The organism is Panacagrimonas perspica (assembly GCF_004364935.1).
Classification (GTDB): Bacteria; Pseudomonadota; Gammaproteobacteria; order Nevskiales; family Nevskiaceae; genus Panacagrimonas; species Panacagrimonas perspica.
Genome location: NZ_SOBT01000008.1, coordinates 1,770,508 through 1,826,479 on the forward strand (window position 1 = coordinate 1,770,508; position 55,972 = coordinate 1,826,479).

Genomic DNA, 55,972 nt, shown 5'->3' on the forward strand with positions numbered 1-55,972 from the left:
AGTTCTGCCTGGTCGGCCGTCACGACGGCAAGCCGTACGCGCCGACGATCGACTTCGAGCGCCTGTTCGATCACCCGCTGGTCATGCCCTGCCGGTCGTCGACGTGGCGCAAGATCCTGGACGACGTCGCCGAGCGCTTCGGCCGGCGCCTCGAATCGCCGATGGAGACCGAGTCCGCCAGCGTGATGAAGGCCGTCGCGATGTCCGGGCAGGCGTTCTGCCTGCTGCCGGCTTCTTGCGTAGAAGAGGAGAAAGCGCAGGGCATCTTCAGGGTCCAGCGCGTCGTCAACCCGGAGTTTCGCGGCGTGTTGTCGCTGGCCGGCATGACCACGGCCGTGGCCCATCCGGCGCGACGCGCCGTACGGGATCTCGTCGTCGACGTCGTGAAGAAACAGGGCGCGTCGATGAGCGGCGTGGACGCGGGCGATCTGAGCAGTGCGACACCGGTCCTTCGGGCCGTGCCCGGCCGTGTGCCGCCCGCATCGAACTGAGGTCGCAGAGCCCTTTTCGCCCCCGTAGCCCGGGTGCAACCCGGGATCACCGCTCGCATTGCGAGGAAAACCCCGGGTTGCACCCGGGCTACGCAGGCTGCTGCTACTGACCTTCGAGCGCCTGCTTGCCCGCGAGCATCCCGCCGTCGAGCAGGTACGTGCCGCCCGTCGAATAGCTCGCCTGATCGCTGGCAAGAAACCCGATGAAGTTCGCGACCTCCTCGGTGCGCGCCAGCCGCTTCATCGGAATGATCGCGACGCTCTTCTCGCGCACGTTGGCCACGCCCTTCTTCGTCATGATCTCTTCGACGGAGCGCAGCAGCGGCGTGTCGCAGGGACCGGGGTTCACGCAGTTCACGCGGATGTTGTGGCGCGCCCATTCGAGCGCCGCGGTCTTGCACAGGCCGACGACGGCGTGCTTGCTCGCGGTGTAGCCGACGATGCCCTCGTTGCCGCGCAGGCTTTCGGTGGACGCCGTGATGACGATCGAGCCGCCGCCGACCTTCTTCAAGTGCGGGAACAGGTACTTCAGGCCCAGCATCACGCCGCGCACGTTGACCGCCATGACCTTGTCGAACACCGCCATGTCCAGGTCCTGGATCGGCTTGCGCTCGTGCGGGATGCCGGCGTTGAGCACGCCGATGTCGAGCCGCCCGTGGTGCGCGGCGGCCGCATCGATGGCCGACTTCATGCCCGCTTCGTCGGTGACGTCGCAGGTGTGCGTGCTGACCTTGTCGCCGAGTTCGGCGGCCATCGTCTTCAGCGCGTCCGGATCGCGGTCGAAGATCGCGACCCTGGCGCCCATCGCGACGAGACGTCGCACGGCAGCGGCGCCGATCTCGCCTGCGCCACCCGTGACGATGGCGACCTTGCCTTCGAGGCTCATGCGGATTCCCGGTGCAGATGCGTGAAGAACATCAGCCGACCTTGAGCTGGCGTCGCAGCCATTTGCCGGCGTTCGCGAGCGTCGTATCCGCCGCGCGCGAGCGTCCCGCCATGAACGGGTAGACATGCTGCTGCCCGGGACCGAATTCGAGCGTCGCGTCGACACCGGCCGCGCGCGCCTTCTCGACGATCTGGCGGGCGTCGTCCTCGAGCACTTCCGCATCGCCCACGGCGACGAACAGCGGCGGCAGGCCCTTGAGGTCCGCGTGCAGCGGATTGGCCAGCGGGTTGGTGCGCGAGGCGCTGCCTACGTAGAGGCCGGCCATCATCACGCTGGTCTCGCGCCTGATGAAGACGTCGCTCTCGGCGTTGGTCTGGAAGCTCTTGCCGTTGCTCTCCATGTCGAGCCAGGGCGAGAACGTGACGATCGCGGCGGGCAGCGGCATCTTGAGTTCGCGCATCTTCAGCGCGCTGGAGAGCGCGAGATTGCCGCCGGCCGAGTCACCTGCGTGCGCGGTCGCCTCGGGCTTGAAGCCCTGCTTGCGCAACCATTCGTGCACCTTGATCGCGTCCTCGATCTGCGCCGGGAACGGATTCTCCGGCGCAAGCCGGTAGTCGATGACCAGCGCCAGCACGCCGGCCTGCTTGGCCAGGTGCGCAGCGACCTTGCGATGGCTGGCCGCCGAGTTGGTGACGAAGCCGCCGCCGTGCGTGTAGACGATCACGCGGTCCTTCGCGGCGCCCGTAGGGCGTGCCCAGATCGCGTGGATGCCGCCCGCATCGACCTCTTCGTAGGTGACGTCGGTCGGCTCGGCCGACAGGCTCTGCAGGTCCTCGAGCAGCAGTCGCAGGCTGTCCAGTCCCATGTTCGGGTTCGACGCGAGTGATGCGGCGATCTTGCCGCCCATGTCGTACAGCGCGTTCTTCTCGGCCTTGGCCATTTTCTCTCTCCTTAGCAGTTTCGTTCTGACAAGACTTTCACCGCAAAGGCGCAAAGGGAAAAGAAAGGTCGCAAAGGCATTTATGAGTGCGATCCTGGACGGGCGAGCATCACCGATGAGGTCTCATCTTTAAATGCAGTTTTTCGCGTTTCTTTGCGTCCTTTCTTTTCCCTTTGCGCCTTTGCGGTTAATCGGCCCGGAATCGGTGTTCACTCCCCCGGCAGAATCATCCGGTGGATATCTCAGCTCGCAGCGGCACGCGCGCTGGCCTTCTCCGGCGCCGAGAACGTAAATCCCGGGAAGCCCATGTCGACGCTCTCGTCGAGCTCCTGGAAGTACATCGGCGCGCCGCCGAAATAGAACAGCACGCTGCGCGTCTTGCCCGGGATGTTGTTGCCCATCATCCAGCTGTGCACCGCGTGGTCACCCTTGTCCATGACCGTCATCGAGAACAGCTTCTGCACGTGCTGCACCCAGCCCTCGACGCCCTCGGGCGTGGCCTCGATCACGATCTCGCCGTCGCGGCGCGCCTTCTGGATGATCTTGCCGATCCACTCCACGCCCGAGTTGATGATGATCGGGATGTTGGCGAACGGGGTCTGCGGGCCGGAGATCATGAACAGGTTCGGGAACCCGTCCACCGTCGTGCCCATGTGCGTGCGCGGTCCGTTGGCCCAGGTCTCCTTCATCGTGCGCCCGTTGCGGCCGCGCACGTCGATCGAGGTCAGCGCACCGGTGCCGCCGTCGAAGCCGGTGGCGAAGATGATGATGTCGGCTTCGTACTCCTGGCCATCGACCACCAGGCCCTTGGGCGTGATGCGTTCGATCGGCGTGTCCTTGACGTCCACCAGGCTCACGTTGGGACGGTTGAAGGTCTCGTAGTAGAAATGGCCGAGCGGCGGCCGCTTGAGTCCGAACTGGTAGTGCGGGCTCAGGATCGCGGCGGTCTTCGGATCCTTGACGACCGTGTGGATCTTGTTGCGGATGTACGCCGCCGCCGCCTCGTTGCACTTCGGATTGACCAGCATGTCGGCGAAGGTCTCGAAGATGAAGCGGAAGCCCCCCACCTCCCAGCCGCCGTCGAAGATGCGCTGCTGCTGCTCGGGCGTGTAGTCGTCGAACATCTGGTTGCACGGCGCCATCGGGAACGCGAACGGATTGGTGCGCGTCCAGTTCCACATCTGGTCGTAGTTGGCGCGGATGCCTTCGCGCTGCTCCTCGTCGATGTAGTGGTTGCGGCCCGGCATCACGTAGTTCGGCGTGCGCTGGAACACCGTCAGGTGCCCGGCCACCTGCGCCACCACCGGAATGATCTGCACGCCGGTGGCGCCGGTGCCGACCAGCGCCACGCGCTTGCCGGCGAAGTCCACCTTGTGCCGCGGCCAGCTCGACGAGCGAAGCACTTCGCCCTTGAACGTTTCGAGGCCCGGGAACGGCGGCATGTACGGCACCGTCAACACGCCGGAGGCCGAGATCAGGTACTGGCAGGTGGCCGTCTCGCCCTTGTCGGTCGTCACCTTCCACTGGTTCGCCGCCGCGTCGAAGTGCGCGCTCTGGATGCGCGTGCTGAACTGCATGTCGCGACGCATGTCGTGCTTGTCGACCACCTTGCGCAGGTAGGCGAACACTTCGGTCCACGACGGCATGCGCTCCTTCCAGTCCCAGGTCTGCAGTATCTCGTCGTCGAACTGGTAGCAGTAGCACCAGGCCTCGGAGTCGGTACGGGCGCCCGGGTAGCGGTTCCAGTACCAGGTGCCGCCGACATCGGTGCCGGCCTCGAAGACCTTGGTCTTCAGGCCGATCTTGCGGAACTCGTGGAGCGCGCGGATTCCGCCGAATCCGGCGCCGATGATGATGGCGTCGTAGTGCTGCGGGGTGTTCGACATGACGGACTCCTGAAACCGAAGGGCAATGACGCAGACGTTAATGAACGAAGAGGCGCGGCGCTTGTATGGACCGGCTCATCGATGAGGATGCGGGTGTTGGCTCAGGCTTTCGACGCGAGCCGGCCGATCGTCTCCGCCGGCAGATCGGTGAAGGTCTCGAGCACGCGCCGCGTATCGACGCCGAGCCGATGGCTGGGCTCCAGCGGACGCTGCTCGACGCCGTCGTACTGCATCGGCGAACGCTGGACCACGATGGAGCCGTAGTCCGGATGTTCGATCCGCGCCAGCGCGCCGCGGGCGTGCATGTTGCGATCGTTCATGACTTCTTCGAGGTTGCGCACCGGCGCCGCCGGCACCGCTGCGGCGATCAGTTTCTCGAACAGCGCCTGCGTCTCCATCGTCACGGTCCAGGCGCCGATGACCTCATCGACCAGATCCATGTGCTCGACGCGCAGCTTGAGCGTCTGCAGGCGCGCATCGGCCGAAAGATCGGGCCGTTCCATGACCTGCGTCAGCCGCTGCCAGTGGGCGTCGCCGACGCAGATCAGCGCGATCCAGCCGTCCGCCGTCGGATAGACGTTGTAGGGGCTTTCGGCCAGCCCGCCATGCCGGTTGCCGGTGCGCGCGAGCGTCGACTCGCCCTTGGTGAACCAGTGCATGCCCAGGTTCGACGACAGCGACGCGTAGATCGCGTCCTGCATCGACACCTCGAGGCGGCGCGCGATGCCAGTGCGCTCGCGTTCGTACAGGGCCGTGGCGATGGCGCCGTACAGATGGATGCCCGCGAAGAAATCCGCGATCGCCGGACCGCATTTGACCGGCGGACGATCCGGGAACCCGGTGACGTGCATCGCCCCCGACATCGCCTGCACCGTGAGATCCATCGCCGGGTACTGCGAATAGGGACCGTTGCGCCCGAAGCCGGAACTGGAGGCGTAGATCAGCCGCGGATTGGCTTCACGCAGCGAGGCGTCGCCGAGTCCGAGCTTGTCCATGACACCCGGCGCGAAGTTCTCGACCAGCACGTCGGCTTTTTTCGCGAGCGCACGCAGCGCCTGCTTGCCGTCCTCGCTCTTGAGGTCGATCTGCAGCGACTCCTTGCAGCCGTTGAGCATCGCGAACGGCAGCCCCGCTCCGCCGACGACACCGCGGCGTCTCAGCGGTTCGCCACCCGGAGGCTCGACCTTGAGGACCGTGGCGCCGGCCAGCGCGATCAGGTACGTCGCATAGGGTCCGTTGTAGATCTGCGTCAGGTCGAGGACGAGCAGACCCTGCATCGGCAACGCGGAAACGTCGGGAAGATTCATGAAGGGATCGATCAGCAACGAACGAGCACGGAGCGGCCCGTCACGCGTCCGGCCTTGAGGTCCAGCAGCGCCTGGTTCACGTCGTCCACCGGGCAGCACTGCACCGGCGTCGGCTTGAGCTTGCCGCTGTTGGCCAGCGCCAGCACCTCGCGAAGATCGGCCGGCGTGCCGGTGTTGCTGCCGCGGATCGTCAGTGCACGGAAGATCATGCCGGCCAGCGACAGCGGCAACTCTCCACCGGCGACGCCGACCATCACGAGCGTGCCGCCCTTGGCCAGGATCTCGAACGACACGCGCGCGGTGTCGTCGTTGTTGACGAAATCGAGCACGGCCGACGCCGGACCGCCGCAGGCCGCGGTGATGCGTCCGGCAAGACCCTCGGGCGAGCCGTCGACGGCTTGTCGCGCGCCGGCTTCGAGCGCGGCGGCGCGCTTGGCAGGATCGAGATCGATCGAGACGATGTTGCGATGGCCGAAGGACTGCAGCATCGCGATGCCGAGCAGCCCGAGTCCGCCGGCGCCGATCAGCACGACGGGCTTTTCCGGCGCCAGCTTCGGCAGCTTCTTGACCGCCGACAGCACGCTCAGGCCCGAGCACGCGTATGTGGCGGCCAGCGCCGGATCCACGTTGCCGGGGTCGGCGAGATAGCGCGAGTGCGGCACGACCACGTGCGAGCCGAAGCCACCGTTGCGGACCACGCCGATCGAGCGCTGCGCGGTGCACAGGTTGTCGTCACCGGTGGCGCAGGCTTCGCAATTGCCGCAGCCCAGCCAGGGATAGACCACGCGCACGTCACCGACCTTCACGCCGGTGGCATCGGGCCCGAGCTTGGCGACGCGGCCCGCGATCTCGTGCCCGGGTGCGCGCGGCAGTTCCACGCCGCGATCCGCGAGCTTCATGATCTTGCCGCCGCCCATGTTGTATTCGCCCTTCCAGAAGTGCAGATCGGAATGGCAGATGCCGCAATGCGTGACTTCGACGAGCACCTCGGAGCCCTGCGGCTCGGGCGTCGGCAGTTCGAAGGATTCCAGCGGCGCGCTTGGCTTGACGACCATCCAGGCTTTCATGATTTCTTCTTCTCCAGTCCGTCGTTCGTTCTATTGGGACTTTCTAAAAATGGCTTACCTCTCCCCCCGGGAGAGGTCGCGCGCAGCGCGGGTGAGGGCGCGAGGCGAAGCCGAGCGTCGGCGGCGCTCCAGGGGGCCGCGGTCCTACTCGCACAGCGCCCGTCGCAGCGCCTCGACCTCGTCGCGCGCCAGCGCCTTCGCACAGCGCGCATCGGCGACGAGATTGAAGGCGTGGAACGCACCGGCATACACGTGCAGTTCGAGCGCGACACCGGCATCCACGAGCCGTGTCGAGAACACCAGATCCTCGCTCGCGAACAGATCGATCGAGCCGAGCGCCATGAACGTCGGCGGCAGCCCGGAGACGTCGGCCGCACGCGCCGGCACGGCGAACGCCGGTGGCGCCTTGCGATCGTGCCCGCTCAGCAACGACGACCAGCCGTAGCGATTGGCGCCCGCGGTCCACACGAACCGTCCATTGAACGCGTGATCGCCGGTGCGGTCGTCCAGCATCGGGAACAGCAGGTGCAGATGCGCGATGCGCTCACGACGCTCGGCGTGCTCGCGCAGCGCGAGCGAGACCGCGAGGCCGCCGCCGGCGCTGACACCGCGCACGGCGAGCCTGGTCATGTCGAGGCGCCGTTCGCCGGCCTTGGCGTGCAGCCATCGCAGCGACGCCGCGGCATCATCGAGTGCCGCCGGATGCGGATGCTCGGGCGCCAGGCGGTAATCCGGCGCCAGGCCCACCACACCGAGCGTGGCGGCGAACGTACGCAGCGCGCGGTCATCGCGCTGCGCGGTGCCGGCGACGTAGCCGCCACCGTGAAGATCCAGCACGACGGGCCGCAGCGAAGCGCCATTTCCCGCAGGCGGTTCGTACAGCAGCGCCGACACGGCCGGAGCGCCGTTCAGCCCCGGCAACTCGATGCGCGTCACCTTCACGCCGGCATCGTCGGTGCCCAGTGCGGCCGGCACGCCGGACACGGCGGTGCGCACCGCCGGCAACGTCGTGTCGGAAAGATTCGACAGGTCCGGCAGCAGGCCGATGACGGCCCGCAGATCCGGATCGACGAGCGACAGGTCGGGCCCGATCGTCATGCGGCTGCCCTCGCCTGCGCCGGCTTCAGCACGAAGCCCTTGTACCCGGCCGCGACCACTTCCTCGCACTTGCCGCGGTACGCGCCGACGCCGCCGATGTACGGCAGGAACATGCGTGGCTTGCCCGGGATGTTGGCGCCCATGTACCACGAGGCCGCCTGCGGATAGAGCGTGGTGTTGGCCACCTCGCGCACGTGATCGACCCACGCGTCCTGCGCATCCTGCGAGGCCTCGATCGTGGCCAGGCCCTTGCTGCGCAGGTGGTCGACGCAGTCGACAATCCAGTCGACGTGCTGCTCGATCGACGTGACCATGTTGCTGAGCACCGACGGACTTCCCGGCCCGGTGACGGTGAACAGGTTCGGAAAGCCCGCGACCATCAAGCCGAGATAATTGCGCGGACCTTCCGCCCACACCTTGCGCAGCGACTGGCCGTCCGTCGTGCCGATGTCCATCGCCAGCAGCGAGCCAGTCATCGCGTCGAAGCCGGTCGCGCAGATCAGCACGTCGGCCGGATATTCCTGGCGCGACGTTCGCACGCCGTTGGCCGTGATCGTCTGCAAGGGTTCTTCGAGCAGGTCGATCAGCGAGACGTTGTCGCGGTTGTAGGTCGGGTAGTAATCCGTATCCAGGCAGATGCGCTTGGTTCCGATCGGATAGCTCGTCGGCATCAGCTTTCGCGCCGTCTCCGGGTCACGGATCGTGGCCGCGATCTTGTCGCGCACGAACTGCGCAGCGAGTTCGTTGGCTTCGCGGACCTTCACCAGGTCGGTGTAGGCGTGCATGAAATTCGCGCCGCCGATCTTCCAGCGCCGCTCGAACTCCGCCCGGCGGACTTCCTCCGGTGTCGCCAGCGCGGGCACGGTGGCGTATTCGTAGGTGGCGCCACTGCGCGAGCGACGCAGGTATTCGCGCCGTTCGGGATAGGTCGCCTTGACCTGCTCGACCTCTTCCGGCTTCAGCGGATGGTTGCCCGCCGGAAGGCTGAAGTTGGGCGTGCGCTGGAACACCGTCAGGTGCGCTGCCTGCTGCGCGATCACCGGAATCGCCTGGATGGCGGACGAACCGGTGCCGATGACGGCGACGCGCTTGCCGGTGAAATCCTGCGGCTCGTGCGGCCAGCGGCCGGTGTGCAGCACCGGACCCGCGAAATCGGACAGGCCCGGCAGGTTCGGAATGCTCGACGTCGACAGGCAGCCCGTCGCCATCGCGACGAATCGCGCCTGCAACGTCGAGCCGTTCTCGGCCTGCACCGTCCAGCGTTCGGCGTCGACGTCGTACGTGGCGGCTTCGACCCGCGTGTTGAAACGGATGTCGCGCTTCAGATCGAAGCGCTCGGCGACGTGTTCGAGATATTTCAGGATCTCGGGCTGCGCGGCGTAGCGCTCGGTCCAGTTCCACTCCTGCTCGAGCGAATCGTCGAACGAGAACGAGTACTCGACGCTGGGCACGTCGCATCGCGCACCGGGATAACGGTTCCAGTACCAGGTGCCGCCGACATCGTCGGCGGCTTCCAGCACCACGGCCGAGAAGCCGGCGCGCCGCAGGCGATGCAGCAGGTACAGGCCGGAGAAACCGGCGCCGACGACGACGACGTCGAACGTGCCGGAGGCAGATGCGGAGGGCTGGGAGATCGTCATGACACTCACTGCGTGTTGAGCCAGACCGTCTTGGCGGTCAGGTATTCGTCGATGTGGAACGGTCCGCCCTTGACGCCGTATCCACTCGATCGCGTGCCGGCCATCGGCACGCTCGGATCGGTGACGCCGTAGCAGTTGGCCCAGGCCATGCCGACCCTGAGCTCGGACGTGACGCGATGAACGCGACCGACATCACGGCTCCACAGCGCACCGGCGAGTCCGTAGCTGGTGTCGTTGGCGAGGCGGATCGCCTCCTCCTCGGTGTCGAACGGAATCGCGGCGAGTACGGGGCCGAAGACTTCCTCGCGCGCGATGCGCATGTCGTTGTGCACGTCGGCGAGCACCGTGGGCGTGACGAAGTAGCCGTTCGCCAGCGGTCCGCCGACGCGATCGCCGCCGGAGACGAAGCGCGCGCCCTCCGCACGTGCGACGTCGAAATAATTCGCCACGCGATCGAGCTGCGCGCGCGATGCCAGCGGGCCGAGCTGCGTCGAAGGATCCAGGCTGTCGCCGACGCGCAATGCGCGCCCTGCTGCCGCGACCTTCTCGATGAACGTGCCGTAGATCGAGCGCTCCACCAGCAGTCGCGTGCCGGCGTAGCAGACCTGCCCGGTGTTGTTGAAGCAGCCCATCGCGGCGCCCACGGCCGCCGCATCGAGGTTGGCATCGGCGAAGACGATGTCCGGCGACTTGCCGCCCAGTTCCACCGACACGCGCTTGAGATTGCTCGCGGAGGCCTCGACGATCCTGCGACCGGTCGCGGTGGATCCCGTGAACGTCACGCGATCCACGTCCATGTGCGCGGCCAGCGCCGAGCCGGCGGTCGGGCCCGGGCCCGGCACCACGTTGATGACGCCGGGCGGCACGCCGGCCTGCGTCAGGATCTCGGCCATCATCAGCGCCGACAGCGGCGCTTCCTCGGCCGGCTTGAGCACGAGCGTGCAGCCGGTGGCCAGCGACGGGCAGATGCTCCAGAGCTGCGTGATCAGCGGCCCGTTCCACGGAATGATGGCGCCGACGACGCCCAGCGGCTGCTTCAGCGAATAGCTCATGAACTCGCCGGGCACGGAGTTGGCGAACACCGTGCCGCGCGGCTGCACCGCCTGCGACGCGTAGAAGCGGAACGCGAGCTGGATCCAGCGGCGGAACGTCGAGGTGCGCGCGATCGGCGCGCCCATGTCGAGCGTCTCGAGCAGCGCGAGCTCTTCGAAGCGCTCCTCGATCGCCGCGAGAACCTTGTGCATCAGGTTCTGGCGATCGAGCGGCTTGAGCTTGCGCCAGTCGCCGTTGAAGGCCTTGCGCGCGGCGGTGACCGCGGCATCGATGTCCTCGGCGCCGCCTCGCGCCACCTTCGTCAGCAGCGCGCCGGTGGAAGGGTTGACGCAGTCGAAGGTCTCGCCGGAGCGGGCCTGGACCCATTTGCCGTCGATGAACAGCGGAAGAACGGGGCGGCTCAGGAACGGATGCGATGTCGACATGCGGCGTCTCCTTCTCTTTGTTTCGCGTCTGATGCGCGTTGATCGATGATCCCGTAAGCATCGCGGCGCGACCAATACGGATCCGTTCTGGCTGGGATACCGGTTTCGTATCCCGATGTCGTTCATGCCTGCACGTTGCACGTTGTGCAGTGCAGCGAAGCAGGTTCATCGATGGTTGCAGCGCGCGCATTCCACGACTACTTCCGATTTGCTCTGCCTCCGATACGGATTTCGTATGGCACGCGCCCCGGGACACGTGCTCTTATCCAGCCTTCCCGACGCGCCGCCACGGCGGCGTGACAACGACCGAAAACAAATCGAGGTGACGTGCATGGACCCGAAGTCAAACGATCCTTACCGAGTCGACGGCAAGGTGGCGCTCGTCACCGGCGCAGGCCGCGCGGACGGACTCGGCGCCGCGATTGCCGCCGCTCTGGTGGCCGGCGGTGCGCGCGTGCTGATCTCCGACATCAATCCCGGCGGCGAAGACGTCGCCGCATCGCTGGGCAGCACGTCGACATTCGTCCGGCAGGACGTCACGAGCGAAGCCGACTGGGAGCGCACCGTCGCCGTAGCGGTGGATCGCTTCGGCGGTCTCGACATCGTCGTCAACAACGCCGGAATCGAACTCGCAGGATTCTTCGCCGACATGGACGTCGACGATTTTCGCAAGCAGATGGAGGTCAACACGACCAGCGTCTTCCTCGGCATCAAGCACGCGATCCGCACGATGCGGCCGGGTGGCGCGGCCGGACGCGGCGGCGCGATCGTCAATCTCTCGTCGATCGGCGGCATCAAGGGCGCCGCGGGCCTGGGCGCCTATTGCGGCAGCAAGGGCGCCGTGAGGCTGATGACCAAGGCCGCCGCGGTCGAGTGTGCGCGCCTGAAATACGGCATCCGCGTGAACTCGGTCCACCCCGGCCTGATCAAGACCGACATGGGCATCCAGACGCTCAAGGCCTACGTGAAGATGGGCCTGCTGCCGAACGAAGAAATCGCGGAAAAAGCCGTCGCGTCCCGTTATCCGCTGGGCCTGGGCAGTGTCGCGGACGTGGCGAACGCGGTGCGATACCTGGCTTCGGAAGCCGGACAGTGGCAGACCGGCGCCGAGCTGGTCGTCGATGGGGGGGTGAACGCTTAGCGGAGCTGCGCCGTCGGCAGCTGATCCGGCGGTCGGACCTTCAAAGCTCACCGCAAAGGCGCAAAGGGAAAAGAAAGGACGCAGAGAAAGATAAAAAGGAAAACCTCGTAAACGGGGCAAACAGCGGAGCTTTCGGGACGCGCAATGCCGGCGTTACCGATGCTCTTTGCGCCCTTTCTTTTCCCTTTGCGCCTTTGCGGTGAATTCGTGCAGTCGACGAACGAAAGCCCGCCGAGCATCCCGTCAGGCGTTCGCCGCACCGAACCGCTTCGGCAACAGGCCGCGCAACTCTGCGTCCGTGAGATCGCGCCACTTGCCGACCTTCAACCCGCCAAGATCGATGTTGACGACGCGCAGTCGCTGCAGGCGCCGCACGTCGTAGCCGAACACCGCGCACATGCGGCGGATCTGGCGGTTCAGGCCCTGGGTCAGCGTGATGCGGAACACGCGCGGCGCGACGACCTTCATCGTGCAGGGTTTGGTGATGACGTCGAGCTCGGGCAGCTTCACGCCCGCAGCCATGCCCTGCAGGAAGGCCTCGTCGACCGGCTTGTCGACCGTCACGACGTACTCCTTCTCGTGATGGTTCTCGACGCGCAGGATCTCGTTGACGATGTCGCCCTGGTTGGTCAGCAGGATCAGGCCTTCGGACTCCTTGTCCAGACGACCGATCGGGAAGATGCGCTCGCGGTGACCAATGAAGTCGATGATGTTGCCGGCGATGTGCCGCTCGGTCGTGCACGTGATGCCGACCGGCTTGTTCAGCGCGATGTAAACCGGCTTGCGCTTGGCGCCGATGGTCTTGCCGTCGACGGCGACGATATCGCCCTCGCCGACGCGCGTCCCCAGTTCGGCCTTCGCGCCGTTGACGCTGACGCGACCGGCCTCGATCCACGCGTCGGCCGCGCGACGCGAGCAGACGCCCGTCTCGCTGATGTACTTGTTGAGCCGCATGCCGTCCGGCATCAGCGTGCGAAGAACTGGTTTTCCGGACGCGGCAGGCCCAGGTGCTCGCGCAGCGTCTTGCCGGTGTACTGCTTGCGGAAGATGCCGCGGCGCTGGAGCTCGGGCACGACGAGATTCACGAAGTCGTCGAGACCGGCCGGCAGGTACGGGAACATCACGTTGAAACCGTCCGAGGCTTTCGTGACCAGCCACTCCTCCATCTGGTCGGCGATCGTGCGCGGCGTGCCGACCATCGAAAGGCCGGGATAGCCGCCGACGCGCTGCGCGAGCTGGCGCACCGTCAGGTTCTCTTCTTTGGCCGCCGCGATGACCAGGGCGCGCTGCGTCTTGCTCTGGTTGCTCTCCGGAATCTCCGGTAGCGGCGCGTCCGGATCGAATTTCGACGCGTCGGTGCCGATCATGATCGACAGCGAAGCCAGGCCCGAGTCGTAGTGCACGAGACTGTCGAGATGCAGGCGCCGGCGGCGTGCCTCTTCCACGCTGTCGCCGACGACGACGAAGCAGGCCGGCAGGATCTTCAACCGGTCCGGCGGCCGCCCGACGGCGGCCATTCGCGCCTTGATGTCCGCGTAGAACGAGCGAGCGTCCTCGATCGTGCCGGCAGCGCCGAAGATCACTTCGGCCGTCTCGGCCGCGAGCTGGCGGCCAGGTTCCGAAGCACCGGCCTGCACGATCACCGGCCAGCCCTGCACCGGCCGCGCGATGTTCAGCGGACCACGCACGGACAGGTACTGGCCCTTGTGATTGAGCGTGTGCAACCTGGCCGGATCGAAGTACAGGCCGCTGTCGACATCGCGCACGAACGCGTCGTCCGCCCAGGAGTCCCACAGGCCGGTGACCACGTCGAAGAATTCGCGGGCGCGCTTGTAGCGCTCCCCGTGCTCCATGTGGTCGTCCATGCCGAAGTTCAGCGCGGCATCCGGGTTGGACGTCGTGACGATGTTCCATCCGGCGCGCCCTTCGCTGATCCAGTCCAGCGACGCGAACTTGCGTGCCACGTGATACGGCTGTTCGAACGTCGTCGAGGCCGTGGCGATCAGCCCGATGCGCTCGGTGGCCGTGGCCAGCGCCGGCAGCAAGGTCAGCGGATCGAACGACGTCACCGTGTGGCTGCGCTTGAGCGCTTCGGTGGGCATGTTCAACACGGCCAGGTGATCGGCCATGAAGAACGCGTCGAAGCAGCCGCGTTCGAGCGTGCGCGTGAAATCGCGCAGATGTCCGAAATTGAAGTTGGCATCCGCGAACGCGCCGGGGTAGCGCCATGCGCCGGTGTGGATGCTGACGGGGCGCATGAAGGCGCCGAGGTGAAGCTGCGGTTTGTCCTGGCTCATCGCGTGAATTTACCGCGAAGGCCGCGCCCACCCGTAGCCCGGACGAAGTCCGGGGCCCGTTCGATCTATTTACAGACGATCCCGGACTTCGTCCGGGCTACGGCGGCGCCATATTTTTCGGCGCGCCCGGGACCAGCCGCCCTTACAATGCCGCCCGATGCGCCCTTAGCTCAGCTGGATAGAGCATTAGGCTTCGAACCTAAGGGTCGGGAGTTGCTCGCTACGCTCACGCCAACGCGCTTTCGCGCTTTTGGTCGAATCTCTCAGGGCGCTGGCGAAGTGTTACGCATCGGTGAGACGGTCACCTTTACAATGCAGGTCATGCGCCCTTAGCTCAGCTGGATAGAGCATTAGGCTTCGAACCTAAGGGTCGGGAGTTCGAATCTCTCAGGGCGCACCAATTTTTCCATGCCGTACGCCGGAGATTCTCACTCCCGGGGAGTTGTTCGCTTCGCTCACGCCAACGCGCGCGTTGCGCGCTTTTGGTCGAATCTCTCAGGGCGCACCACTTTTTTTGTAGTACATCAACGCGCTTGGGTCGAACCTCGCGGGGCTCACCATCTTCAGGCCGGGCCGAACGGGGGATTCCCGCCCCTCGCCTATCAGGACCTTGCCCATGCCTTCCTTGCACCACGAGAACCATCGGGCCAGCAGCGTGGGCTGGTTGCGAGCCGCGGTGCTGGGTGCGAACGACGGGATCATTTCGGTGGCCAGCCTCGTCATCGGCGTCGCTGCGGCGGAAACCGCGAGCCAGGGCGTTCTGGTGACGAGCGTGGCCGGGTTGGTGGCCGGCGCAATGTCGATGGCCGCGGGCGAATACGTGTCCGTCCGCACGCAGGCGGATGCCGAGACCGCCGACCTGAACCGCGAGACGCGCGAGCTGGCGGACGAGCCGGAGCGCGAGCTGGCCGAACTGGAGACGATCTACCGCAGCCGTGGACTGGATCCGGATCTGGCGCGCCGCGTCGCCGAGCAGCTGACCGCGAAGGACCCGCTCGGAACGCACGCCCGCGACGAACTGGGAATCACCGAAGCGCTGCGCGCGCGACCCCTCCAGGCTGCGCTGGCGTCGGCCGCCGCGTTCTCCACCGGTGCGCTGGTCCCTTTGGCCACGGCCTGCATCGCGCCGTTCGAACATGTCGCCACGCTGTGCGCCGGCGCCGCCCTGCTCGCGCTGGTGACGCTGGGCGCCATCGCGGCGCGCGCCGGTGGAGCGCCAGTGCTTCGCGGCGCGCTCCGCGTCGGATTCTGGGGCGCGCTCGCGATGGGATTCACGGCCCTGATCGGAGACGCCGTCGGCGCGCTGCTCTAGGAGCCTGGGCGGTAGGAACCGTGCGCGTTCCTACCGCCCGGGCTCCTAGCAGCAGGCGACAAGTCGTCGAACCGCCACGCGGTTACCCTTGCGGTTCCGATCCTTCCGCCGGATCGCCACACATATCCGGCCTCAGACTTCGATTCTCGACATGTCCTCTGTTTCTGCCAGCGCCCCACCCGCCGCCCGTCTCGCCGCCACCATCCTGCTGCTGCGCGACGGCGAACAGGGCATGGAAGTGTTCATGGTCGTGCGCCATCAGCAGATCGACTTCGCGTCGGGTGCGCTGGTGTTCCCGGGCGGCAAGCTGGCGCCCGGCGATTCCGAGGCTCGCACGCACGCGCGCTGCACCGGCGTCGAGGGCCTGAACAAGGACGAGATCGCGCCGCGCGTCGGCGCGATCCGCGAAGCCTTCGAGGAATCCGGGATCCTGCTCGCCAGGCCGGCCAAGGGCGGGGCTATCGGCGCCGAGCGGCTCGCGGCACTCGGGACGCGCTACCGGCGCGGACTGGATCGTGGCGAGATCGCCATCGCCGACATGCTGGAGACCGAGGACCTGGTGCTGGATTGCGGCGGGCTCGTGCCGTTCGCGCACTGGGTGACGCCGACGTTCATGCCCAAGCGCTTCGACACCTACTTCTTTCTCGCCGTCGCGCCCCCCGACCAGGTCGGCGTGCACGATGGTCACGAAACGGTCGACTCCGCGTGGCTGACGCCGCCGACGATCGTGCTGGATGAACTGGCCGGCCGCCGCACGCTGGTGCCGGCGACGATGCTCAACGTCAAGAAGCTCGGATTCAGCGTGTCGGTGAAGGACGCGCTGGCGGCGGCCAAGGCCAAGCCGGTCGTCACCGTCCAGCCGGTGCTGGAGAAGGGACCCGACGGCAAGGGGCTGCTGAGGATTCCGCAGGAAGCCGGTTACGGCGTGTCGGAATTCACGATGGATATTCCGTCGTAAGCGACGGGTGATCGCGGTGCGGACGACGTCCGGGCCGCGAAGGATCAGCGTGCGTAGCCCGGACGAAGTCCGGGATCTGTCTCATTGATCGAACGGGAATCCCGGACTTCGTCCGGGCTACATCAGGATCAGACGGCCTTCAGTGCACCGTCGCCGACGTCGGCATCACGACCGGAGGACGCGCCGCCGCCTGACGGGCCAGCAAGGCGCCATAGCCCATGGCCGCCTTCTCCCAGCGCTCGCAGGAGTCGAGCACCCAGGCCGGCAGCACGCCGGCATCGACAGCGCGCTCGATGCGCATGCGCTCCTGCAGAACCTGCTCCGCCACATCCTTGAGGGTCACGTCGCCTTTGGGTTCGCTCACGTCGGGTGTCTCCTGCCTGGTGCAAACCATCATGAATCGGCCGGCAGGTTTTTCCCGTCCACCGGAGGACGGCCGGTGTCCGGCGAGCTACAGGCGGTCGCGCCCGATGCGAGGACGCCTCAGGCGCCGCCGGTCCAGCAACCGCGCTCCGTGCCTTGCGAGGTCACCGCACCCATCTCGCGCTCGAGATCGGCGGACTCCCAGGCGGAGTGCGGCTTGCGCATGCTCTCGCGCAGGCGATCGCGCGCCAGGCGCAGCGACTTGCAGGCGTCCGACTCGGTGACGTGGGTGACCGGCGCGGCGAAGCTGTCGCGCGCGATCGGCTTGGCCTTCTCGAGCGGCGCTTCCTTCATCTCCTTGCGCTCGCCCATGAACCTCTCGCCCGGACGCAGGCCGCCGCCCGAACCGTCCGCGGCCATCTCGCCGGATTCGGTCATCACGGCGCCTTCGGCGCCCTCGCCGATCGGGTGCTGGTGCACGTAGAAGATCGCCCCCAGAACGCACAGGCCCAGCGCCACGATCAGGCCCAGGGCGGCTCCGTCGCCGCGCGCCTCATCACCGCGATCCAGTCGTTCGCGCTTCGGGGCCCGCAGGGGATCAGCTTCGTTCATCGTCGGATCTCACGTTCGATACGCAAAGTTAACACCGGACCCCTGTCGAAAGTGAGAGGGCCCGGGCTTTGGGTCAAAATGTCGGGCTTCGGCGAGGCTTCGGCCGGTCGAAACCCCTACATACAGTCAGGAGACATCCCGTGGCAGGTCTTTATTTCGAGGAATTCACCGTCGGCCAGAAATTCGTCCACTCGGTGCGGCGCACGGTCACGGAGGCGGACAACGTCTTCTTCTCGGCGCTCACCCACAACCCGGCCGCGCTGCACATCGACGAGCAGTACTGCAAGGAAAACTCGGAGTTCGGCCAGCGCATCGTCAACAGCTGCTTCACGCTGGGCCTGATGGTGGGCGTCACGGTGCAGGACACCACACTGGGCACGACGGTGGGCAACCTGGGCTGGGACGAGGTGCGCTTCCCCAAGCCGGTGTTCCATGGCGACACGCTGCGCACCGAGTCCGAAGTGCTGGAGATCCGCGAATCGAAGAGCCGGCCGCAGAACGGCATCGTGATCTTCATCCATCGCTGCTACAACCAGCGCAACGAGCTGGTCGGACACTGCAAGCGCTCGGCGCTGATGCTGCGCAAGCCCAAGTAAGACACTCATCCCGTAGCCCGGACGAAGTCCGGGGTTGCGCTACGTATTCGAGGGGAACCCCGGACTTCGTCCGGGCTACGGGTGCGGCTAATTCGCGGCGGTCTTCGCCGGCAGGTAGGGCACCGGATCCACCGGCTGCCCACGCTCGCGGATCTCGAAGTGCAGCACCGGCTTATTCTCCGGCCCCAGGCCCAGCTCCGCGATCGCCTGCCCGCCCTGCACCATCTGCCCCTCGTTGACCAGGCGCGTGCGGTTGTAGCCGTAGGCCGACAGCCGCAGATCGTCGTGCTTGATGATGATCAGCTCGCCGTAGCCCTTGAGCGCCGATCCGCTGTAGACGACCTTGCCCGGCGCCGCTGCGTACACCGGCTGGCCGATGTCGCCGGCGAAATCCAGGCCCTTGGAGCCGGCTGCGAGGTTGTATCCGCGCACGACGACGCCGTTGGTGGGCCACTGCCAGCGATAAGGTCCGCCTGATTCGCTGGTCAGCGGAGGCGGCGGCAAGGCGGGTGCCGTCGCGACGACAGGAGGCGCCGCAACCGGTGACGCACTGCCGGCGGCGGCCGGCATCGAACCCGAGGGCGGCGCGGGCATCATCGTCACCTGGCCCTGGGCGATCGGCGGACTCGCCATCGACGACTGTCCGAGCGCCGGTGGCGGCACGCCGAAGGTCTCCGTCGGCAGCGCCATGGGCTTGGGCCGCGGTCCGGGTGCGCGTCCCGGTGGGAGTGGCGGCGGCGCGACGCCGATCACTTCGGTCGGCAGCGTGACCGGTCGCAGGGCCGGCGCGGGCGTGGTGTCGTCGGGGTGCGAGACGATGTCGCCCTCGATCAGCGAAGGCCGCGGCGGCTGCGACAGCCGAAGGACCTGACCGGGGCGGATCAGGTAGTTCGAGCCGATGCCGTTCCAGCTTGCCAGCTCGCGAAAATCCAGGCTGTTGCGAAACGCGATCGAGTACATCGTGTCGCCCTGCCGCACCATGTATTCCTGCGCGCCGACCGGCCGCTCCGGAAGCACCGGTGCGACCGACTGGTTGGCCAGTTCGTGCTCCGAGGGCGGATTCCAGGACAACAGGCCGGCGCAACCGGCCAGCAACAGCGCAGGCGCGAGGACGACGAGTGTGGGCTTGAGCGTCATGGAGCGAGGTCCTGCGCGGCCTTGCCCCGGCCGCGATGTTTGAGAATGAACCAGACGACGAAAATCGCCAGCAGCACGAGCGCACCGATCCCCACCTCGTGCGTGTACTCCGCCACCGCCGCGAGGACCGGCTGCCCGAAGAAGTAGCCCAGCGCGACCAGCACGCCACACCACAGCGTTGCGCCGAGCGAGGTCAGCAGCATGAACGGCGCCAGGCTCATGCCGAACATGCCGGGCGGAATCGAGATGAGATGGCGGATGCCGGGAATGAAACGCCCGACGAAGGTCGCGACATTGGCGTTGCGCAGGAACAGCCGCTCCGCGTCGTGATAGGTCTTCGCGCTGATCAGGAAGTACTTGCCGTAGTTCAGCAGGAACGCCTTGCCGACGTACTTGCCGAGCGCGTAGTTGGCCGAGGCCCCGATCAGCGACCCGAACCCGCCGGCGAGCGCGGCCAGAAAGGGGTTCAGCTCGCCCTGCGCGGCGCGATAGCCGGCCGGAATCATCACCAGCTCCGACGGCACCGGGAACAGACTGGACTCCAGCGCCATCAGGAAGACGATCTCGGTGTAGCCCAGGTGCGCGACCGCGTCCTTGATCCAGAGCGTGAAAGCATCCATGTCAGCGACCGGCACCCCAGCCTGCATTGCGCGTCAGCGCGTGTCCCCTCGAAGCAGGCGGCGCGGCGTGCACGCTAGATCTTGCCCGTCAGCAGCGGCACGAAACTGACGGCGCCCAGATCGCGCTCCGTCGTCCCTCGCGCCGTGCGCTCCACGAGGCGCAGCGATTGCGCACCGGGCGGGCCCACGGGTATCACCAGCCGGCCGCCCGGTGCCAGCTGATCGATCAGGGTGGCCGGAATCTCCGCGCCACCCGCCGTGACGATAATGCCGTCGAACGGAGCGTACGTCGGCCAGCCGAGCGTGCCGTCGGCGTAGCCGAAGTGCACGTTGCGGAACCCCAGCTTCGCCAGCCGCGTGCGGGCGGCCTCGGTCAGCGGGCGGATGCGCTCGACGGTGAAGATCGTCTCCACCAGCGCCGACAGCACCGCGGTCTGGTAACCACTGCCGGTGCCCACTTCGAGAATGCGCTTCGGCGACCCGCCACCGAGGACGGCCTCGGTCATCAGGGCGACGATGTAGGGCTGCGAGATGGTCTGCGCGTGACCGATCGGCAGCGCCCGGTTCTTGTACGCCTCGCTCTGCAACGCCTGCTCGACGAACTGGTGACGCTCGATGCGGGTCATCACCTCGAGCACGCGCTCGTCGCGGATGCCCTGGTTGCGCAGCTCGTCGATCAGGGCCTTGCGCACCTTGGACGAGGTCATGCCCAGTCCGCGGCTGTGATGGTGTTGCGTCGCTCCGCTCACTGGCTCTCCCCGGACGAAGAAAGCACGCGAGTCGATGCCGTGGGCCATTCGCCCATCTCCCGCACCCCGCCGCGGCAGTTGTCACTGCCGCTGCCACCGTGTCGATGTCCGGTCATACGAGGTTGCGTGCCCAGACGGAGAGCCGCTCCATGGCGGCATAACGGGTCAGGTCCACCAGCAGCGGCGTGATCGATACGCGGTTCTGGCTGACGGCATGGAAATCGGTTCCGTCGCCCGCGTCGCCCCCGCTGCCGGCGGCGCCGATCCACCAGATCGGACGCCCGCGCGGATCCTGGGACGGAATCACCGGCTCGGCGCGGTGCCGGTTGCCCAGCCGCGTGACCTCGAAGCCGCGAAGCTGGTCGTAAGGGACGTCGGGCACGTTGACGTTGAGGATGACGTTCTCCGCCAGCGGATCCAGCCGCAGCCGTTCGATCACCTGCTGCGCCACGCGTGCCGCCGTCTGGTAGTGCTGCGGGTCCGGCGAGCAGCAGGACACTGCCACCGCCGAATAGCCCAGGAACCGGCCTTCCATCGCCGCGGCGACGGTGCCCGAATACAAGGTGTCGTCGCCCAGGTTCGATCCGCAGTTGATGCCGGAGACGACCATGTCGAAGGGCTGGTCGAGCATCCCGGTCAACGCCAGGTGCACGCAGTCGGTCGGCGTGCCGTCGACGCAGCGCGTACCGTCCGCGTGGGTCTGCACGCGCACCGGCATCGAGAGCGTCAGCGAATTGCTGGCGCCACTGCGGTTGCGGTCCGGGGCCACGACCGTGACCTCGTGATGCAGGCTCAACTGGTTGCGCAGGCTGACCAGCCCGGGGGCGGTGCAGCCGTCGTCGTTGGAAAGCAGGATGCGCATGAGAGAAACCGCAAAGTAAGTGAGTAGTTTATCCGCCCCGGCCGGATCGTTTTCGCAATCCGGTCGCCGCCGACGGGCACAGGAGGAAAACTTCTCCCAAAATGGCGTCAGGACCGACCCCTGCTGTCCCTGTGAAGCCGACCTTGCCCGACGACGATTGCCAGGACTTCGCCTCCGCGATGCGCGACGTGCGGCAACTCACGCCGAGCCAGCGCGTTTCGGTGCGTCCTCCGGCGCCGGACCCGCAGCCGCGCTACAGCCGTGCCGACGAGGCCGCCGTGCTGGCTGAACTGCTGGCCGGGCCCGACCCCGACGCGTTCGAAACCGGCGACACGCTCAGCTACCAGGCCGAGGGCGTGCAGGACCGCGTGCTGCGCCAGCTGCGGCGAGGCGGCTTTCGCCTCGACGCCGAGCTCGACCTGCACGGCCTGAATCGCGACAAGGCGCGCACAGCGGTGGCGCTGTTCTTCACCGACTGCCGCGCTCGTGATCATCGCTGCGTGCGCATCATCCACGGCAAGGGACACGGGTCACCGAACTCCGGCCCGGTGCTCAAGCGCGAACTCGACGGCTGGCTGCGCAAGCTGCGCGATGTGCTGGCGTTCTGTTCGGCGCGTCCACAGGACGGCGGCAGCGGCGCGATCTACGTCCTGCTGCGTCGCGCCCTCTGATTCCCGACATGAAGAAGAAAAAGAAGATCCTGCTGACCGACTACGCGTGGTCCGACCTGTCGCTGGAGCGCCAACGCGTCGAAGCCGACGGCCACGTCCTGATCAATACGCACAAGGCGCACCCGCTGCCCGAGGTGATCACCGCGCTCTGCGCCGAGCATCGTCCGCAGGCGGTGATGACCTGCTGGGGGATCGTCACCGCCGAGGCGATCGGCCACTGCGAGGACCTGGAGATCGTCGCACGCGTCGGCGTGGGCCTGGACAACATCGATCGCCGTGCCGCGGCGGCACGCGGCGCGCTGGTCACCAACGTGCCGGACTACTGTGCCGAGGAAGTGTCCGACCACGCGGTGGCGCTGCTGCTGGACTGGGCGCGCGGCATCTCGTTCAACAACGCCGAGGTCAAGGCCGGCACCTGGGATCCGTCGCGCGCCACGCCGCACCGCGTGCGCAATCTCACCGTCGGCATCGCCGGATTCGGCCGCACCGGGCGGCTGGCCGCGAACAAGCTGCGCGGCTTCGGCTGCACGCTGATCACGTACAGCCGCACGCGCGCGCCGGATCATCCGGCCGATGTCGAGTGGGTCGATTTCGACGGCCTGCTGACGCGCAGCGACGCCATCCTCGTGCTGCTGCCGCTGGCCCCCGAGACGCGTTACCTGTTCGACGCGAAGGCGCTGTCGCGCATGAAGCGCGGCAGCCTGCTGGTCAACGTCAGCCGCGGGCCGCTGGTCGACAACGCGGCGCTGATCGCGGCGCTCGACGCCGGAACGATCGGGGCCGCCGCGCTCGACGTGGTGGACGGCGAGCCCTCGCCACCCGCCTTCGTCACGGGCCATCCCAAGATCGTCGCGACGCCGCATATCGCGTTCTCCTCACCGGCCGCGGTGGAGGAACTGCGGCAGCGGTCGGTGGAGGAAGTCCTGCGCGTGCTGGCGGGCCAGGCGCCGCGGAATCCGGTGGCGCCGCCGTAAGCCATACAGCCCGGGCGTTGAATCCAGCGAAGCCAGGTGCGCGGATTCAGAGGGGGATCCCGGGTTTCACCCGGGCTACGGGGATGGGTCTCCGCACGGCTATCCGTCGAACGCGCTTCGTTCAGGTCGTTTCGGTCTGCCTGGCAAATCCGCGGTCATCGATCCAGCGCGTGATCGACCCGTGGCGACGCATGCCTACGCGCTGCGATCGCCGCGCAATGCGATCAGCACCACGGCGTGACCCGCCATGCCTTCCTTGCGGCCGATGTGGCCCATGCGCTCGTTGGTCGTGGCCTTCACGTTCACAGCGCCGGGCGACACGCGCAGGTCCTCGGCCAGCCGCGCGCGCATCAGGTTCACGTGGGGCGCAACCTTCGGCACTTCGGAGATCAAGGTCAGATCGGCGTTGACGACCGCATAGCCCAGGTCATCCACGCGCGCGACGACATCGCGCAGCAACTCGCGGCTGTCGACGCCCTTGAACTTGGCGTCGGTGTCCGGGAAGAACTTGCCGATGTCGCCCAGCGCACAGGCGCCGAGCAGCGCATCGCACAGGGCATGGATCAGCACGTCGCCGTCGGAGTGGGCGATCAGCCGCCAGACACAGGGAATCTGCACACCGCCGAGCGTGACGCCGTCGCCGGCTTCGATCCGGTGGGCGTCGTAGCCATGGCCGATGCGGAACGCGAGATCCGGCGGCCCGGCGTCGCGCGATCGGGGCCGGAACACCCTCGTCACCGGCGCCGCGACGGCCGAGCGCTTCTTGGCGGAGGACGATCGCGCGACCTGCTTCTTCGGTGCACCGGCCCGCGCGGACGCGGAACGTCGCTTGTCGCCGTCGGCCGGCTTGCGACTCAAGGCTGCGACTCCGCATGACCGAGCCAGAACTCGGCCAGCAACAGGTCTTCCGGATACGTGACCTTGAGATTGCTCTCGCGGCCGCGGATTAGGCGCGGCTTGTAGCCGGCACGTTCCATCGCGCTGGCCTCGTCGGTGACTTCGAGATTGCGCTCTTCGCATTCGCCCAGCGCCTGGCGCAGCAGGTCCAGGCGGAAGAGCTGCGGCGTCTGTGCGCGCCACATCAGCGATCGGTCCAGCGTGCCGGCGACCTTGCCCTTCTTGGCTTTCTTCAGCGTGTCGGTGACCGGCATCGCGAGCAGGCCGCCGTGCTTGTCGTCGGCCTCGTCGCGCAGGCGTTCGAGGTCGGACCAGTCCAGGCAGGGTCGCGCGGCGTCGTGAACCAGCACGAACACGTGCTCGAACCCGCGGGTGCGGTCGGCCACGCATTCGAGTCCGGCGAGCACCGACTCGGCGCGCGCCGAACCGCCGGTGGTGAGGACGATCTTGGGATGCCGTGCGATCGGCAGCCTGGCGTAATCCTGATCGGACTTGGCCAGCACCAGCACCACGCCGTCGATCCAGCCGGAATCGAGAAACGGCGCCACGCTCCATTCGATCAGCGATCGCCCGCGCAGCGGAAGGTACTGCTTGGGCTTGTTGATCCCCATGCGGGCACCGCCACCGGCAGCTGGAATCACCGCCCAGTAGCGCGGCGCCTTGCCATTGGATTTCACGCGGGAGCCCGGGGCCTCGATCGAAGGGAGACGTCGCGCCGGGCCGGAACAGCCGCTACTGCACGACGAGGTAGAAGGTTTCGCCCGGCTTGATCATGCCCAGCGTCGTGCGGGCACGCGCCTCGATGGCGGCCTGGCCCGACTTGAGATCCTGCACCTCGGCGTCGAGCTCGGCATTGCGTACCGCCAGCTGCTGGTTCTCGGCGTGGGCCGCGTCGGCCTGCTCGAGCAGGCGCGTCCGGCTGCTCACGCCATCGTCCGACACCCAGAGTCGCCACTGCAGACCGGTGAAGATCAGGGCGAGGATGACGATGATGGCGGGCTTGAGCATGGCGCTGACGCGCTCCGGATCCGGCTACGGGATCATGACAGGAAAAGCACCCCGGCCGGGATAGCGCGCGCGGCTGCCGAGCTCGCGCTCGATGCGCAGCAGCTGGTTGTACTTGGCCATGCGGTCCGAGCGGCACAGCGAGCCGGTCTTGATCTGCGTAGCCGCCGTGCCCACCGCGATGTCGGCGATGGTGGCGTCCTCGGTCTCGCCCGAACGATGGCTGACCACCGACGAGTAGCCGGCGTCGGTCGCCATCTGGATGGCGTCCAGCGTCTCGGACAGCGTGCCGATCTGGTTGGGCTTGATCAGGATCGAGTTGGCGATGCCCTCGGCGATGCCGCGCGACAGGATCTTGGTGTTGGTGACGAACAGATCGTCGCCGACGAGCTGCACCTTGGAGCCGACCTTCTTGGTCAGCAGCGCCCAGCCTTCCCAGTCGCCTTCTGCGCAGCCGTCCTCGACCGAGATCACGGGGTACTTCGCGCAGATGTTGGCGAGGTAGTCGGTGAACTGGTCGGGCGTGAAGGTCTTGCCCTCGCCGTGCAGGTTGTACTTGCCCTTCTCGAAGAACTCCGACGAGGCCACGTCCAGGCCCAGGTAGATGTCCTTGCCCGGCTTGAAACCGGCCTTCGTGATCGCCTCGAGCAGGCAGTCCAGCGCCGCGACGTTGGACGCCAGGTTCGGCGCGAAACCACCCTCGTCACCAACCGAGGTGCTCAGGCCACGATCCTTCAACACCTTCTTGAGCGTGTGGAACACCTCGGCGCCCCAGCGCAGGGCCTCCGAGAAGCTCGCCGCACCGACCGGCAGGATCATGAACTCCTGGACGTCGATGTTGTTGTCCGCATGCGCGCCGCCGTTGATGACGTTCATCATCGGCACCGGCAGCGTGTTGGCGCTGATGCCGCCGAGATGGCGGAACAGCGACAGGCCGTTCTCGAGCGCTGCCGCCTTGGCCGCGGCCAGGCTCACCGCGAGGATCGCATTGGCGCCCAGGCGCGACTTGTTCTCGCTGCCGTCGGCTTCGATCATCGCGCGGTCGACACCGGCCTGATCCTGCGCGTCCAGCCCTTCGACGGCCCTGGCCAGCTCGCCTTCGACGTTGGCGACGGCCTTGGCCACGCCCTTGCCCAGGTAGCGGCCCTTGCCCTTCTTGGGCGCCCCATCACGAAGCTCCACCGCCTCGCGCGATCCGGTGCTGGCGCCGCTGGGCGATGCGGCCCGGCCGACGGCGCCGGATTCGAGCATCACTTCGGCCTCCACGGTGGGATTGCCGCGGGAATCGATGATTTCCAGACCGGTGACGCGCGTGATGATGGACATTGAGCCTTCGTGAGCGAGCGGATTACGGGCGCATTCTAATGGCGTTGGCGCGCGTACGGACACGCTGCGGCAGCGGGAGCGCTACGCCCGTTGGCGCCAGAATGGCCGCATCAGGCTGCGCGGATGCCGTAGCCAGCTCACCTCGCAAGCCAGCCGAACCCACCAATGAGTCCCCTGCGTGGCGCCAACGGACGGCCGACGAAGCTGCTCGCGGTACTGGCGCCACTTCACGCCGCGATCGGGTCCGCTGATCACCCTCGTCAAGTGGCCCACGTGGAACGGCACCTTGCGGCGCCATTGGATGTCGTTTCGCGGCGCCGCCTGGACCGGCAACGATTCTCCCAGCGTCCCGCGGTACCAAAGCCAGGGCAGATCGTTACCGCGTGCCACGTCGCAGCTGATCATCTGGTACGCCCGCGGGTTGAGGTCGATGGCCAGGCGACGATCACCGTCCACCAGCATCTCGACCTCGAACAATCCGTGGCGGACGAATCCGCCGGCGATTCGTCGTCCCTCCGCAAGGCTCCTCGCGTCCAGCTCCGAGACGAAGCAGGTACCGATACCGATGCCGGGCGGAAACTGTTCGGTCTTGCGCACCGCGGCGTCGGCGACGATTCCCGTCCGCCGATCGCGCAGGCCGCAAAGCGAATGCACCGTTCGTCCCGCTGCCGGCAGGAACTGTTGCACCATCGGCCAGCGCAGTTCCGGGTACCGCACCATCAAGGGTTCCTGTCCGGGTACCGCATCGCAAGGGCGAAAGTCGCGGAGGAACTGCTCCCTGCTGTCGACGACCGAACCCCGGTAGGCCATCCCGATGCCCAGATGCGAGCGGGGCTTGATGATCACCGGGTAAGGCAGTTCTTCTGCAAGCTCCGCGGCGTCTTCGAGGGATTCCGGATACCAGGTCCGCGGGACATCGATCCCGAGTTCGTCGCAGCGCCGGTTGAAGCGCGACTTGATCAGGACCGTTTCGATTTCCTCGACGGTATGGATCGTGTCCCGAACTTCGGGCGGGAAATCGTCCCGCAGCACAGCGCAGTGGTAGGCGAGCAGGTCGGACGTCGGCGCGACCCGCGTGATCTCTCCAGAACGGAGCTTCTGCTGCAGCCAGGCTTGAAAGGCGGCGAAGTCGACCGGGTCGGGGCAACGCCCGGTCCCGGCGCAATAGGGAGACCAGCGACCCGGCGGGAATCTGCCGGTGCTGTAAACGTGGACGGGAACGCCGCGATCTCCGAGCGATGAAAGAACAGTCAGAGACGACGGAAACTCGGTGTCGAAGATCGCTACAGCTGCGAACAGCAACGAACGGGCCTGCTCAGTCAGCGCCATAAGCCATTGTCGGTACGGTGTAAGACCGACAGCTTATGGCGTCGAAACGGGCGGTGCCTGAACGTGCCGTTCAGTCAAAGCGAAAGGCACGCACCGCGGACGAACCCAAAGAAGCTTGAGGCAGGCTCCCTAGCTCTTCAGCGAAGATTCCAGCAGAGGCTTGCGCTTGACCACGCGATCGAGCTCGACCAGCGTTTCGAGCAACCCCTCGATTTCCTTCAGCGGCAGCGAATTCGGCCCGTCGCACAGCGCCGAATCCGGATCCGGGTGCGTCTCCATGAACAGCCCCGCCACGCCCGCACCGACGGCCGCACGGGCCAGCACGGGAATCATCTCGCGCATGCCGCCCGAGGCGTTGCCCTGCCCGCCCGGCAGCTGCACCGTGTGCGTGGAATCGAACACCACCGGCGCGAACTTGCGCATGATCGCCAGACCGCGCATGTCGGCCACGAGGTTGTTGTAGCCGAAGCTGAAGCCGCGCTCGCAGAGCATGAACTGGTGCGGCGCCACCGCCGTCATCTTCTCGATGACGTTGCCCATCTCCCACGGCGACATGAACTGGCCCTTCTTCACATTGATGGGCCGGCCGCTCATCGCCCACTTCTGCATGAAATTGGTCTGGCGGCACAGGAAGGCCGGCGTCTGGATCACGTCGATGACGGCCGCGACCTCGTTCACAGGGGTGTCCTCGTGCACGTCGGTGAGCACCGGCACGCCGATCTGCTTCTTCACGTTCTCCATGATCTTCAGGCCGCCTTCGAGGCCCGGTCCGCGGTAGCTCTTGTGCGAGCTGCGGTTGGCCTTGTCGAAGCTGCCCTTGAAGACGTAGAGGATGCCGAGGCGATCCGCGATCGCCTTGATGTGGCCCGCCACCTCGATCGCCAGTTCCTGCGATTCGAGCGTGTCGGGGCCGGCGATGAAGAAGATCGGATGTTCGATGCCGATGTCGCGTCCGAGCAGTTTCATGTCGATTCGGGATGGAGGCGGGAGATGGTCAGCATAAAGGATAGTCCCCCGCCTGCGGCCGCCGACGGTTGCCGGGATTACCCGTGGGCCTTCGCTAAACTCGACGCGTTCCCTCCTCACGGTGTCCCCATGTCCGACTCTCCCGCTGCCACGCCGATCCTGAGCACGACGGACGGCGGCGTCCTGACGCTGCGCTTCAACCGACCCGACAAGAAGAACGCGATCCTGCAGTCGATGTACTCGGCGCTGGCCGATTCCATCAACGCCGCGGCGAGCGATCCTTCGGTGCGCGTACTGGTGATCGCGGGCGGCACCGACGCGTTCTCGGCCGGCAACGACATGGTCGACTTCATGAAGGCGGCGCAAGCCGGCGGCAGCGGCGGCGACTCGCCGACGATCCGCTTCATGAATGCGCTGGCCGCATTCCCCAAGCCGGTGCTGGCGGCCGTCAACGGGCTGGCCATCGGCATCGGCGTAACGCTGCTGCTGCACTGCGACCTCGTCTACGCCGGCGAGAACGCGCGCTTCACGATGCCGTTCGTGAACATCGGCATCGTTCCCGAATACGCCTCGACGTACCTGATGCCGCGCATCATGGGGCACGCGCGCGCGATGGAGATGGTGCTCTTCGGCGAGCCGTTCACCGCCGCGCATGCGCGCGAATGCGGAATGGTCAACGAGGTCCTGCCGGATGCGGACGTCGAAGCCCGTGTCGCGGAACGCGCGAAGAAGCTGGCGCAGCAGCCGCCCAATGCCATCCGCACATGCAAGAAGCTGATGAAGCGCTGGACCGAGAAGACGGTGACCGAGGCGATCCCGATCGAGTCCTTCCACTTCGGACCGATGCTGTCCAAGCCCGAAGCGCAGGAGGCCATCGGCGCCTTCCTGCAGAAGCGCAAGCCGGACTTCTCGAAGTTCAGCTGAGCGTTTCATGTCCGGCTTCCAGGAAGCGGTGGATCTGCGCGACGAGTGCGCATCGCTCACCGCGCTGCTTCGCACGCTGAGGTCCGGGGACTGGCAGCAGCCCACACCGTTCAAGAGCTGGACGCCGTGGGATGTCGTGGCGCACCTGCACCTGTCCGACCTGTGGGCGCGCGCCTCGCTGCGCTCGCCGGCGGATTTCAAGGCGGAGGTCGCGCCGCTGTTCGCCGCCATCCAGCGGCGCGTGAGCCTGCGCGACTTCACGCGCGAGCGCTTCGCCGGGGTCGAGGGCGCGGCACTGCTCGATGCCTGGTCGGCCTGCCTGGACGCCCTGTGCGCGGACCTAGCGCGGACCGATCCGAAAGCCCGGCTCGCGTGGTTCGGACCCGACATGGGCGCGCGCATGTTCGCCACCGCGCGCTACATGGAAACCTGGGCGCACGGGCAGGACATCTACGACCTGCTCGGCAAGGCCCGCGTCTACACCGACAGCCTGCAGTCCATCGCGACGCTCGGCGTGCGCACGTACGAGTTCTGCTTTCGCAATCGTGGGCAGACGCCACCGGCGCCCACTCCGTACGTGCGACTCGTCGCGCCGTCGGGCGCCATCTGGGAATGGAACGAGCCCTCGGACACCGATCGCGTCACCGGGCTGGCAAGCGAGTTCTGCCACGTCGTCACGCAGAACCGGAACATTGCCGATACCGGCCTGCAGGCGGTCGGCGATCCGGCACAGCGCTGGATGGCGGTTGCGCAGTGTTTTGCCGGGCCACCTGAAAATCCGCCTCCACCCGGTTCGCGAATCGCCCCGTAGCCCGGCCGAAGTCCGGGACTCTCGAGCTCGACGGATGTGCGATCCCGGACTTCGTCCGGGCTACGACGGGCGTCCCCGACTCTCATCTCCAAAAACGATTCGCCGGACGTGTCGATTCCGGTCGACGTCATTCGTCGTCCAGATGAGGCGCGAATCAGCGCCCGCCGGTTTCCGACCGAAGCCGTTCAACAGAACTGGAGAGCCGTATGGACTATGTCGATGGTTTCGTCGCCCCCGTGCCGACCGCAAAGCGCGAGGAATATCGCGAATTCGCCGAGAAAGCCGCTGCGATATTCCGCAAGCACGGCGCCTCGAGGGTGGTCGAATGCTGGGGCGACGACGTGCCGGAAGGAAAGCTCACGTCGTTCCCGATGGCGGTCAAGCTGGAAGCGGGTGAAACCGCGGTGTTCTCGTGGATCACCTGGCCGTCCCGCGCCGCGCGCGACGAGGGCATGAAGAACGCGATGGCGGAACCGGGCTTCCAGCCCGGCGCCAACCCGATGCCGTTCGACGGCAAGCGCATGATCTTCGGCGGCTTCCAGATGATCGTGGATCACTGAAGCCGCGCCCACGAAAAAGGCCCTGTCGATGACAGGGCCCTTCTTCGCAACTCATCCGGAAAATTCCGAATGCGCTACCGGCGCATCGGGATTCCCCTGCGCAAGATCGTCAGACCTTGCCGGTCAGCTCGGGGACGACCTGGAACAGATCGCCGACGAGACCGAAATCGGCCACTTCGAAGATCGGCGCCTCGGCGTCCTTGTTGATTGCCACGATCGTGCGGGCGTCCTTGATGCCGGCCAGATGCTGGATCGCACCCGAGATGCCGATGGCGATGTACAGCTCCGGCGCGATGATCTTGCCGGTCTGGCCCACCTGCATGTCGTTGGGCACGTAGCCCGAGTCGACGGCGGCACGCGAAGCGCCCACGCCGGCGCGGAGCTTGTCCGCGAGGTCGTAGATGATCTTGAAGTTTTCGCTGCTGGCCAGCGCACGGCCGCCCGAGACGACGCGGTTGGCCGACTGCAGTTCCGGACGATCCGACTTCTGCGCTTCGAGATTCACGAAGCGCGTGTGCGTGGGAATCGTCGCGGACACGCTGGCCGATTCGACCGCCGCACTGCCGCCCTGCGCCGCAGCCTGGAACGAGGCCAGGCGCACGGTGCCGAGAATCAGCGGGCTGGCCGGGGCTTCGACCGTGGTGATCGCGTTGCCGGCGTAGATCGGACGATCGAACGACGTCGGCGAATTGACGGCCATGATGTCGCTGACCTGCTGCACGTCGAGCTTGGCGGCCACGCGCGGGGCGAGGTCCTTGCCGAACGTGGTGCCCGGGAACAGCACGTGGCTGTAGCCCTTCGCGAGTTCGACGATCTGCGGTGCGAGCGCAGCGGCGAGCAGATGCTCGTTGGCGGCGTTGTTGACCGTCAGGACCTTGGTGACGCCGGCGATCTTGGCGGCCTCGGCGGCGACGGCAGCGCCGTCGACGGCGAACACCGCGACGACGACTTCACCGCCGATGGCGACGGCAGCGGACACGGTCTTGGAAACAGCTGCGCTGAGCTTGCCGTCGGCGTGCTGCGCAATGACGAGAACTTTGGACATGATTTCGAATTCCTGTTGAGAGCGGGCGCTTAGAGCAGGCCCTTGCCCTTGAGCGCGGCAACGAGTTCATCGACGGTCTTGACCACGATGCCCTTGGAGCGCTTCGGCGGCGCCGACGTCTTGGTGGTCTTCAGTCCGGCGCCCGGCGTGACGCCCAGCGACGAGAAGCTCTGCACGTCGATCGGCTTCTTCTTGGCCTTCATGATGTCCGGCAGCTTGAGATAGCGCGGCTCGTTGAGGCGAAGATCGGCGGTGATGACGGCCGGCAGATCCACTTCCAGCGTCTCGAGACCGGCGTCGACTTCGCGCGTCACGGTGGCCTTGTTGCCGTCGAGCTCGACCTTGGACGCGAACGTCGCCTGCGGCAGGTCGAGCAGCGAGGCGACCATCTGGCCGGTCTGGTTGGCGTCGTCGTCGATGGCCTGCTTGCCGGCGAAGAACACCTGCGCGCCTTCCTTCTTGAACGCGGCGGCCAGGGCCTTGGCGGCGGTCAGCGGCTGGATCTCGCCTTCTTCCTTGATGTGGATGGCGCGATCGGCACCGAAGGCGAGCGCGGAGCGCAGCGTCTCTTCGTTCTTCGCACCACCGACCGTGATCGCGATGATCTCGGTGATCTTGCCCTTTTCCTTCAGACGGACCGCTTCTTCCATCGCGATCTCGTCGAACGGATTCATCGAGTGCTTGACGCCCTCGGTCACGACACCGGATCCGTCCGGCTTGACCTGGATGCGGACGTTGTAATCGACCGCTCGCTTGACGCTGACAAGTGCTTTCATTGCTTCCCTCTGTAGGGTGCGCCCAAGCGCACCGTTTCTCTCTGTGTTCTCGTCGCGGAAAGGTGCGCGGAGCGCACCCTACATATTTGCGTAGTTGGGGCCGCCGGAGCCTTCGGGCGCCACCCAGGTGATGTTCTGAGCCGGATCCTTGATGTCGCAGGTCTTGCAGTGCACGCAGTTCTGCGCGTTGATCTGGAAGCGCTTGGCGTCGCCCTCGCCCACCACTTCGTACACACCCGCCGGGCAGTAACGCTGCGCCGGCTCGTCGTACAGCGGCAGGTTCTTCGCGATCGGAATGCTCGGGTCCGTCAGCTTGAGATGGACCGGCTGATCTTCCGCGTGATTGGTGCTGCTGATGAAGACCGACGACAGCTTGTCGAAGCTCAGCTTTCCGTCCGGCTTCGGGTACGCGATTTTCGGAGACTCCGACGCCTTCTTCAACGTCAGGTGGTCGGGCTTGAGATCGTGGACCGTCCACGGCGCCTTGCCGCGGAACCAGTTCTGTTCGATGTAATTGATGCCGCCACCGACGATGGCGCCGAACTTGTGCAGCCAGACGCCGAAATTGCGGCTCTCGTACAGCTCCTGCCACAGCCAGCTTTCCTTGAACTTCACCGGGAACGCGGCCAGTTCGTCGCCACCTTCCGAGCCGGCGAACAGCGCCTCGGCCGCGGCTTCGGCCGCGATCATGCCGGACTTCATCGCGGTGTGGCTGCCCTTGATCTTGGCGAAGTTCATCGTGCCCAGATCGCAGCCGATCAGCGCGCCGCCAGGGAAGATGCTCTTGGGCAGCGAGTTGAAGCCGCCCTTGCAGATCGCGCGGGCGCCGTAGCTGATGCGCGTTCCGCCTTCGAGATACTGCTTGATCGTGGGGTGGTGCTTGAAGCGCTGGAATTCATCGAACGGCGACAGGTGCGGGTTCGAGTACGACAGGTCGACGATCAGGCCGACGAGCACCTGGTTGTCCTCGAAGTGGTACAGGAACGAACCACCCGGGTTGGCGTTGTTCAGCGGCCATCCCGCACCGTGGACCACGAGGCCCGGCTTGTGCTTGGCCGGATCGATCGTCCAGATTTCCTTGAGGCCGATCGCGTAGTGCTGCGGGTCCGCCTTCTCGGCGAGGTTGTAGCGTTCGATCAGGCGCTTGCCCAGATGCCCGCGGCAGCCTTCGGCGAACAGCGTGTACTTGGCGCGCAGTTCCATGCCGGGCGTGAAGTCGCCTTCGCGCGGCGTGCCGTCATGGCCGATGCCCATGTCGCCGACCTGGATGCCGCGCACGATGTTCTGATCGTCGATCAGCACTTCCTGCGCCGCGAAGCCCGGGTAGATCTCCACGCCCAGGGCCTCGGCCTGCTGGCCCAGCCAGCGGCACAGGTTGCCCAGCGAGATGATGTAGTTGCCCTCGTTGTGCATCGTGGCCGGCACGAAGAGATTGGGCATCTTGACCGCGGACGTCTCGCTGAGGAAAAAGTAGACGTCGTCGCCAATGACGGGGACGTTCAGCGGAGCGCCCTTCTCTTTCCAGTCCGGAAAGAGTTCGGTCAGGGCGCGCGGCTCGAAGACGGCGCCGGAAAGGATGTGCGCGCCGATCTCGGAGCCTTTTTCCACCAGGCAGACGCTGATTTCCTTGCCCGTCTCGGCGGCTTTCTGCTTGAGACGGCACGCAGCAGCCAGGCCGGCGGGTCCACCGCCGACGATGACCACGTCGTACTCCATTACGTCGCGTTCGATCTGCATCTTGGGCTTGCCTGGATGAGAATTGGATAATTAGTATTGAACCATACTACTTTGCGCAGCGCGTCATTTTAATCCTCGCGAACGGCCGAAGCGACCGACCGCCGCGCCGATCGGCTACGTCGGTTCCGGCATTTCGCTGCGCAGCTTCGCCGAGTAGCGGGCCCGCTCCGCCAGAATCATGCTGACACTGCGCGCGCGCATCTCGGAAAGATCGCAGGGACCGTCGATCGACAGGTCGAGGTGCCGCAACAGCCCGTCGCCGAGTCGATAGATCCAGCCATGCACGCTCAGCTCCTGGCCGCGCGCCCAGGCGTCGAGCACCGCGGCGCTCGAGCACACGTTGAGCGCCTGCTCGAGGACGTTCAATTCGCCGAGCAGCGATTCCTTGCGCCGGTCGGTGGGCTCGGCGTCGATCAGGTGCTGATGCAGGCCATGGACGTCGCGCACGTGACCGAGCCAGTAATCGACCACGCCCGAGGACCGCGAGCGGTCGAGCGCCGCATGCACGCCGCCGCAGCCGTAGTGGCCCACGACCATGATGTGCCGCACCTTGAGCCGGTCCACCGCGAACTGGATGACCGACTGGCAGTTGATGTCGGAGTGCGCGACCACGTTGGCCACGTTGCGGTGAACGAAGATCTCGCCCGGCAGCATGCCGATGATCTCGTTGGCCGGTACGCGCGAATCCGAGCACCCGATCCACAGGAAATCCGGCTTCTGCAGCTTCTCCAGCCGCTTGAAGAAATCGGGATCGCGCTCGCCCATCTTCCGCGCCCAATCACGGTTGTTTTCCAGCAGTTTCTGCAGGTCTTCCATGCTCAGATCTGTCCTGCGCCCCAAAGTACGCCGGCCGCCGCCATGCCGGCCACCGCGTCGTCGATCATGATCCCCAGGCCGCCGTGAACGTGGCGGTCGAGCAGCCGGATCGGCCAGGGCTTGAGAATGTCGAACAACCGGAACAATGCGAAAGCAGCCAGCAGACCGATCGCCAGATGCCAGGTCGGCCCCTGCAGGCCGGGCAGCAGCGGAATGCAGGCGATCAGGAAGCCCACGATTTCGTCGAATACGAAGCCCGGGTAGTCGTGCACCTGCAGAAGACGCGAACTCGCCCCGCAGACCCAGCAGCCGAATACGAACAGCAGCGCCGTGACGGCGGTGTAGACCGGCCAGGGCAGCCAGAACAGCGCGAAGAAGAACGGGATGCCCACCAGCGTGCCGAACGTGCCGGGGGCCACGGGCGCGAGCCCCGCACCGAACCCGAACGCGATGAAATGCTCCGGTGTGCTCAGCACGAGGCGCGCCGGGGGCGGCGGAATGTCTCGTTTGCCTGGCTTCACTCGAAGTGCCGGTAACCGTGAGGCGGGACCGCAATGGTAGCGCCTGAGGCGTCCACGAAGCGCAGTCCGGGCACAGGCGACAGGCAGCCGATGACGGTCAGCGGGACGTCGAGGCCGGCCCTGGCACCCGCGAGATGGCCGGGTGGCAGGCAGACGCAGAGCTCGTAGTCGTCCCCGCCCTGGACCTGCAGCGCCAGCCGGGACGTGTCGACGTCACCGACTCTCTGGAGGAACTCCGGCGACGCGGGGAGCTGCGAGGCGTCGATATCGGCACCCACCCCACTCGCACGAAGGATGTGGGACAGATCCCCCGCGAGGCCGTCGGACAGGTCGATGGCGGCGCTCGCCAGGCCTCGCAGCCGCAATCCGGCTGCAACGCGTGGCTCGGGGCGATCCAAACGTCCGCGCAACGACTCGCCGGCATTCGCCCCCAGCTTCAGCGCCAGTGCCGCATCCCCGAGCGTGCCGGTGACGCACACGAGGTCCCCCGCGCGTCCAAGATCCCGGCGTAGCGCCTTCGCGAAAGGCACCTGCCCCATCGCGGTCACCGTGATGCTCGATGGCCCGCGCGTGGTATCGCCGCCTACCAGCGCGACGCGATGCCGATCGGCCAGATCACGCAGTCCTCGCACGAACTCGGCCAGCCAGCTCTCATCGGCCTTGCCGAGCGTGAGCGCCAGCGTGAACCAGCGCGGCTCGGCGCCCATCGCAGCCAGATCCGACAGATTCACCGCCAGCGATTTCCAGCCGATGTCGTAGGGCGCGGTGTCCAGCGGGAAGTGGCGACCCGCCACCAGTGTGTCGGTGGTGACGACCAGTTCCTGCCCCGCATCGAGCGTGAGCAAGGCAGCGTCGTCGCCGATGCCGATGCGCACACCCTCGGCCGACGACGTCAGCGCAGCGAAGTACCGCTGGATGAGCTGGAATTCGTCCATCCGGACTCCGCTGCGTCCTTCGAGAGGCCGGCACGATTGCGCCGGCAAGCCTGGTCTCAGCCGCCCATCTCGGCGCTGCGCGAACTGCGCGCGAGCTTGTCGAGCACACCGTTGACGAACTTGTAGCCGTCCTCGGCTCCGAACATCTTGGCGAGGTTGACCGACTCGTTGACCACGACCTTCCACGGCACTTCGGGCTTGCTCGCCATCTCGTAGGCGCCGAGCAGCAGGATCGCGTGTTCGACCGGATCCAGCTGATTCAGGGGACGATCGAGGTGCGGCACCAGCGACATCGTGAGCGCCACCGCGTCGGCGACCGTCCCCTTGAGCAGTTCCTCGAAGTAGACGGGATCGGCGCGACCGAGTCCTTCTTCCTGATCGCGGAACTGCTTGAGCAGCGTCTCGGGCTGCGTCTCGTTGACCAGCCACTGGTACAGCGCCTGGACCGTCAGGCGGCGCGACAGCCCGCGCCGGCTGATCGGAGGCGCTTCACCGGTCACGAGGCGACCTCCGCAGGCACGCGAATCTCTCGTCCGTAGCTCACGAGGCCGCCGTGATCAGTCGGATCATGTCGAGCGCGGCACTCACGGCCTCGTACCCTTTGTTGTCGTCGCCGGGGCCGCAGCGCTCGGTCGCCTGCTGCGGTGTATTGACCGTGAGCACGCCGAACGCCACCGGCTTCCCCGCACGCAGTTGCACATCCATCAAGCCGCGAGCGCATTCGCCGGCGACGTATTCGAAGTGCGGCGTGTCGCCGCGGATCACCGCGCCCAGCGCGATGACCGCATCGAACTTTCCGCCGGTGATCAACGCTTGCGCCGCCAGCGGCAGTTCGTAGGCGCCGGGCGCATGAAACTCGGCGATGTGCGCTTCGCGCACGCCCCAGACTTTCAGCGCGCGATGCGCACCCGCCAGCAGGGCGTCGATGATCTCGACGTTCCAGCGCGTGGCAAGAAGCGCGACACGCGTCGCGCTGAATTCACCCGCCGCGGGCGCGGCGGGAGCAGCAAATCCTGATTTGACGTCAGACATGAAGGCTCAATCGCAGGGAACGTATTCGACCACTTCGAGGCCGAAGCCGGAAATGCCGTGCAGACGCTTGGGCGCCGACAGCACGCGCATGCGGCGCACACCCAGATCGAAAAGAATCTGCGCGCCGATGCCGTAGGTGCGCAGCACCTTCGGATCCGACGGATTCTCTTCCTGGAAAACGGGCTGCGAGCGGTTGAGGTTGATGATCTGCTGCACCAGTTCGCGCGACGCTTCTGACTTGCGCAGCACGACGATCACACCTGCGCCCTCTTCCGCGACGCGTTTCATCGCGCGCTTGAGCGGCCAGCCGAAGTGCTCGGACTCGGCACCGATCATGTCGGCGAGCGTGTTCCGCAGATGCACGCGCACGAGCGTGGGCTTGTTCGGATCGACCTGACCTTTCACCAGCGCGAGGTGCACGGTGCTGTCCACCGCGTCCTGATAGGTGAGCAGATGGAAGTCGCCGTACTCGGTGGTGATCTTGGTCTCGGCAACGCGCTCGATACTGTGTTCGTTGTCGAGGCGGTAGCGGATCAGGTCGGCGATCGTGCCGATCTTCAGTCCGTGCTCCGTCGCGAACTTCTGCAGATCGGGACGTCGCGCCATCGTGCCGTCCTCGTTGAGGATCTCGACGATGACCGACGCGGGCTCGAGGCCCGCGAGCCTCGCCAGATCACAGCCCGCCTCGGTGTGACCCGCGCGGGCCAGAACACCGCCCGGCTGCGCGCTCAGCGGAAAGATGTGGCCGGGCTGCACCAGGTCGGTGGGCCTCGCCTCGGGCTTCACCGCTGCGCGGATCGTGTGTGCACGATCGAACGCGGAGATGCCGGTGGTGACGCCCTCTGCGGCTTCGATCGAAACCGTGAAGGCGGTTTTGTGCACGTCACCTTCCTGCGCGACCATCGGTGGGAGCCGCAGCTGGCGGCAGCGCTCGGCGGTCAGGGTCAGGCAGATCAGGCCACGGCCGTAACGCGCCATGAAGTTGATGTCTTCGGGGCGAACCAGGCTCGCCGCCATGATCAGATCGCCTTCGTTCTCGCGATCTTCGTCGTCCATCATCACCACCATCTTGCCGGCCTTGATGTCGGCGACGATGTCGGAGATGTAGTCGAGGCCCTTGCGGCCTTCCTCAGTGCTCTTGGAAATGCTGGTGACCTTGCTCATGGTGTCTCGCGTGCCTGCAGCAGGCGTTCGAGGTAGCGCGCGATGAGGTCGACCTCGAGGTTTACCGCATCGCCAGATTGAAGATCGCCCAGGGTCGTCTGACCCAGGGTGTGGGGGATGATGTTAACGCCAAAGCGCTGGGCCTCGACGTCATTCACCGTCAGGCTGATGCCGTCGATCGTGATGGAGCCCTTCCGCGCGATGTATTTGGCCAGATCGACCGGCACCTCGAACTGCATGCGCCACGACCGGGCTTCTTCGTATCGCTCGACCAGACGGCCGATGCCGTCCACGTGCCCCGACACCAGATGCCCGCCCAACGGCTTGTGCGGCGTCAGGGCCTTTTCGAGGTTCACGCGGCGCCCGGCGCTCCAATAGCCGCTGCTGGTTGCCTGCAGTGTCTCGACCGACAGATCGGCCGTGAAGCCCTTTTCGGTTTTTTCGCGAACGGTCAGGCAGATGCCGCTGACCGCAACGCTGTCGCCCAGTGCGACCCCGGCGAGATAGCCGTCATCCGATTCGATCAGCATGCGGACGTCCCCGCCACGCGGCTCGACCGCCACGATACGGCCCTGTGATTCGATGATGCCCGTGAACATGCCTAGCGAGCTCCGGTGACGGGAATGGCGGTGATTCGCAGGTCCGGACCGACCTGGCGCACATCGACGAACTTCAACTGGACACGCTGATCGAGTCGATCGAGACCGGGCATCTGCGCAAGACTGCGCGCGGCATCGCCCAGCAATGTCGGCGCGAGATAGCAGATCAGTTCGTCCACCAGATTGTCCTGCAGGAAGGCACCGGCCAGGCCGGCGCCGCACTCCACGAGCACGTGGTTGACCTCACGACGTGCCAGTTCCCGAAGTGCTGGTTCCAGTGCGATTCGGCCGGTCGAGGTCAGCGGAACCACGATCCGTTCGACGCCTTCGGCTTCCGTGGCCGACGTTCCCGAAATACGAAAGCGGCGCGCGCCATCGCGCGCCCAAACCCTCGCCGAGTTGCCGACACGCGCCGTCGAGTCCAGCACGATGCGATCGGGCTGGCGTGTGCCGCCAACAAAGTCGCGCACGGTCATTCTCGGATCGTCGGCCAACACGGTGCCTGCTCCGCTGAGCACAGCGCCCGCATCGGCGCGCAGGCGATGCACGTCGGCGCGCGCCGCTTCGCCGGTGATCCATTGAGATTCCCCGTTCGCCATCGCCGTGCGCGCGTCGAGGCTTGCGGCGAGCTTGAGCGTCACGAAAGGTCGCCCACGCTCCATGCGTGAAACGAATCCACGGTTCAGTTCGCGCGCCGGCCCTTCCAGCAAGCCCACGTCGACCTCGATCCCGGCTGCCTTCAGGCAGTCGAGCCCCTGGCCTGCGACGCGCGGATTCGGATCGCGCATCGCCGCCCAAACTTTTCTGACGCCCGCGGCGACCAGCGCGTCGGCGCAGGGCGGCGTGCGTCCATGGTGAGAGCAGGGCTCGAGCGTCACGAACAGATCCGCGCCGCGCGCCTTCGCGCCCGCGGCACGCAGGGCGTGGATCTCGGCGTGCGGTTCACCGGCAATTTCGTGGCAGCCTTCGCCGACGATGGCGCCGTCGCGAACGACGACACAGCCCACCCGCGGATTGGGAAAGGTCGTGAAACGGCCGCGCTCCGCGAGCTGCAGCGCGCGCGCCATGAATTCCACGGGATCCCGCGAATTCATCTCGACTTCGGCTTGCGCGGCGCTGCTTCAGCCGGCGGCGTCGCGCCGGACTCGCCGGCGCTGATCAGCGACATCTGGCTGCGCCGCTGCTCGGCAGTAGGCAGATGCTGCAGGCGCTCGATCTCCTCGCGGAATGCATTGAGATCCTCAAAGCTCAGATAGATCGATGCGAATCGCACGTACGCGACGTGATCGAGATCCCGCAGTTCTTCCATGACCCATTCGCCGACCTGGCGCGAAGGCACTTCGCGTTCGCCGCTCTGGCGCAGTTTGCGCATCACGCTTTCGACCGCATGGTCGACCGCGTCGGGAGATACGGGACGCTTGTAGAGCGCACTCTCGAAGCCGCGACGCAGTTTTTCTTCCTCGAACGGCTCGGGACTGCCGCCGCGCTTGATGATGTTGGGAATGGTGAGTTGCGCGCGCTCGAAGGTCGTGAAGCGCCCCTTGCACTCCGCGCACTCGCGCCTGCGCCGGACCTGCGTCCCCTCTTCGGCGAGACGCGAGTCGATGACGCGCGTATCGGTCGCGCTGCAGAAGGGGCACTGCATCAGGAATTCACCTCAGGCCGCGCGACGGTCCTTGCCGTACACCGGGAAGCGCGCGCAGAGCTTCTCGACTTCGCCGCGGACGCGGCCGATCACGCCCTCGACGTCGCCGGCGGCCGACATCGCATCGACGATCTCGACGATCCAGCCCGCGACCTGCGCCATCTCCGGCTCGCCGAAACCACGCGTGGTGGAAGCCGGCGATCCGAGACGCAGACCCGAGGTCACGAAAGGCGACTTCGGATCGTTCGGAACGGAGTTCTTGTTCACCGTGATGTGGGCGCGGCCCAGCGCGGCCTCGGCGTCCTTGCCAGTGACGTTCTTCGCGATCAGGTCGAGCAGGAACAAATGGTCGTCGGTACCGCCGGAGACGACCTTGTGCCCGCGTTCGATGAACACCTTGGCCATCGCGCGTGCGTTGAGCACGACCTGCTTCTGGTAGGTCTTGAAGCTCGGATCGAGCGCTTCCTTGAACGCCACGGCCTTGGCGGCGACGACGTGCATCAGCGGACCGCCCTGGATGCCCGGGAACACGGCCGAGTTGAGCTTCTTGTTGAAGTCCTCGCTCTGGCCCTTGGACAGGATGATGCCGCCACGTGGCCCACGCAGCGTCTTGTGCGTGGTCGAGGTCACGACGTGCGCATGCGGGAGCGGGCTCGGGTACTCGCCCGCTGCCACCAGACCCGCGACATGCGCCATGTCGACCCAGAACAGCGCGCCGACCTTGTCCGCGATCTCGCGCATCCGCTTCCAGTCCTTGACGCGCGAATACGCGGAGAAGCCGCCGATCAGCATCTTCGGCTTGGTCTCGAGCGCGATGCGCTCCATCTCGTCGTAGTTGATCAGCCCGGTCACCGGGTCCAGACCGTACGGCACGATCTTGTGGTGACGGCCGGAGAAGTTGGCGGCGTTGCCATGCGTCAGGTGACCGCCCTGCGCCAGGTTCATGCCCATCACGGTGTCGCCGGGCGCCACCAGGCTCAGGAAGATTGCGGCGTTGGCCTGGGCACCCGAATGCGGCTGCACGTTGGCGAAGTCGCAGTCGAACAGCTTCTTCACGCGGTCGATGGCGAGCTGCTCGGCGACGTCGACGTGTTCGCAACCACCGTAGTAGCGCTTGCCGGGATACCCCTCGGCGTACTTGTTCGTCAGCGACGAGCCCTGCGCTTCCATGACGGCCGGGCTGCAGTAGTTCTCGGAGGCGATCAATTCGATATGCGCTTCCTGGCGCGCATTCTCGGCGGCGATGGTCGCGGCGAGCTCAGGATCGGACTGGGTCAGGCTGGGGGCGTTGGTCCACATGGGCGTGCGATGAGGTCGAGCAGAAGCGAAAAAGGGGGCGTTGTCGGCTAGGCGCGATCACCGGGGATCCCGCGCCTCACCCGATATGGGGGATCGAGCGCGTTGCTCAATCCACCACTTCAAGCATCAGGTCCAGCGCCTTGCGCGCGGGGTCGGCGATGTTCTGCGGTACGCGAATCTGGTTGACGATCTGGCCGGCGACGAGGTTGTCGAGCACCCAGGCCAGATGCTGCGGATCGGTGCGGAACATCGTGGAGCACATGCAGACGGTCGGGCTCATGAACTGCACCTGCACGCCCTTGGGCTTCATCTCGTCGGCGAGGCGGTTCACCAGGTTCAGCTCGGTGCCGACCAGCCAGTGATCGCCCGGCTGGCTGGCGCGCACGGTTCGCAGGATGTATTCGGTGCTGCCGACGAAGTCCGACTTCTCGCAGACTTCCATCGCGTTCTCCGGATGGCTGATGACCTTGCCTTTCGGATTGGCCTTGCGGAAGTTGTCGATGTGCGCCGGCTGGAACATCTGGTGGACCGAGCAGAAGCCTTTCCACAGGATGATCTTCGCATTGCGGATCTGGTCTTCGGTCAAGCCCCCACGCGGCTTCATGAAGTCCCAGGTGACCATCTGGTCGAGCGGGATGCCCATCCTGTAGCCGGTGTTGCGTCCGAGATGCTGGTCGGGGAAGAACAGGACCTTCTCGCGTCGCGCGAACGACCACTGCAGCACGGCCTTGGCATTCGAACTGGTGCAGACGATGCCGCCGTGGTTGCCGCAGAAAGCCTTCAGATCGGCCGCGGAATTGATGTACGTGACCGGCGTGACGGTCTGATCCGGGTCGATGACCTGGGAGATCTCCTCCCAGCACTTGCGCACCTTCACCAGGTTGGCCATGTCGGCCATCGAGCAACCCGCGGCAAGGTCCGGCAGGATCACCTTGCGCTCGCCGAAGGTGAGGATGTCCGCCACCTCGGCCATGAAGTGCACGCCGCAGAACACGATGAATTCGGCATCCGAATTTGCGGCCTGCTGCGAGAGCTTGAGCGAGTCGCCGGAATAGTCGGCGTGCTTGAAGACTTCGTCGCGCTGGTAATGGTGACCCAGAATGGCCAGTCGCTTGCCGAGGATGGCCTTGGCGGCAATGATCCGGGCATCGCAGCTCGAATCGTCGAGCAGGCTGAACTGGTCAAGCTTTAGAACGGCGGCCACAGCGTTTTCCAGTGTTCGGCGGGGGCGCAGTTTAGCCCATCAGGCCACCCTTCTCGCGGCATTTCCCATCGTCGCGCGCTGCTCGCGCTCGCACCGGCCCACGTGCTCCCCTACACTACGCGGCCCTTCGGTCGGTCGCAGGCCGGAGATATGCAGTTTTCTACTGATTTTCTGGAGATTTTTCATGGCGCAAGGTTTTGTAGTGAATGCAGAACCGCGCGACGAGCAGGGCACCGGTGCGAGCCGCCGCCTGCGTCGCACGGGCAGACTTCCGGCAATCGTCTATGGCGGCAACAAGCCCCCGCAGGCACTGTCGGTCAACCACAACGAGCTGTGGAAGGGCCTCAAGCAGGAAGCCTTCTATTCGAAGATCCTGACGCTCAACGTCGGCAGCGAGTCCGAGCAGGTCGTCCTCAAGGATCTGCACCGTCACCCGGTTCGCGACGAGGTCATGCACATGGACCTGCAGCGCGTGCTGGCCGACGTGGCCATCCGCATGCGCATTCCCCTTCATTTCAAGGGTGAGGCTCTGGCCCCCGGCGTGAAGACCGGCGGCGGCATCTTCGAGCACCTCGCCAACGAAGTGGAAATCGAGTGCTTGCCCAAGTTCCTGCCGGAATTCATCGAAGTCGATGTGTCGGCCATGGAAGTGAATGACGCCATCCACCTGTCGCAGCTGACGATTCCGGAAGGCGTGACGCTGGTGGAACTCAAGCACGAAAACGACCAGGCAGTCGTCGCCGTCCACCTGCCGCGTGCAGCCAAGGAAGAGGACGAAGCCCCGGCGGCCGACGCCGCGACCGCGGCCGTCCCTGCCAGCGCCCAGAAGGCGCCGGAAGCGGGCAAGGGCGAGCCGGCCAAGGACGCGAAGAAGGACGACAAGAAGAAGTAAGCGGACGGACGGCCTGAAGGGCACTCTCGGCAGAAACGCCGGGAAAATCGCCCTCGCCGCCTGACTGCGTGTCGAGTCGGTACGATCACCCGCCCGTTCGGAATCACGAACGGGCGGGTTTTTTATTGGGCGAACTCTTCATAACGACATGGTGGAATCCAGAGTCATCGGCCTGATCGGCCTCGGCAACCCGGGATCCGAGTACGCACGTACCCGCCACAACGCCGGTTTCTGGCTGGCCGATCGTTTCGTCGATCGCCACCGCGGCAGCTTTCGGCCCGAATCGAAGTTTTTCGGGGAACTGGCCCGCGTGAAGGTGGCTGGAACGGATGTTCTGGTCCTGAAACCTTCCACTTACATGAATCGCAGTGGCCAGGCGGTCTCCGCGCTGGCGCAGTTCTACAAGCTACCCGTGGATGACCTGCTGGTGGCGCACGACGAGCTGGATCTGCCGGTCGGAACGGTGCGGCTCAAGCTCGCCGGGGGACATGGCGGGCACAACGGCCTTCGCGACATCCACAAGCCCTTGGGAGATGGTTACCGGCGTCTGCGTATCGGGGTTGGCCATCCAGGGGAACGGCACCTCGTGATGCCCTATCTCACCGAGCAGCGACCGTCGAAGGTCGACGAGGCGGCACTGATGGCCGGGATCGAAAGGTCGATCGACGCGCTGGAGCTCTGGCTGGGCTCCGGTTGGGACAAGGCGGTCCAGGCGTTGCACACACCCGGTACCTGAGTTCCTTTCCTACAGCGTCGGATACGGATTCGTCGCCGGACCGTCCGAGCTCGCACCGGTCACCGGATCCAGCCCCTCGACCGTTGCCCGGACCGTGATCAACCCCTGGGCCGTCGCGACCTCGTACACCTGCGCCTTGCCCAGCTCGACCCCGAGCGTCGGCGCAACCAGCCGACGCGGCTCGGCGCCCTCGAGGCGGAAGAATTCCAGTTCGAGCAGCGCCATCTTCTTACCGGCCCCGGGAAAGCGGGTGACCCGCTGATTCACGAGCAAGGGCGGCGAACGGCGGCCCATGTCGACCTGGGTGGTCGCGGACTGCCCTTCCGGCACGGTCTGCTCCGGTGCGCCCATATGGATGCGGTTACGTGCCACTTCGAGCCGCACGTGATACGCCGCGTACCCGGCGATCGAGGCGTCTTCGGGCGCATTGGCCAAACCAGGTACCGAAACGAGCGAATACAGCGCAATGGCGGCGATAATAGGAGCGGAACGGCGCATGGCGGGGTCTGTCGGTTTCGGCGAAGGCCGCGGAGTGTTGCGATGCAACATGAACACCCGATGACCTGATGCCCGTTCACCCTTACTTTTCTGGAACACCGAGGCGCGATCACACGTGGGAATCAAATGCGGCATCGTCGGCTTGCCCAATGTCGGCAAGTCCACCCTTTTCAATGCCTTGACCAAGGCCGGCATCGCCGCGGAGAACTATCCCTTCTGCACGATCGATCCGAACGTCGGCATCGTGCCGGTTCCCGATCCCCGCCTAGCCGCATTGGCCGAGATCGTGAAGCCGCAGAGGATCCTCCCCACGACCGTGGAATTCGTCGACATCGCCGGTCTGGTCGCGGGCGCAAGCAAAGGCGAAGGCCTGGGCAACCAGTTCCTCGCGCACATCCGCGAGACCGACGCGATCACCCACGTCACGCGCTGCTTCGCCAACGACGACATCATCCACGTCGCAGGCGGCGTCGACCCGATCCGCGACATCGAAATCATCAACACCGAGCTGGCCCTGGCCGATCTCGACGGCGTCACCAAGGCCTGCGACCGGGCGGCGAAGGTGGCCAAGACGGGTGACAAGACCGCCATTGCCAAGCATGACTTCTACAAGCGTGTCCTGGAAACGCTGGACCAGGGTCGCCCGGCGCGAGCCATGGCCATCGAAGGCGACGAGCGTCTCTGGATGCGCGAACTGCAACTGATCACGGCCAAGCCCGCGCTGTACATCGCCAACGTCGACGAGAAGGCGCTGCGTGAAGGTAACGAGTACCTGCGCGCCGTCGAGGCCTACGCGAAAGCCGAGAACGCCCTCGTCGTCCCGGTATGCGCCGCGATCGAAGCCGAGATCGCCCAGCTCGACGAGGCCGACAAGGCCGACTTCCTGCGTGACCTCGGGCTGGAGGAGCCGGGCCTGAATCGCGTCATTCGAGGCGCCTACGCGCTGCTCGGCCTGCAGACTTACTTCACGGCCGGTGTGCAGGAAGTCCGTGCCTGGACGGTCAAGGCCGGCGCCACCGCCCCGCAGGCAGCGGGCGTGATCCACACCGATTTCGAACGTGGCTTCATCCGCGCCGAGGTCATCGGCTACGACGACTACGTCCGGTATCGCGGTGAAGCCGGAGCCAAGGAAGCAGGGCGCTGGCGGCTCGAAGGCAAGGAATACGGGGTGCACGAAGGGGATGTCATGCACTTCCGGTTCAACGTCTAGAGATCGTTCGGACCAAGGCCGGTGTGATCCCGGCAGGCACACCACGCGGCTTGTGCAGCTCCCAGCACCCGTGTGGTTTTCTCTGGCCAACGAGTCGCTTACGGCTTAATGTCTGATCTGATTCCGCATTCGGATCATCGCGAGCGCCCGGAGGGCTCGGAGGACGGACGATAACCTTGCAAGCGCCTCGAACCGCAGGCCCTCACCGGCCCGTCACGACCGTTCAATCTTTCCTTGCTCTCGCAATGACCTCGCCGACTGACTCTCCTCGCTCCGCTCCGAATCGAGCCTTGTGGTTTTCACTTGGCGTTCTGCTGAGTGTTCTGACTGCGGTGGCATACCAGGCGGTGCTCTACGTACAAAAGGGTCATCCCTCTTTGCCGCAGATCGCCAAAGGCTTCAGCATCGCCGCGGTGGAGGACTCGATCAACGAGGCCTGGGTTCTCGAAGGCGCCCCGAAACTCACCAGCACACAGTTCTTTCGCTCGACAGATGGAAAAGTGTCGGCGGGAATCTGGGAAGCCACAGGACCGTCGAAATTCGAGTGGCATTACGGAACGGATGAAACCGTGCTGGTGCTCGAGGGCGGTGCCAAGCTCACGCACGACGGAGAGACCACCGATATCGGGGCTGGCAACAGCGTGTTTTTTCGCGCCGGTGAAGTCGTCATCTGGGAGGTGCCGCATCGGATAAGGAAGACGTGGGTCCTCCACGAACCGGGCCGTGTCGCCAGAAGGCTCCGCTCCGTGATCGGCGACTGACGTGGCCACTACGCAACCACTCTCCCGGCCGGTGATCGGCGTAGACCTGGTTGACGTTGCTGCAATTTCGGAATCGATTCGGCTTCACGGAGACGCCTATCTTCATCGTGTCTACACCGAAGGCGAGCTCGAGTACGCGAGGGAAAGCAGCTCCGAACTGATGCGCCGGCTTGCAGCGCGATTCGCTGCAAAGGAGGCGACCCTCAAGATTCTTCGGCCCAAAGGGAATTGGCTCGACTGGCGCCTGATCGAGGTGATGCGCTCGGCGCACGGCCATTGCGAACTTCTTCTCCACGGAGAAGCGGCACGCTTGTCGCAGGAGCAGGGAATCGCCTCTCTTTCCGTTAGTCTTTCGCACGAGAACCACATGGCGATCGCCGCGGTCGTCGGCCTTCAAGTGCTGAGCGCGATCACCGACGCCGCAGCGGGCAATGACAACGTACCAAGTACAAGGTGAGACGATGGAAGATCAGATTAGAAATATTCTCAAGGAACATGGCCGGCTGGCGTCCGATGCGGCAACGCTCGCGGACAACGCAGATCTCTATCAGGCAGGCATGACTTCGCATTCGAGCGTGAACGTCATGCTCGCGCTCGAAGCCGAATTCGATGTCGAGTTTCCGGATCGGATGCTCAAGCGTGCCGTGTTCGGAAGCGTTGCTTCCATCCGCGCGGCAATCGAAGAACTGACGGCAGCCTGAGGAACCCCATGCCCCCTGCCCCGCAGACGTCTACGCGGCTCGATGCCGCTCATCGAATCGGCCGCGAGATCGCCGCCGTTCATGCCGGCGACGTCGACAAGAACGCCCGGTTTCCAAGGGAGTCGATCGCGGCCCTGAGAGATGAAAAGCTTCTCTCGGCGCTGGTCCCGGTCGAACTGGGTGGCATGGGCATGGGAATGATGGAACTGTCGACCATCTGCACCGCACTCGGACAGTACTGCTCGGCGACGGCCATGGTTTTCGCCATGCATCAGATCCAGGTGGCCTGCCTCGTGCGACATGCGCTGTCGTCTTCCGATCTGCGCGCTTATCTGCAATCCGTTGCTTCGGAGCAACGGCTCATCGCGTCCGTCACCTCCGAAGTAGGCGTCGGTGGCGATACTCGCAGCAGTATCTGCGCGATCGAACAGACGCAGGACCGTTTCGTGCTGGCCAAGGATGCAACCACGATCTCCTACGGAGAGCATGCGCAAGACCTGCTCGTGACCTGCCGACGGCATCCCGCCGCCGCGAGCGGCGATCAAGTGATGGTTCTGTTGAAGCAGGGAGATTTCCAGCTGGAGCGCACTTCGTCGTGGGACACCCTCGGAATGCGCGGTACCTGCAGTCCTGGCTTCAAGCTCACGTCGAGCGGTCACGTCAGTCAGATCGTGCCCGGAGACTATGGCGCCATGTCCAGCCAGACGATGGTCCCGTTCTCTCACGTGCTTTGGGCCAGTCTGTGGCTGGGCATCGCCATCGACGCAGTAGCACGTACCGGAAGCTTCGTACGCGCCCAGGCGCGCGCCAAGCCTGGCGTTGTTCCACCCGCTGCGCTGAGGCTCGCAGAGGTTTCGAACATGCTGCAGGTCCTCCGGATCAGCACGCACGACGTCGCCGATGAATGCGAGCGTCTGATGTCCTCGAGCGAAGGGAACGAAGCCATGCTGGCCATCGGCTTCTCGTTGAAGATGAACAACGTCAAGATCTACGCCTCGGAGCAAACCGTTGCCATCATTCAGGCCGCACTTCAGATATGCGGCATCGTCGGGTACAAGAACGACACCAAATACAGCCTCGGCCGTCACCTGAGGGATGCGTTCTCCGCTTCTCTGATGGTCAGCAACGACCGCATCTACGCGAAGAATGCGTCGATGCTGCTGGTGCACAAGGATCCCTAGCTTCAGGGCTCTACGAACAAGCAACTGGAATACGTCGATGACCGTGGCAATGACCTACGACTCGAAAGCGCTCTATGACGAGCTTGTCGCCAACAAGCTCATCATCCCGACCAGCGTGAAGGGTGTATTCGGGCGAGGCGCCGTATTCGAAGACGTGCTCTTTCATCTGAACTCGAAAATTTCGCGGATCGCCGAGAACGATGGTGCGGAAGTCATGCTGTTTCCGCCGACGCTGGACCGGAAGGTCTTCGAGAAAAGTGGTTACCTGAAGTCGTTTCCTCATCTGGCCGGTGTTGTGTTCAGCTTTTGCGGCAGCGAGGCGCAACACCAGGATTTGGTTTGCTGTCTCGCTGAGGGCAAACCCTGGGCCCACACCCAGACCATGACCGATGTCGTTCTCACTCCCGCTGCCTGCTATCCGGTCTATCCCTCGTTCACCGGCACCGCGCCCGAACAAGGGCGGCTGGTGGATATGCAGAACTGGGTTTTCCGCCACGAGCCTTCATCGGAACCCACCCGGATGCAGGCATTCCGCATCCGCGAATTCGTGCGGGTAGGAACGCCGCAGATGGTGGTGGAATGGCGCGACATGTGGCTTGCAAGGGGCATCCAGCTGCTGAGGGACCTCGGTCTGCCGGCAGAATCGGATGTCGCCGCGGATCCCTTTTTCGGACGTGGTGGACGGATGCTGGCAGCCAACCAGAAAGCGGCGAGCCTCAAGTTCGAGGTTCTCGTGCCCATCATCTCCAAAGAAAACCCTACGGCGTGCTGCTCGTTCAACTATCACGAGGATCATTTCGGCTCCAGCTTCGACATCAGGACGGCGGACGGGGCGGTCGCACACACCGCCTGCCTGGGCTTCGGGCTCGAGCGAATCTGCATGGGTCTGTTCAAGCATCACGGCTGCGATCCGCTGACTTGGCCCAACGACATTCGTGATCTGCTTTGGGGCTAGGTCGTGCCACGAGTAAAGGTCTACCCGATCCAAGCGGCCGACTACCGGCCGAACGCGTTGCACGGCGATGGCGTCGCCTGGGTGGAGAAGAATTGCTACGTCGACGTGTGGATCGAGGCGATTCATGCGAATGGGCAAGATCCTCTCGCGATGCTTCCGTTCGTATTCCGGGTCGACTTCGAAGGCGACCAGTGGACATTTTTCAAGCCTCCGCACGAGGACATCACGTCGCTCTACGGAATGGAAGTCGAAGAGCTCAATTGCTGGCGTTCGCTGATCCTGCACGCGGGCCATCACCTCGGGCGCGGAAATCTCGTCTTCACCGAAGCTGACGCGTTCTTCCTGCCCGACACGCAGTCGACCGACTATCGGAACACCCATACCAAGTCCACCATCGTCATCAACGACCTCGATGTGGATGCCCGTCACCTGGGCTACTTTCACAACGCGGGCTATTACGAATTGTCCGGAGAAGATTTCGCGCGGACGTTCCAGCTGGACAGCCCGTCAGACCCCGCCTTCATGCCGTTCTACGCCGAGTTCGTGCGCCTCGACCGAGTTCGCCGCCTGCCTGCCAACGAGCTTGTCGCGATCTCTCTGGGACTTTTGCGAAAGCATCTCGGACGACTGCCGGCGGTCAATCCGATCGCCCGCTTTGCCGAGCAGTTCGCTTCCGATGTCCGTTGGCTGCAACAGCAGCCCATCGCGACGTATCACGGCTATGCCTTTGCGTTGATTCGCCAGCTCGGAGCCGCGTTCGAGCTGGGTGCGCAGTATCTGCGCTGGCTCTCGGTCAACGGTGAACAGGATCTGGATGCCGTCGAGCAGCACTGCCTGGGAATTTCCAATGGTGCGAAGGCGCTCATCCTGAAGACCGCTCGCTCCGTCAACTCGAAAAAAGAAGCGGACTTCGGTCCACTGCTTGGCGACATGGCGGCCCATTGGGACGCAGCCACCCGGATCTTGAGAACGCGGTACGCCAGTTGATCACCTGGCCCAAAGGCGTAGGCGGCGCTCACGTTGCTGTCGAGCTGGCGCGCGATTGGCAGTACACGTCGACGCCGCCAGGCGCGGCCCTCGAACCGGACGAACTGGACGGCGCTGTCGTCAATTGGATCCCCGCGCAGGTACCGGGTACCGCCGCGGGAGCGCTGCGAGCGGCAAAACAATGGTCTTTCGATCACCAAACGCGGGACTTCGATGCCGAAGACGGCTGGTGGCGGGTCCAATTCGATAACGATCCCGAGCCGTCGTCCTCGCTCTGGCTGCGCTTCGAGGGACTGACCACGCCGTCCGAGGTCTGGCTCAACGGCACGAAGATTCTCGAAAGCCGCAACCAGTTCGTGGCGCACGAGGTGAATGTCACCGCACAGCTCGTGGCCGGCTCCAACGTGCTTCATCTGCGCTGCGGAGCACTGAACACGGCCTTGAAGGCCAAACGGGCGCGCCCCCGCTGGAAGACCCGCCTGGTCGCCAGTCAGCAATTGCGCTGGCACCGCGCCTGCCTGCTGGGACGAATCCCGGGATGGTCTCCGCCAGTGGCCGCCACCGGCCCCTGGCGCGCCATCCAGCTGATCTCGCGCCGCAGGCTTCGCGTCACGTCGGCTCATCTTCAGTCGAGTACCGATGGGCACGTCGGCACGATCACGGCGCGGATCACGCTGGGGTCTGAAGGAGAGCTGACCGTTCTGGGAGCTCGACTGCATGTCGGCGATTGCAGCGCGCCGATGGCGCTCGCCCCGCATGAATCGAGTCAGGACGTCGAGCTGACCGCCACTGTCACGCTTCCCGACGTCGTGCTGTGGTGGCCGCACACCCACGGCGAGCAGGCGCTGTATCAGGTGCGTGTTTCCGTCGATTGCGGCACCCAGATCATCGAACTGGACTGGGATCGAACGGGATTTCGTACCGTCGCGATCGACCGGGAGAACGATGGCTTCGCGCTGCGGATCAACGGCGTGCCGATATTCTGCCGCGGCGCTTGCTGGACTCCGCTGGATGTCGTGACGCTCGCCGGCGATGACGCCGAACTGTTGCGGACACTCGATCAGTTCCGCGAAGCAGGATTCAATCTGCTGCGCATCGGCGGCACGATGGTTTATGAGTCGCAGGCGTTCTACTCGGCATGTGCCGAGCGCGGCATCATGGTGTGGCAGGACTTCTGCTTCGCCAACATGGACTACCCCTTCGAGGACGCGGCTTTCCGCGAAAGCGTCCGCGAGGAAGCGCATCAGTTCCTGTCGCGCACCCAACTCAATCCGGCGCTGGCGGTCCTTTGCGGAAATAGCGAGATCGAGCAGCAGGTCGCCATGCTGGGGCAAGGGGCGGACTTGTGGCGCAATCCGATGTTCGACGACCTTCTGCCCTCGATCGGCCACGAACTTCGCCCCGATCTGCCTTACGTGACGTCCAGCCCCACCGGTGGTGCGTTACCGTTCCAGATCGACAAGGGCCTGTCCCATTACTACGGCGTCGGCGCTTACATGCGTCCACTCGAAGATGCGAGACGGGCGGGGGTGCGTTTCACGTCCGAATGCCTCGCGTTTGCGAACGTGCCGGAACCCGAGACTCTGGAGTCCTTCCTGGGCGACGGGCAGGTATCTGCGCAGCATCCACGCTGGAAGACCCGTGTACCGCGCGATTCGGGTGCCGGCTGGGATTTCGACGACGTACGCGATCACTATCTTTCCCGAGTGTTCGGAGTCGACCCCACGCGCCTGCGGTACGCCGACGTGGAGCGCTATCTCTATCTCTCGCGTCTGGCCAGCAGCGAAGCAATGTCGCAGGCGATGAACGAGTGGCGACGGACGGGATCGGCTTGCAGCGGCGCGCTGGTGTGGTTCTGGCGTGACCTCTGGCCGGGTGCAGGTTGGGGACTGATCGACAGCCGCGGCGTGCCCAAAGCGCCCTATTACGCGCTCAAGCGCGCCTGCTCCGCGGTGTGCCTGTCATTGATCGACGAAGGACTCAACGGTCTCGACTTGCACGCGACCAATGATCGTCCGGATGCGATGGACGTCCGCCTCACGCTATCGCTGTACCAGTACGGCGAGGTCCTGGTTGCCGAAGGATCGCAACTCGCGACGCTGCCAGCCCGTGGCGGCCTGCGTGTCGGCGGTGATCAACTCATCGGCCGGTTCACGGATCTCACGCATAGCTACCGGTTCGGTCCGCCGGGGCACGATGTCGTCGTCGCAACACTCTCTGCGGCTTCCACCGACGAGATTCTCGGCCGCGCGTTCCACGTGCCCGACATGGGCGCCCTCGATCGCATCGGGGATCCGGCCCTCTCGGCGTCGGCGGTACCCACCCGCGACGGCGGCTACGTCGTCAGCCTCGAGAGCCGGAAATTTGCGTACGGCGTGTGGCTCGAAGCCCGCGGCTATGCCGCGAGCGACAACTATTTTTCACTCGCGCCTGGACATCGGCACGACGTCATCCTGACACCGCGCGGCGCCTCCGCCCGCTTCCAGGCATGGGTTCACAGCGTCAATGGGCGCACGCCGGTTCGTGTACTCGTGGACGCGCCCTTGCCGGCCGATCGCACCGGCATGCCCTCCGCCTCGTGAGCGACTTCGTCGCCCCTTCACTCGGCAGCATCGACGCGCCTCGCGCGATACCGTTCTACTTCGGCCCCGAAGGCAGAAAATGCTTCGGCTGGCTGCATCGGCCTGCTTCGGACAAGGCCACGAACCTGGGGGTCGTTCTTTGCAATCCCCTTGGCTACGACGTGATGTGTGCGCATCGCAGCTATCGGTACATCGCCACGCGACTCGCGGCAGAAGGCATCGCGACCGTCCGGTTCGACTATCCGTCCGGCGGAGATTCGCCCGGCAACGTCGATGATCCGGATCGGGTTGCCGCCTGGATCTCGAGCATTCGGGACGCCTGTTCGGAGATCAAGCGTCATGCCGGCGTAACCCGACTCGTACTTTTCGGTCTCCGGGCCGGAGGAACTCTGGCCGCGGAAGCCGCGCGCGGCATTCCAGACCTCGTCGGTTTCGCGGCGTGGTCTCCGTTCGTCTCCGGCACGCTGCTGATTCGGGAATTGAGAGCACTCGCGGGGATGACCTCCCAGGCGGAAGGAGGAACGAGCTCGATCATTCGCGCCGACGGCGGACTCCATGTCGCCGGCTTCGCGCTGAGCCTGCAGACCGTCGACGATCTGCAAAAGATCTCACTCACGAAGCTCGCGGAACCGCCGGCTTCGTGCTGCTTGCTCATGGCACGCGATGACTTGCCCAGCGATTCGCGATTGTCCAAGCATTGGTCGGCTGTCGGTAGCCGCGTCCTCAGCGTCACGGTACCGGGCTACGCGCAGATGATGCGCGATGCATTTGAATCCAGCCTCCCGCTGGAAGCGGTCGAAACGCTGACGGACTGGGTCAAGAATCTGAGAACGCCCTTCGAGACCCATGTCGAGGTCACCGACCTTGCGAATCAGCGTGCAAGGGTGCCGGCGGCTCCGGGAGTGCTCGAGCAGGCCGAATGGTTCGGGCCTGGACTCGAACTTTCCGGCATCAGCAGCCGCCCCGAATCGGGAACGCCGAAAAGAACGGCCATCCTGTTCGGAACCGTAGGCGCCAATCATCGAATCGGCTCCAATCGCCTCCACGTCGAGATTGGCCGCGACCTGGCGAGGCTCGGATATCTGTCCTTGCGCATGGACATCGGAGGCACCGGAGACAGCGGACAAGTCTGCGAGCGCGAACGTTTCTGGGAGTACAAGCGCGACACGCATCTCGACATCGTCGAGGGCGTCGAATGGTTGTTGCGGCAACCCCGCGTCGAGGCGGTCGTGCTTTGGGGCATCTGCTCCGGAGCCTATATGTGCTACCACGCAGCGCTCGCGAGCGAATCCGTTTCCGGGGCTCTGCTGTTCAATCTCCAGTTATTCCGCTGGCGCGAGCAGGAAGTAAAGGAAAATCTGGCACGTGGCCGCGTGAAATCCTTCGCTTTCTACGCAAGAAAGGCGGTGGAGATTCCGACATGGCGCAGATTTCTCGCGGGCTCCATCGACGTGCGGAGCATCGCGGGAGGAATAGCCGCGCGTGCGACCAAACGCATCAAGGTCGGTCTACACCAGATGGTCTTCGGCTCATCGGGTGCTGGCTTGCCTCGACATCAGATTGCTCAGCTTTCGAAACGGGGCTGCCGTCTGAGCTTCGTATGCACTCCCGAGGACACGGGTCTTCACGAGATACGGATTCATCTGGGCGCGAACGCCAGTCTCGTTTCTCATTTGCCTGGCGTCGAATACGTAGAAGTCGGCCAGGACACCGGAGCAGACCATACATTCACCGCAGCGGCCGCGCAGCACTGGGTAAAATCCTGGACGCAGGCCCAGATATTGAAATACTTT

The 55,972-nt window shown here is 65.5% G+C and carries 58 protein-coding genes and 2 tRNA genes (2 of these 60 running past the window's edge); 23 read left to right on the plus strand and 37 right to left on the minus strand.

Going from position 1 to position 55,972, the window contains the following annotated elements:
- Nucleotides 1–491, plus strand: the 3' portion of a protein-coding gene (locus DFR24_RS08005; protein WP_133880756.1) for a LysR family transcriptional regulator. Its footprint begins 490 nt before the window's first position; the window shows 491 of its 981 coding nt (coding positions 491–981); its start codon lies beyond the left edge, outside the window; the stop codon is at nt 489–491.
- Nucleotides 492–594: 103 nt separating this feature from the next.
- Here DFR24_RS08005 and DFR24_RS08010 read toward each other — a convergent pair whose 3' ends face one another.
- From DFR24_RS08010 to DFR24_RS08045, 8 genes are all read right to left on the minus strand, one after another.
- Nucleotides 595–1,503: an SDR family NAD(P)-dependent oxidoreductase gene (locus DFR24_RS08010; RefSeq protein ID WP_133880757.1), complete on the minus strand. Its 909-nt coding sequence runs from the start codon at nt 1,501–1,503 to the stop codon at nt 595–597.
- Nucleotides 1,409–2,317: an alpha/beta hydrolase gene (locus DFR24_RS08015; protein WP_133880758.1), complete on the minus strand. Its 909-nt coding sequence runs from the start codon at nt 2,315–2,317 to the stop codon at nt 1,409–1,411. Before DFR24_RS08015 ends, DFR24_RS08010 begins: the two co-directional genes overlap by 95 nt.
- Nucleotides 2,318–2,559: 242 nt before the next feature.
- Nucleotides 2,560–4,203, minus strand: a complete 1,644-nt coding sequence (locus DFR24_RS08020) for a flavin-containing monooxygenase (RefSeq protein WP_133880759.1) — start codon at nt 4,201–4,203, stop codon at nt 2,560–2,562.
- Between the two features lie 101 nt (nt 4,204–4,304).
- The gene (locus tag DFR24_RS08025) at nt 4,305–5,510 is read right to left on the minus strand and encodes a CaiB/BaiF CoA transferase family protein (protein ID WP_133880760.1); all 1,206 of its coding nucleotides are present in this window, start codon (nt 5,508–5,510) and stop codon (nt 4,305–4,307) included.
- Between the two features lie 11 nt (nt 5,511–5,521).
- Complete coding sequence (locus DFR24_RS08030) at nt 5,522–6,577, minus strand: alcohol dehydrogenase (RefSeq protein WP_133880761.1); 1,056 nt, start codon at nt 6,575–6,577, stop codon at nt 5,522–5,524.
- Between the two features lie 144 nt (nt 6,578–6,721).
- Nucleotides 6,722–7,675, minus strand: a complete 954-nt coding sequence (locus DFR24_RS08035) for an alpha/beta hydrolase (RefSeq protein WP_133880762.1) — start codon at nt 7,673–7,675, stop codon at nt 6,722–6,724.
- Nucleotides 7,672–9,315, minus strand: a complete 1,644-nt coding sequence (locus DFR24_RS08040; protein ID WP_133880763.1) for a flavin-containing monooxygenase — start codon at nt 9,313–9,315, stop codon at nt 7,672–7,674. Before DFR24_RS08040 ends, DFR24_RS08035 begins: the two co-directional genes overlap by 4 nt.
- Nucleotides 9,316–9,320: 5 nt before the next feature.
- Nucleotides 9,321–10,793: an aldehyde dehydrogenase family protein gene (locus tag DFR24_RS08045; protein WP_133880764.1), complete on the minus strand. Its 1,473-nt coding sequence runs from the start codon at nt 10,791–10,793 to the stop codon at nt 9,321–9,323.
- A gap of 331 nt (nt 10,794–11,124) precedes the next feature.
- On the opposite strand from DFR24_RS08045, the gene DFR24_RS08050 reads away from it, so the two are divergent.
- Entirely contained in the window at nt 11,125–11,934 is an 810-nt protein-coding gene (locus DFR24_RS08050; protein ID WP_133880765.1) for an SDR family oxidoreductase, read from the plus strand.
- A gap of 243 nt (nt 11,935–12,177) precedes the next feature.
- Here the strand turns inward: DFR24_RS08050 and rluF are convergent, their stop codons facing one another.
- On the minus strand, nt 12,178–12,888 hold the full coding sequence (gene rluF, locus DFR24_RS08055; protein WP_133880766.1) for a 23S rRNA pseudouridine(2604) synthase RluF: 711 nt from the start codon (nt 12,886–12,888) through the stop codon (nt 12,178–12,180).
- 11 nt (nt 12,889–12,899) lie between these two features.
- The gene (locus DFR24_RS08060) at nt 12,900–14,231 is read right to left on the minus strand and encodes an LLM class flavin-dependent oxidoreductase (protein ID WP_133880767.1); all 1,332 of its coding nucleotides are present in this window, start codon (nt 14,229–14,231) and stop codon (nt 12,900–12,902) included.
- 159 nt (nt 14,232–14,390) lie between these two features.
- On the opposite strand from DFR24_RS08060, the gene DFR24_RS24390 reads away from it, so the two are divergent.
- From DFR24_RS24390 to DFR24_RS08080, 4 genes are all read left to right on the plus strand, one after another.
- A tRNA-Arg gene (locus DFR24_RS24390) sits at nt 14,391–14,504 on the plus strand.
- Nucleotides 14,505–14,554: 50 nt separating this feature from the next.
- A tRNA-Arg gene (locus DFR24_RS08070) sits at nt 14,555–14,631 on the plus strand.
- 216 nt (nt 14,632–14,847) lie between these two features.
- Nucleotides 14,848–15,543 carry a VIT1/CCC1 transporter family protein gene (locus DFR24_RS08075; RefSeq protein WP_133880768.1) on the plus strand — a complete coding sequence of 232 codons (696 nt, stop codon included), beginning with the start codon at nt 14,848–14,850 and terminating at the stop codon, nt 15,541–15,543.
- A 151-nt stretch (nt 15,544–15,694) separates the two neighbouring features.
- A complete protein-coding gene (locus tag DFR24_RS08080; protein WP_133880769.1) occupies nt 15,695–16,501 on the plus strand; it encodes an NUDIX hydrolase in 807 nt (268 codons plus the stop codon).
- A gap of 139 nt (nt 16,502–16,640) precedes the next feature.
- Here DFR24_RS08080 and DFR24_RS08085 read toward each other — a convergent pair whose 3' ends face one another.
- Both DFR24_RS08085 and DFR24_RS08090 read right to left on the minus strand, forming a co-directional pair.
- Entirely contained in the window at nt 16,641–16,865 is a 225-nt protein-coding gene (locus DFR24_RS08085; protein WP_133880770.1) for a hypothetical protein, read from the minus strand.
- 119 nt (nt 16,866–16,984) lie between these two features.
- On the minus strand, nt 16,985–17,476 hold the full coding sequence (locus tag DFR24_RS08090; RefSeq protein WP_133880771.1) for a hypothetical protein: 492 nt from the start codon (nt 17,474–17,476) through the stop codon (nt 16,985–16,987).
- A gap of 140 nt (nt 17,477–17,616) precedes the next feature.
- On the opposite strand from DFR24_RS08090, the gene DFR24_RS08095 reads away from it, so the two are divergent.
- Nucleotides 17,617–18,072: a MaoC family dehydratase gene (locus tag DFR24_RS08095; protein WP_133880772.1), complete on the plus strand. Its 456-nt coding sequence runs from the start codon at nt 17,617–17,619 to the stop codon at nt 18,070–18,072.
- Between the two features lie 87 nt (nt 18,073–18,159).
- Here DFR24_RS08095 and DFR24_RS08100 read toward each other — a convergent pair whose 3' ends face one another.
- The 4 genes from DFR24_RS08100 to surE all read right to left on the minus strand — a co-directional run bounded on the left by DFR24_RS08100 (nt 18,160) and on the right by surE (nt 21,440).
- Complete coding sequence (locus DFR24_RS08100) at nt 18,160–19,209, minus strand: peptidoglycan DD-metalloendopeptidase family protein (protein WP_133880773.1); 1,050 nt, start codon at nt 19,207–19,209, stop codon at nt 18,160–18,162.
- The gene (locus tag DFR24_RS08105; protein WP_133880774.1) at nt 19,206–19,829 is read right to left on the minus strand and encodes a DedA family protein; all 624 of its coding nucleotides are present in this window, start codon (nt 19,827–19,829) and stop codon (nt 19,206–19,208) included. The genes DFR24_RS08100 and DFR24_RS08105 overlap by 4 nt, the downstream gene beginning before the upstream one ends.
- A gap of 74 nt (nt 19,830–19,903) precedes the next feature.
- Nucleotides 19,904–20,578, minus strand: a complete 675-nt coding sequence (locus DFR24_RS08110; RefSeq protein WP_246051552.1) for a protein-L-isoaspartate(D-aspartate) O-methyltransferase — start codon at nt 20,576–20,578, stop codon at nt 19,904–19,906.
- Nucleotides 20,579–20,690: 112 nt separating this feature from the next.
- Nucleotides 20,691–21,440 (minus strand): 5'/3'-nucleotidase SurE, encoded by a 750-nt coding sequence (surE, locus tag DFR24_RS08115; RefSeq protein WP_133880776.1) that lies wholly within the window; start codon nt 21,438–21,440, stop codon nt 20,691–20,693.
- A gap of 143 nt (nt 21,441–21,583) precedes the next feature.
- Here surE and DFR24_RS08120 point away from each other — a divergent pair, with 143 nt between their 5' ends.
- Both DFR24_RS08120 and DFR24_RS08125 read left to right on the plus strand, forming a co-directional pair.
- On the plus strand, nt 21,584–22,111 hold the full coding sequence (locus DFR24_RS08120; RefSeq protein WP_246051553.1) for a Smr/MutS family protein: 528 nt from the start codon (nt 21,584–21,586) through the stop codon (nt 22,109–22,111).
- Nucleotides 22,112–22,119: 8 nt separating this feature from the next.
- Nucleotides 22,120–23,085: a C-terminal binding protein gene (locus DFR24_RS08125; protein WP_133880778.1), complete on the plus strand. Its 966-nt coding sequence runs from the start codon at nt 22,120–22,122 to the stop codon at nt 23,083–23,085.
- 195 nt (nt 23,086–23,280) lie between these two features.
- Here DFR24_RS08125 and ispF read toward each other — a convergent pair whose 3' ends face one another.
- The 6 genes from ispF to kdsA form a co-directional block, all read right to left on the minus strand.
- Entirely contained in the window at nt 23,281–23,814 is a 534-nt protein-coding gene (ispF, locus tag DFR24_RS08130) for a 2-C-methyl-D-erythritol 2,4-cyclodiphosphate synthase (RefSeq protein ID WP_133881524.1), read from the minus strand.
- A 125-nt stretch (nt 23,815–23,939) separates the two neighbouring features.
- On the minus strand, nt 23,940–24,659 hold the full coding sequence (ispD, locus tag DFR24_RS08135; RefSeq protein WP_133880779.1) for a 2-C-methyl-D-erythritol 4-phosphate cytidylyltransferase: 720 nt from the start codon (nt 24,657–24,659) through the stop codon (nt 23,940–23,942).
- A 55-nt stretch (nt 24,660–24,714) separates the two neighbouring features.
- Nucleotides 24,715–24,990: a septum formation initiator family protein gene (locus tag DFR24_RS08140; protein WP_133880780.1), complete on the minus strand. Its 276-nt coding sequence runs from the start codon at nt 24,988–24,990 to the stop codon at nt 24,715–24,717.
- A gap of 24 nt (nt 24,991–25,014) precedes the next feature.
- A complete protein-coding gene (eno, locus tag DFR24_RS08145; protein ID WP_133880781.1) occupies nt 25,015–26,313 on the minus strand; it encodes a phosphopyruvate hydratase in 1,299 nt (432 codons plus the stop codon).
- Between the two features lie 81 nt (nt 26,314–26,394).
- Nucleotides 26,395–27,642 (minus strand): hypothetical protein, encoded by a 1,248-nt coding sequence (locus DFR24_RS08150; RefSeq protein ID WP_133880782.1) that lies wholly within the window; start codon nt 27,640–27,642, stop codon nt 26,395–26,397.
- Between the two features lie 129 nt (nt 27,643–27,771).
- The gene (gene kdsA / locus DFR24_RS08155) at nt 27,772–28,608 is read right to left on the minus strand and encodes a 3-deoxy-8-phosphooctulonate synthase (protein WP_133880783.1); all 837 of its coding nucleotides are present in this window, start codon (nt 28,606–28,608) and stop codon (nt 27,772–27,774) included.
- 129 nt (nt 28,609–28,737) lie between these two features.
- Between kdsA and DFR24_RS08160 the strand changes: the two genes are divergently transcribed.
- From DFR24_RS08160 to DFR24_RS08170, 3 genes are all read left to right on the plus strand, one after another.
- Entirely contained in the window at nt 28,738–29,532 is a 795-nt protein-coding gene (locus DFR24_RS08160; RefSeq protein ID WP_133880784.1) for an enoyl-CoA hydratase, read from the plus strand.
- 7 nt (nt 29,533–29,539) lie between these two features.
- Nucleotides 29,540–30,343, plus strand: coding sequence for a TIGR03084 family metal-binding protein (locus DFR24_RS08165; RefSeq protein ID WP_133880785.1), 804 nt, complete (start codon nt 29,540–29,542; stop codon nt 30,341–30,343).
- 206 nt (nt 30,344–30,549) lie between these two features.
- Nucleotides 30,550–30,903, plus strand: a complete 354-nt coding sequence (locus DFR24_RS08170) for a DUF1428 domain-containing protein (protein WP_133880786.1) — start codon at nt 30,550–30,552, stop codon at nt 30,901–30,903.
- 109 nt (nt 30,904–31,012) lie between these two features.
- Here the strand turns inward: DFR24_RS08170 and DFR24_RS08175 are convergent, their stop codons facing one another.
- The 14 genes from DFR24_RS08175 to nadA all read right to left on the minus strand — a co-directional run bounded on the left by DFR24_RS08175 (nt 31,013) and on the right by nadA (nt 43,676).
- On the minus strand, nt 31,013–31,948 hold the full coding sequence (locus DFR24_RS08175; protein WP_133880787.1) for an electron transfer flavoprotein subunit alpha/FixB family protein: 936 nt from the start codon (nt 31,946–31,948) through the stop codon (nt 31,013–31,015).
- Between the two features lie 29 nt (nt 31,949–31,977).
- The gene (locus DFR24_RS08180; protein ID WP_133880788.1) at nt 31,978–32,724 is read right to left on the minus strand and encodes an electron transfer flavoprotein subunit beta/FixA family protein; all 747 of its coding nucleotides are present in this window, start codon (nt 32,722–32,724) and stop codon (nt 31,978–31,980) included.
- Between the two features lie 78 nt (nt 32,725–32,802).
- Nucleotides 32,803–34,455: an electron transfer flavoprotein-ubiquinone oxidoreductase gene (locus DFR24_RS08185; protein ID WP_133881525.1), complete on the minus strand. Its 1,653-nt coding sequence runs from the start codon at nt 34,453–34,455 to the stop codon at nt 32,803–32,805.
- Between the two features lie 120 nt (nt 34,456–34,575).
- Nucleotides 34,576–35,277, minus strand: coding sequence for a carbonic anhydrase (locus tag DFR24_RS08190; protein WP_133880789.1), 702 nt, complete (start codon nt 35,275–35,277; stop codon nt 34,576–34,578).
- A 2-nt stretch (nt 35,278–35,279) separates the two neighbouring features.
- Entirely contained in the window at nt 35,280–35,753 is a 474-nt protein-coding gene (locus DFR24_RS08195; protein WP_246051556.1) for a phosphatidylglycerophosphatase A family protein, read from the minus strand.
- Between the two features lie 41 nt (nt 35,754–35,794).
- Complete coding sequence (gene thiL / locus DFR24_RS08200) at nt 35,795–36,733, minus strand: thiamine-phosphate kinase (RefSeq protein WP_133880790.1); 939 nt, start codon at nt 36,731–36,733, stop codon at nt 35,795–35,797.
- 56 nt (nt 36,734–36,789) lie between these two features.
- Nucleotides 36,790–37,233, minus strand: a complete 444-nt coding sequence (nusB, locus tag DFR24_RS08205) for a transcription antitermination factor NusB (protein WP_133880791.1) — start codon at nt 37,231–37,233, stop codon at nt 36,790–36,792.
- A 40-nt stretch (nt 37,234–37,273) separates the two neighbouring features.
- Nucleotides 37,274–37,765, minus strand: a complete 492-nt coding sequence (gene ribH, locus DFR24_RS08210; RefSeq protein ID WP_133880792.1) for a 6,7-dimethyl-8-ribityllumazine synthase — start codon at nt 37,763–37,765, stop codon at nt 37,274–37,276.
- 6 nt (nt 37,766–37,771) lie between these two features.
- Nucleotides 37,772–38,929 carry a bifunctional 3,4-dihydroxy-2-butanone-4-phosphate synthase/GTP cyclohydrolase II gene (gene ribBA, locus DFR24_RS08215; protein WP_133880793.1) on the minus strand — a complete coding sequence of 386 codons (1,158 nt, stop codon included), beginning with the start codon at nt 38,927–38,929 and terminating at the stop codon, nt 37,772–37,774.
- The gene (locus tag DFR24_RS08220) at nt 38,926–39,528 is read right to left on the minus strand and encodes a riboflavin synthase (protein WP_133880794.1); all 603 of its coding nucleotides are present in this window, start codon (nt 39,526–39,528) and stop codon (nt 38,926–38,928) included. The genes ribBA and DFR24_RS08220 overlap by 4 nt, the downstream gene beginning before the upstream one ends.
- A gap of 2 nt (nt 39,529–39,530) precedes the next feature.
- Nucleotides 39,531–40,622 carry a bifunctional diaminohydroxyphosphoribosylaminopyrimidine deaminase/5-amino-6-(5-phosphoribosylamino)uracil reductase RibD gene (ribD, locus tag DFR24_RS08225; RefSeq protein ID WP_133880795.1) on the minus strand — a complete coding sequence of 364 codons (1,092 nt, stop codon included), beginning with the start codon at nt 40,620–40,622 and terminating at the stop codon, nt 39,531–39,533.
- The gene (gene nrdR, locus DFR24_RS08230; RefSeq protein WP_133880796.1) at nt 40,619–41,173 is read right to left on the minus strand and encodes a transcriptional regulator NrdR; all 555 of its coding nucleotides are present in this window, start codon (nt 41,171–41,173) and stop codon (nt 40,619–40,621) included. The genes ribD and nrdR overlap by 4 nt, the downstream gene beginning before the upstream one ends.
- A 12-nt stretch (nt 41,174–41,185) precedes the next feature.
- A complete protein-coding gene (gene glyA / locus DFR24_RS08235; RefSeq protein WP_133880797.1) occupies nt 41,186–42,472 on the minus strand; it encodes a serine hydroxymethyltransferase in 1,287 nt (428 codons plus the stop codon).
- A gap of 106 nt (nt 42,473–42,578) precedes the next feature.
- Nucleotides 42,579–43,676 (minus strand): quinolinate synthase NadA, encoded by a 1,098-nt coding sequence (gene nadA, locus DFR24_RS08240; protein ID WP_133880798.1) that lies wholly within the window; start codon nt 43,674–43,676, stop codon nt 42,579–42,581.
- Nucleotides 43,677–43,860: 184 nt separating this feature from the next.
- Between nadA and DFR24_RS08245 the strand changes: the two genes are divergently transcribed.
- Nucleotides 43,861–44,568: a 50S ribosomal protein L25/general stress protein Ctc gene (locus DFR24_RS08245; protein WP_133880799.1), complete on the plus strand. Its 708-nt coding sequence runs from the start codon at nt 43,861–43,863 to the stop codon at nt 44,566–44,568.
- A gap of 148 nt (nt 44,569–44,716) precedes the next feature.
- The gene (gene pth, locus DFR24_RS08250; RefSeq protein ID WP_133880800.1) at nt 44,717–45,304 is read left to right on the plus strand and encodes an aminoacyl-tRNA hydrolase; all 588 of its coding nucleotides are present in this window, start codon (nt 44,717–44,719) and stop codon (nt 45,302–45,304) included.
- 9 nt (nt 45,305–45,313) lie between these two features.
- Here the strand turns inward: pth and DFR24_RS08255 are convergent, their stop codons facing one another.
- Nucleotides 45,314–45,952, minus strand: coding sequence for a hypothetical protein (locus tag DFR24_RS08255; protein ID WP_133880801.1), 639 nt, complete (start codon nt 45,950–45,952; stop codon nt 45,314–45,316).
- On the opposite strand from DFR24_RS08255, the gene ychF reads away from it, so the two are divergent.
- The 9 genes from ychF to DFR24_RS08300 all read left to right on the plus strand — a co-directional run.
- Nucleotides 45,918–47,012: a redox-regulated ATPase YchF gene (ychF, locus tag DFR24_RS08260; RefSeq protein WP_133880802.1), complete on the plus strand. Its 1,095-nt coding sequence runs from the start codon at nt 45,918–45,920 to the stop codon at nt 47,010–47,012. The genes DFR24_RS08255 and ychF overlap by 35 nt on opposite strands.
- 290 nt (nt 47,013–47,302) lie before the next feature.
- Nucleotides 47,303–47,773, plus strand: coding sequence for a cupin domain-containing protein (locus DFR24_RS08265; RefSeq protein ID WP_162851105.1), 471 nt, complete (start codon nt 47,303–47,305; stop codon nt 47,771–47,773).
- Nucleotide 47,774: 1 nt separating this feature from the next.
- Entirely contained in the window at nt 47,775–48,230 is a 456-nt protein-coding gene (acpS, locus tag DFR24_RS08270; RefSeq protein WP_133880804.1) for a holo-ACP synthase, read from the plus strand.
- A 4-nt stretch (nt 48,231–48,234) separates the two neighbouring features.
- Nucleotides 48,235–48,474, plus strand: coding sequence for an acyl carrier protein (locus tag DFR24_RS08275; protein ID WP_133880805.1), 240 nt, complete (start codon nt 48,235–48,237; stop codon nt 48,472–48,474).
- Between the two features lie 8 nt (nt 48,475–48,482).
- Complete coding sequence (locus DFR24_RS08280; protein WP_133880806.1) at nt 48,483–49,655, plus strand: acyl-CoA dehydrogenase family protein; 1,173 nt, start codon at nt 48,483–48,485, stop codon at nt 49,653–49,655.
- 37 nt (nt 49,656–49,692) lie between these two features.
- Entirely contained in the window at nt 49,693–50,610 is a 918-nt protein-coding gene (locus DFR24_RS08285) for an amino acid--[acyl-carrier-protein] ligase (protein ID WP_210772277.1), read from the plus strand.
- A gap of 3 nt (nt 50,611–50,613) precedes the next feature.
- Nucleotides 50,614–51,597, plus strand: a complete 984-nt coding sequence (locus tag DFR24_RS08290) for a DUF1839 family protein (RefSeq protein ID WP_133880807.1) — start codon at nt 50,614–50,616, stop codon at nt 51,595–51,597.
- On the plus strand, nt 51,594–54,179 hold the full coding sequence (locus tag DFR24_RS08295) for a glycoside hydrolase family 2 protein (protein ID WP_136249359.1): 2,586 nt from the start codon (nt 51,594–51,596) through the stop codon (nt 54,177–54,179). Before DFR24_RS08290 ends, DFR24_RS08295 begins: the two co-directional genes overlap by 4 nt.
- Nucleotides 54,176–55,972, plus strand: the 5' portion of a protein-coding gene (locus DFR24_RS08300; protein WP_162851106.1) for a serine aminopeptidase domain-containing protein. Its footprint extends 6 nt past the window's final position; 1,797 of the gene's 1,803 nt are visible here — the first part of the coding sequence; the start codon lies at nt 54,176–54,178; its stop codon lies off the right edge, out of view. Before DFR24_RS08295 ends, DFR24_RS08300 begins: the two co-directional genes overlap by 4 nt.

Excerpts from the sequence above, each read along its gene's own strand:
- DFR24_RS08010 (WP_133880757.1), bottom strand. The coding sequence starts at position 1,503 with ATGTCTACCCGTTCATGGCGGGACGCTCGCGCGCGGCGGATACGACGC.
- DFR24_RS08015 (WP_133880758.1), bottom strand. The coding sequence starts at position 2,317 with ATGGCCAAGGCCGAGAAGAACGCGCTGTACGACATGGGCGGCAAGATC.
- DFR24_RS08020 (WP_133880759.1), bottom strand. The coding sequence starts at position 4,203 with ATGTCGAACACCCCGCAGCACTACGACGCCATCATCATCGGCGCCGGA.
- DFR24_RS08025 (WP_133880760.1), bottom strand. The coding sequence starts at position 5,510 with ATGAATCTTCCCGACGTTTCCGCGTTGCCGATGCAGGGTCTGCTCGTC.
- DFR24_RS08030 (WP_133880761.1), bottom strand. The coding sequence starts at position 6,577 with ATGAAAGCCTGGATGGTCGTCAAGCCAAGCGCGCCGCTGGAATCCTTC.
- DFR24_RS08035 (WP_133880762.1), bottom strand. The coding sequence starts at position 7,675 with ATGACGATCGGGCCCGACCTGTCGCTCGTCGATCCGGATCTGCGGGCC.
- DFR24_RS08040 (WP_133880763.1), bottom strand. The coding sequence starts at position 9,315 with ATGACGATCTCCCAGCCCTCCGCATCTGCCTCCGGCACGTTCGACGTC.
- DFR24_RS08045 (WP_133880764.1), bottom strand. The coding sequence starts at position 10,793 with ATGTCGACATCGCATCCGTTCCTGAGCCGCCCCGTTCTTCCGCTGTTC.
- DFR24_RS08050 (WP_133880765.1), top strand. The coding sequence starts at position 11,125 with ATGGACCCGAAGTCAAACGATCCTTACCGAGTCGACGGCAAGGTGGCG.
- rluF (WP_133880766.1), bottom strand. The coding sequence starts at position 12,888 with ATGCGGCTCAACAAGTACATCAGCGAGACGGGCGTCTGCTCGCGTCGC.
- DFR24_RS08060 (WP_133880767.1), bottom strand. The coding sequence starts at position 14,231 with ATGAGCCAGGACAAACCGCAGCTTCACCTCGGCGCCTTCATGCGCCCC.
- DFR24_RS08075 (WP_133880768.1), top strand. The coding sequence starts at position 14,848 with ATGCCTTCCTTGCACCACGAGAACCATCGGGCCAGCAGCGTGGGCTGG.
- DFR24_RS08080 (WP_133880769.1), top strand. The coding sequence starts at position 15,695 with ATGTCCTCTGTTTCTGCCAGCGCCCCACCCGCCGCCCGTCTCGCCGCC.
- DFR24_RS08090 (WP_133880771.1), bottom strand. The coding sequence starts at position 17,476 with ATGAACGAAGCTGATCCCCTGCGGGCCCCGAAGCGCGAACGACTGGAT.
- DFR24_RS08100 (WP_133880773.1), bottom strand. The coding sequence starts at position 19,209 with ATGACGCTCAAGCCCACACTCGTCGTCCTCGCGCCTGCGCTGTTGCTG.
- DFR24_RS08105 (WP_133880774.1), bottom strand. The coding sequence starts at position 19,829 with ATGGATGCTTTCACGCTCTGGATCAAGGACGCGGTCGCGCACCTGGGC.
- surE (WP_133880776.1), bottom strand. The coding sequence starts at position 21,440 with ATGCGCATCCTGCTTTCCAACGACGACGGCTGCACCGCCCCCGGGCTG.
- DFR24_RS08125 (WP_133880778.1), top strand. The coding sequence starts at position 22,120 with ATGAAGAAGAAAAAGAAGATCCTGCTGACCGACTACGCGTGGTCCGAC.
- DFR24_RS08140 (WP_133880780.1), bottom strand. The coding sequence starts at position 24,990 with ATGCTCAAGCCCGCCATCATCGTCATCCTCGCCCTGATCTTCACCGGT.
- eno (WP_133880781.1), bottom strand. The coding sequence starts at position 26,313 with ATGTCCATCATCACGCGCGTCACCGGTCTGGAAATCATCGATTCCCGC.
- DFR24_RS08150 (WP_133880782.1), bottom strand. The coding sequence starts at position 27,642 with ATGGCGCTGACTGAGCAGGCCCGTTCGTTGCTGTTCGCAGCTGTAGCG.
- kdsA (WP_133880783.1), bottom strand. The coding sequence starts at position 28,608 with ATGAAACTGCTCGGACGCGACATCGGCATCGAACATCCGATCTTCTTC.
- DFR24_RS08160 (WP_133880784.1), top strand. The coding sequence starts at position 28,738 with ATGTCCGACTCTCCCGCTGCCACGCCGATCCTGAGCACGACGGACGGC.
- DFR24_RS08165 (WP_133880785.1), top strand. The coding sequence starts at position 29,540 with ATGTCCGGCTTCCAGGAAGCGGTGGATCTGCGCGACGAGTGCGCATCG.
- DFR24_RS08170 (WP_133880786.1), top strand. The coding sequence starts at position 30,550 with ATGGACTATGTCGATGGTTTCGTCGCCCCCGTGCCGACCGCAAAGCGC.
- DFR24_RS08175 (WP_133880787.1), bottom strand. The coding sequence starts at position 31,948 with ATGTCCAAAGTTCTCGTCATTGCGCAGCACGCCGACGGCAAGCTCAGC.
- DFR24_RS08180 (WP_133880788.1), bottom strand. The coding sequence starts at position 32,724 with ATGAAAGCACTTGTCAGCGTCAAGCGAGCGGTCGATTACAACGTCCGC.
- DFR24_RS08190 (WP_133880789.1), bottom strand. The coding sequence starts at position 35,277 with ATGGAAGACCTGCAGAAACTGCTGGAAAACAACCGTGATTGGGCGCGG.
- thiL (WP_133880790.1), bottom strand. The coding sequence starts at position 36,733 with ATGGACGAATTCCAGCTCATCCAGCGGTACTTCGCTGCGCTGACGTCG.
- ribH (WP_133880792.1), bottom strand. The coding sequence starts at position 37,765 with ATGTCTGACGTCAAATCAGGATTTGCTGCTCCCGCCGCGCCCGCGGCG.
- ribBA (WP_133880793.1), bottom strand. The coding sequence starts at position 38,929 with ATGAGCAAGGTCACCAGCATTTCCAAGAGCACTGAGGAAGGCCGCAAG.
- DFR24_RS08220 (WP_133880794.1), bottom strand. The coding sequence starts at position 39,528 with ATGTTCACGGGCATCATCGAATCACAGGGCCGTATCGTGGCGGTCGAG.
- ribD (WP_133880795.1), bottom strand. The coding sequence starts at position 40,622 with ATGAATTCGCGGGATCCCGTGGAATTCATGGCGCGCGCGCTGCAGCTC.
- nrdR (WP_133880796.1), bottom strand. The coding sequence starts at position 41,173 with ATGCAGTGCCCCTTCTGCAGCGCGACCGATACGCGCGTCATCGACTCG.
- glyA (WP_133880797.1), bottom strand. The coding sequence starts at position 42,472 with ATGTGGACCAACGCCCCCAGCCTGACCCAGTCCGATCCTGAGCTCGCC.
- DFR24_RS08245 (WP_133880799.1), top strand. The coding sequence starts at position 43,861 with ATGGCGCAAGGTTTTGTAGTGAATGCAGAACCGCGCGACGAGCAGGGC.
- pth (WP_133880800.1), top strand. The coding sequence starts at position 44,717 with ATGGTGGAATCCAGAGTCATCGGCCTGATCGGCCTCGGCAACCCGGGA.
- DFR24_RS08275 (WP_133880805.1), top strand. The coding sequence starts at position 48,235 with ATGGAAGATCAGATTAGAAATATTCTCAAGGAACATGGCCGGCTGGCG.
- DFR24_RS08280 (WP_133880806.1), top strand. The coding sequence starts at position 48,483 with ATGCCCCCTGCCCCGCAGACGTCTACGCGGCTCGATGCCGCTCATCGA.
- DFR24_RS08285 (WP_210772277.1), top strand. The coding sequence starts at position 49,693 with ATGACCGTGGCAATGACCTACGACTCGAAAGCGCTCTATGACGAGCTT.